The organism is Streptomyces albospinus (assembly GCF_014648695.1).
Classification (GTDB): Bacteria; Actinomycetota; Actinomycetes; order Streptomycetales; family Streptomycetaceae; genus Streptomyces; species Streptomyces albospinus.
Genome location: NZ_BMRP01000009.1, coordinates 58,965 through 113,617, shown reverse-complemented (window position 1 = coordinate 113,617; position 54,653 = coordinate 58,965). Strand labels below are relative to the sequence as shown.

General features: G+C 66.9%; 63 protein-coding genes and 3 tRNA genes (2 of these 66 cut by a window edge). 53 read left to right on the top strand and 13 right to left on the bottom strand.

Annotation, left to right across the window (positions count from 1 at the left end):
* The 6 genes from IEZ17_RS14985 to IEZ17_RS14960 form a co-directional block, all read right to left on the bottom strand.
* Positions 1–1,450: the 5' portion of a cell division protein FtsK gene (locus IEZ17_RS14985; RefSeq protein ID WP_189300271.1), read on the bottom strand. 725 nt of this gene lie to the left of the window's left edge; 1,450 of the gene's 2,175 nt are visible here — the first part of the coding sequence; it begins with the start codon at positions 1,448–1,450; its stop codon lies beyond the left edge, outside the window.
* Positions 1,451–1,531: 81 nt separating this feature from the next.
* Positions 1,532–1,867, bottom strand: a complete 336-nt coding sequence (locus IEZ17_RS14980; protein WP_189300270.1) for a hypothetical protein — start codon at positions 1,865–1,867, stop codon at positions 1,532–1,534.
* Entirely contained in the window at positions 1,864–2,877 is a 1,014-nt protein-coding gene (locus IEZ17_RS14975; RefSeq protein WP_189300268.1) for a DUF2637 domain-containing protein, read from the bottom strand. Before IEZ17_RS14975 ends, IEZ17_RS14980 begins: the two co-directional genes overlap by 4 nt.
* Entirely contained in the window at positions 2,874–3,518 is a 645-nt protein-coding gene (locus tag IEZ17_RS14970; protein ID WP_189300266.1) for a GGDEF domain-containing protein, read from the bottom strand. Before IEZ17_RS14970 ends, IEZ17_RS14975 begins: the two co-directional genes overlap by 4 nt.
* Complete coding sequence (locus tag IEZ17_RS14965; protein WP_189300265.1) at positions 3,515–3,826, bottom strand: hypothetical protein; 312 nt, start codon at positions 3,824–3,826, stop codon at positions 3,515–3,517. Before IEZ17_RS14965 ends, IEZ17_RS14970 begins: the two co-directional genes overlap by 4 nt.
* The gene (locus IEZ17_RS14960; RefSeq protein ID WP_229852272.1) at positions 3,823–4,137 is read right to left on the bottom strand and encodes a hypothetical protein; all 315 of its coding nucleotides are present in this window, start codon (positions 4,135–4,137) and stop codon (positions 3,823–3,825) included. The genes IEZ17_RS14965 and IEZ17_RS14960 overlap by 4 nt, the downstream gene beginning before the upstream one ends.
* Positions 4,138–4,476: 339 nt before the next feature.
* On the opposite strand from IEZ17_RS14960, the gene IEZ17_RS14955 reads away from it, so the two are divergent.
* Positions 4,477–5,607: a helix-turn-helix domain-containing protein gene (locus IEZ17_RS14955; protein ID WP_189300263.1), complete on the top strand. Its 1,131-nt coding sequence runs from the start codon at positions 4,477–4,479 to the stop codon at positions 5,605–5,607.
* On the opposite strand, the gene IEZ17_RS14950 is transcribed toward IEZ17_RS14955, so the two are convergent.
* The 3 genes from IEZ17_RS14950 to IEZ17_RS14940 form a co-directional block, all read right to left on the bottom strand.
* Positions 5,591–6,379: an NUDIX domain-containing protein gene (locus IEZ17_RS14950; RefSeq protein WP_189300261.1), complete on the bottom strand. Its 789-nt coding sequence runs from the start codon at positions 6,377–6,379 to the stop codon at positions 5,591–5,593. The two genes, IEZ17_RS14955 and IEZ17_RS14950, sit on opposite strands and share 17 nt — an antisense overlap.
* A 128-nt stretch (positions 6,380–6,507) precedes the next feature.
* The gene (locus tag IEZ17_RS14945; protein WP_189300259.1) at positions 6,508–9,114 is read right to left on the bottom strand and encodes an NACHT domain-containing protein; all 2,607 of its coding nucleotides are present in this window, start codon (positions 9,112–9,114) and stop codon (positions 6,508–6,510) included.
* A 1,672-nt stretch (positions 9,115–10,786) separates the two neighbouring features.
* The gene (locus tag IEZ17_RS14940) at positions 10,787–11,416 is read right to left on the bottom strand and encodes a TetR/AcrR family transcriptional regulator (RefSeq protein ID WP_189300257.1); all 630 of its coding nucleotides are present in this window, start codon (positions 11,414–11,416) and stop codon (positions 10,787–10,789) included.
* Between the two features lie 182 nt (positions 11,417–11,598).
* On the opposite strand from IEZ17_RS14940, the gene IEZ17_RS14935 reads away from it, so the two are divergent.
* Complete coding sequence (locus IEZ17_RS14935) at positions 11,599–12,573, top strand: quinone oxidoreductase family protein (RefSeq protein WP_189300255.1); 975 nt, start codon at positions 11,599–11,601, stop codon at positions 12,571–12,573.
* A gap of 52 nt (positions 12,574–12,625) precedes the next feature.
* On the opposite strand, the gene IEZ17_RS14930 is transcribed toward IEZ17_RS14935, so the two are convergent.
* Positions 12,626–13,288, bottom strand: a complete 663-nt coding sequence (locus tag IEZ17_RS14930) for an NAD(P)H-binding protein (RefSeq protein ID WP_189300254.1) — start codon at positions 13,286–13,288, stop codon at positions 12,626–12,628.
* A gap of 89 nt (positions 13,289–13,377) precedes the next feature.
* Positions 13,378–14,652, bottom strand: coding sequence for an amidohydrolase family protein (locus IEZ17_RS14925; protein WP_189300252.1), 1,275 nt, complete (start codon positions 14,650–14,652; stop codon positions 13,378–13,380).
* Positions 14,653–14,833: 181 nt separating this feature from the next.
* Here IEZ17_RS14925 and IEZ17_RS14920 point away from each other — a divergent pair.
* From IEZ17_RS14920 to IEZ17_RS14895, 6 genes are all read left to right on the top strand, one after another.
* Positions 14,834–14,906, top strand: a tRNA-Thr gene (locus tag IEZ17_RS14920).
* Between the two features lie 47 nt (positions 14,907–14,953).
* Positions 14,954–15,026 (top strand) — tRNA-Met (locus IEZ17_RS14915).
* An 89-nt stretch (positions 15,027–15,115) separates the two neighbouring features.
* Positions 15,116–15,280 carry a 50S ribosomal protein L33 gene (gene rpmG, locus IEZ17_RS14910; protein WP_006604855.1) on the top strand — a complete coding sequence of 55 codons (165 nt, stop codon included), beginning with the start codon at positions 15,116–15,118 and terminating at the stop codon, positions 15,278–15,280.
* Between the two features lie 83 nt (positions 15,281–15,363).
* Positions 15,364–15,816 (top strand): MaoC family dehydratase N-terminal domain-containing protein, encoded by a 453-nt coding sequence (locus IEZ17_RS14905; RefSeq protein ID WP_189300250.1) that lies wholly within the window; start codon positions 15,364–15,366, stop codon positions 15,814–15,816.
* Position 15,817: 1 nt separating this feature from the next.
* On the top strand, positions 15,818–16,252 hold the full coding sequence (locus IEZ17_RS14900; protein WP_189300248.1) for a MaoC family dehydratase: 435 nt from the start codon (positions 15,818–15,820) through the stop codon (positions 16,250–16,252).
* Positions 16,253–16,310: 58 nt separating this feature from the next.
* Positions 16,311–17,384, top strand: coding sequence for a UDP-N-acetylmuramate dehydrogenase (locus IEZ17_RS14895; RefSeq protein ID WP_189300246.1), 1,074 nt, complete (start codon positions 16,311–16,313; stop codon positions 17,382–17,384).
* Here IEZ17_RS14895 and IEZ17_RS14890 read toward each other — a convergent pair.
* Positions 17,374–18,453 (bottom strand): adenosine deaminase, encoded by a 1,080-nt coding sequence (locus IEZ17_RS14890; protein ID WP_189300245.1) that lies wholly within the window; start codon positions 18,451–18,453, stop codon positions 17,374–17,376. The genes IEZ17_RS14895 and IEZ17_RS14890 overlap by 11 nt on opposite strands.
* A 125-nt stretch (positions 18,454–18,578) precedes the next feature.
* Complete coding sequence (locus tag IEZ17_RS14885; protein ID WP_189300243.1) at positions 18,579–19,838, bottom strand: pyridoxal phosphate-dependent aminotransferase; 1,260 nt, start codon at positions 19,836–19,838, stop codon at positions 18,579–18,581.
* Between the two features lie 183 nt (positions 19,839–20,021).
* Between IEZ17_RS14885 and IEZ17_RS14880 the strand changes: the two genes are divergently transcribed.
* The 45 genes from IEZ17_RS14880 to IEZ17_RS14660 all read left to right on the top strand — a co-directional run.
* Positions 20,022–20,094, top strand: a tRNA-Trp gene (locus IEZ17_RS14880).
* Between the two features lie 108 nt (positions 20,095–20,202).
* The gene (gene secE, locus IEZ17_RS14875; protein ID WP_159503147.1) at positions 20,203–20,499 is read left to right on the top strand and encodes a preprotein translocase subunit SecE; all 297 of its coding nucleotides are present in this window, start codon (positions 20,203–20,205) and stop codon (positions 20,497–20,499) included.
* 73 nt (positions 20,500–20,572) lie between these two features.
* Positions 20,573–21,439, top strand: a complete 867-nt coding sequence (gene nusG / locus IEZ17_RS14870) for a transcription termination/antitermination protein NusG (protein WP_189300242.1) — start codon at positions 20,573–20,575, stop codon at positions 21,437–21,439.
* Between the two features lie 166 nt (positions 21,440–21,605).
* Complete coding sequence (gene rplK, locus IEZ17_RS14865) at positions 21,606–22,040, top strand: 50S ribosomal protein L11 (RefSeq protein WP_016571043.1); 435 nt, start codon at positions 21,606–21,608, stop codon at positions 22,038–22,040.
* An 82-nt stretch (positions 22,041–22,122) separates the two neighbouring features.
* Positions 22,123–22,839, top strand: coding sequence for a 50S ribosomal protein L1 (rplA, locus tag IEZ17_RS14860; RefSeq protein ID WP_189300240.1), 717 nt, complete (start codon positions 22,123–22,125; stop codon positions 22,837–22,839).
* Between the two features lie 170 nt (positions 22,840–23,009).
* A complete protein-coding gene (locus IEZ17_RS14855) occupies positions 23,010–23,864 on the top strand; it encodes an SCO4651 family lipoprotein (RefSeq protein WP_308427652.1) in 855 nt (284 codons plus the stop codon).
* 296 nt (positions 23,865–24,160) lie between these two features.
* Positions 24,161–24,688 (top strand): 50S ribosomal protein L10, encoded by a 528-nt coding sequence (gene rplJ, locus IEZ17_RS14850; protein ID WP_189300238.1) that lies wholly within the window; start codon positions 24,161–24,163, stop codon positions 24,686–24,688.
* Positions 24,689–24,798: 110 nt separating this feature from the next.
* Positions 24,799–25,182, top strand: coding sequence for a 50S ribosomal protein L7/L12 (rplL, locus tag IEZ17_RS14845; RefSeq protein WP_189300235.1), 384 nt, complete (start codon positions 24,799–24,801; stop codon positions 25,180–25,182).
* Between the two features lie 630 nt (positions 25,183–25,812).
* Entirely contained in the window at positions 25,813–29,295 is a 3,483-nt protein-coding gene (rpoB, locus tag IEZ17_RS14840; protein ID WP_189300234.1) for a DNA-directed RNA polymerase subunit beta, read from the top strand.
* Between the two features lie 99 nt (positions 29,296–29,394).
* Entirely contained in the window at positions 29,395–33,294 is a 3,900-nt protein-coding gene (locus IEZ17_RS14835; protein ID WP_189300233.1) for a DNA-directed RNA polymerase subunit beta', read from the top strand.
* Positions 33,295–33,508: 214 nt separating this feature from the next.
* Positions 33,509–33,991 carry a DUF1707 and DUF4190 domain-containing protein gene (locus IEZ17_RS14830; RefSeq protein WP_189300231.1) on the top strand — a complete coding sequence of 161 codons (483 nt, stop codon included), beginning with the start codon at positions 33,509–33,511 and terminating at the stop codon, positions 33,989–33,991.
* Between the two features lie 346 nt (positions 33,992–34,337).
* Entirely contained in the window at positions 34,338–34,709 is a 372-nt protein-coding gene (rpsL, locus tag IEZ17_RS14825; RefSeq protein WP_003948652.1) for a 30S ribosomal protein S12, read from the top strand.
* Between the two features lie 2 nt (positions 34,710–34,711).
* A complete protein-coding gene (rpsG, locus tag IEZ17_RS14820) occupies positions 34,712–35,182 on the top strand; it encodes a 30S ribosomal protein S7 (RefSeq protein ID WP_004571813.1) in 471 nt (156 codons plus the stop codon).
* A 39-nt stretch (positions 35,183–35,221) separates the two neighbouring features.
* Positions 35,222–37,342, top strand: coding sequence for an elongation factor G (gene fusA / locus IEZ17_RS14815; RefSeq protein WP_189300229.1), 2,121 nt, complete (start codon positions 35,222–35,224; stop codon positions 37,340–37,342).
* Positions 37,343–37,499: 157 nt separating this feature from the next.
* Positions 37,500–38,693, top strand: coding sequence for an elongation factor Tu (gene tuf / locus IEZ17_RS14810; RefSeq protein WP_189300228.1), 1,194 nt, complete (start codon positions 37,500–37,502; stop codon positions 38,691–38,693).
* Between the two features lie 425 nt (positions 38,694–39,118).
* Positions 39,119–39,427, top strand: coding sequence for a 30S ribosomal protein S10 (rpsJ, locus tag IEZ17_RS14805; RefSeq protein ID WP_003948644.1), 309 nt, complete (start codon positions 39,119–39,121; stop codon positions 39,425–39,427).
* 14 nt (positions 39,428–39,441) lie between these two features.
* A complete protein-coding gene (gene rplC, locus IEZ17_RS14800) occupies positions 39,442–40,086 on the top strand; it encodes a 50S ribosomal protein L3 (protein WP_189300226.1) in 645 nt (214 codons plus the stop codon).
* Positions 40,087–40,094: 8 nt separating this feature from the next.
* The gene (gene rplD / locus IEZ17_RS14795) at positions 40,095–40,748 is read left to right on the top strand and encodes a 50S ribosomal protein L4 (RefSeq protein ID WP_189300224.1); all 654 of its coding nucleotides are present in this window, start codon (positions 40,095–40,097) and stop codon (positions 40,746–40,748) included.
* Entirely contained in the window at positions 40,748–41,071 is a 324-nt protein-coding gene (rplW, locus tag IEZ17_RS14790; protein ID WP_100604423.1) for a 50S ribosomal protein L23, read from the top strand. The genes rplD and rplW overlap by 1 nt, the downstream gene beginning before the upstream one ends.
* 39 nt (positions 41,072–41,110) lie before the next feature.
* A complete protein-coding gene (gene rplB / locus IEZ17_RS14785) occupies positions 41,111–41,947 on the top strand; it encodes a 50S ribosomal protein L2 (RefSeq protein WP_030283452.1) in 837 nt (278 codons plus the stop codon).
* A 12-nt stretch (positions 41,948–41,959) separates the two neighbouring features.
* Complete coding sequence (rpsS, locus tag IEZ17_RS14780; protein ID WP_016571057.1) at positions 41,960–42,241, top strand: 30S ribosomal protein S19; 282 nt, start codon at positions 41,960–41,962, stop codon at positions 42,239–42,241.
* A gap of 44 nt (positions 42,242–42,285) precedes the next feature.
* Entirely contained in the window at positions 42,286–42,633 is a 348-nt protein-coding gene (gene rplV / locus IEZ17_RS14775; protein ID WP_009997296.1) for a 50S ribosomal protein L22, read from the top strand.
* The gene (gene rpsC / locus IEZ17_RS14770) at positions 42,633–43,457 is read left to right on the top strand and encodes a 30S ribosomal protein S3 (protein ID WP_189300222.1); all 825 of its coding nucleotides are present in this window, start codon (positions 42,633–42,635) and stop codon (positions 43,455–43,457) included. Before rplV ends, rpsC begins: the two co-directional genes overlap by 1 nt.
* Before the next feature lie 5 nt (positions 43,458–43,462).
* Positions 43,463–43,882 carry a 50S ribosomal protein L16 gene (gene rplP / locus IEZ17_RS14765; RefSeq protein WP_004571829.1) on the top strand — a complete coding sequence of 140 codons (420 nt, stop codon included), beginning with the start codon at positions 43,463–43,465 and terminating at the stop codon, positions 43,880–43,882.
* Entirely contained in the window at positions 43,882–44,106 is a 225-nt protein-coding gene (rpmC, locus tag IEZ17_RS14760; protein ID WP_067349986.1) for a 50S ribosomal protein L29, read from the top strand. The genes rplP and rpmC overlap by 1 nt, the downstream gene beginning before the upstream one ends.
* On the top strand, positions 44,106–44,387 hold the full coding sequence (gene rpsQ / locus IEZ17_RS14755) for a 30S ribosomal protein S17 (RefSeq protein WP_006604882.1): 282 nt from the start codon (positions 44,106–44,108) through the stop codon (positions 44,385–44,387). The genes rpmC and rpsQ overlap by 1 nt, the downstream gene beginning before the upstream one ends.
* Before the next feature lie 170 nt (positions 44,388–44,557).
* Positions 44,558–44,926 (top strand): 50S ribosomal protein L14, encoded by a 369-nt coding sequence (gene rplN, locus IEZ17_RS14750; RefSeq protein WP_003998823.1) that lies wholly within the window; start codon positions 44,558–44,560, stop codon positions 44,924–44,926.
* Positions 44,927–44,929: 3 nt separating this feature from the next.
* Positions 44,930–45,253, top strand: coding sequence for a 50S ribosomal protein L24 (gene rplX / locus IEZ17_RS14745; protein ID WP_189300220.1), 324 nt, complete (start codon positions 44,930–44,932; stop codon positions 45,251–45,253).
* Positions 45,253–45,813 carry a 50S ribosomal protein L5 gene (rplE, locus tag IEZ17_RS14740; protein WP_016571061.1) on the top strand — a complete coding sequence of 187 codons (561 nt, stop codon included), beginning with the start codon at positions 45,253–45,255 and terminating at the stop codon, positions 45,811–45,813. The genes rplX and rplE overlap by 1 nt, the downstream gene beginning before the upstream one ends.
* Positions 45,814–45,818: 5 nt before the next feature.
* Positions 45,819–46,004 carry a type Z 30S ribosomal protein S14 gene (locus tag IEZ17_RS14735; protein ID WP_003956452.1) on the top strand — a complete coding sequence of 62 codons (186 nt, stop codon included), beginning with the start codon at positions 45,819–45,821 and terminating at the stop codon, positions 46,002–46,004.
* A 239-nt stretch (positions 46,005–46,243) separates the two neighbouring features.
* Positions 46,244–46,642 carry a 30S ribosomal protein S8 gene (gene rpsH / locus IEZ17_RS14730; protein WP_189300218.1) on the top strand — a complete coding sequence of 133 codons (399 nt, stop codon included), beginning with the start codon at positions 46,244–46,246 and terminating at the stop codon, positions 46,640–46,642.
* A gap of 21 nt (positions 46,643–46,663) precedes the next feature.
* Positions 46,664–47,203 carry a 50S ribosomal protein L6 gene (rplF, locus tag IEZ17_RS14725; RefSeq protein ID WP_189300216.1) on the top strand — a complete coding sequence of 180 codons (540 nt, stop codon included), beginning with the start codon at positions 46,664–46,666 and terminating at the stop codon, positions 47,201–47,203.
* A gap of 3 nt (positions 47,204–47,206) precedes the next feature.
* Positions 47,207–47,590 (top strand): 50S ribosomal protein L18, encoded by a 384-nt coding sequence (gene rplR, locus IEZ17_RS14720; protein WP_159503186.1) that lies wholly within the window; start codon positions 47,207–47,209, stop codon positions 47,588–47,590.
* 46 nt (positions 47,591–47,636) lie between these two features.
* Positions 47,637–48,239, top strand: a complete 603-nt coding sequence (gene rpsE / locus IEZ17_RS14715) for a 30S ribosomal protein S5 (RefSeq protein ID WP_006604888.1) — start codon at positions 47,637–47,639, stop codon at positions 48,237–48,239.
* On the top strand, positions 48,239–48,421 hold the full coding sequence (gene rpmD, locus IEZ17_RS14710; protein WP_006604889.1) for a 50S ribosomal protein L30: 183 nt from the start codon (positions 48,239–48,241) through the stop codon (positions 48,419–48,421). Before rpsE ends, rpmD begins: the two co-directional genes overlap by 1 nt.
* Position 48,422: 1 nt before the next feature.
* Positions 48,423–48,887 (top strand): 50S ribosomal protein L15, encoded by a 465-nt coding sequence (rplO, locus tag IEZ17_RS14705; RefSeq protein ID WP_189300214.1) that lies wholly within the window; start codon positions 48,423–48,425, stop codon positions 48,885–48,887.
* Between the two features lie 227 nt (positions 48,888–49,114).
* Positions 49,115–50,428, top strand: coding sequence for a preprotein translocase subunit SecY (secY, locus tag IEZ17_RS14700; protein ID WP_189300212.1), 1,314 nt, complete (start codon positions 49,115–49,117; stop codon positions 50,426–50,428).
* Entirely contained in the window at positions 50,428–51,081 is a 654-nt protein-coding gene (locus IEZ17_RS14695; RefSeq protein ID WP_189300210.1) for an adenylate kinase, read from the top strand. The genes secY and IEZ17_RS14695 overlap by 1 nt, the downstream gene beginning before the upstream one ends.
* Before the next feature lie 104 nt (positions 51,082–51,185).
* Positions 51,186–52,022, top strand: coding sequence for a type I methionyl aminopeptidase (gene map / locus IEZ17_RS14690; RefSeq protein WP_189300208.1), 837 nt, complete (start codon positions 51,186–51,188; stop codon positions 52,020–52,022).
* Positions 52,023–52,175: 153 nt separating this feature from the next.
* Positions 52,176–52,397 (top strand): translation initiation factor IF-1, encoded by a 222-nt coding sequence (gene infA, locus IEZ17_RS14685; RefSeq protein ID WP_003956442.1) that lies wholly within the window; start codon positions 52,176–52,178, stop codon positions 52,395–52,397.
* A gap of 60 nt (positions 52,398–52,457) precedes the next feature.
* Entirely contained in the window at positions 52,458–52,571 is a 114-nt protein-coding gene (gene rpmJ / locus IEZ17_RS14680) for a 50S ribosomal protein L36 (protein WP_003956441.1), read from the top strand.
* A gap of 200 nt (positions 52,572–52,771) precedes the next feature.
* On the top strand, positions 52,772–53,152 hold the full coding sequence (gene rpsM / locus IEZ17_RS14675) for a 30S ribosomal protein S13 (protein ID WP_018090888.1): 381 nt from the start codon (positions 52,772–52,774) through the stop codon (positions 53,150–53,152).
* Positions 53,153–53,216: 64 nt separating this feature from the next.
* Entirely contained in the window at positions 53,217–53,621 is a 405-nt protein-coding gene (rpsK, locus tag IEZ17_RS14670) for a 30S ribosomal protein S11 (RefSeq protein ID WP_004571845.1), read from the top strand.
* A 27-nt stretch (positions 53,622–53,648) separates the two neighbouring features.
* Positions 53,649–54,275, top strand: coding sequence for a 30S ribosomal protein S4 (gene rpsD, locus IEZ17_RS14665; RefSeq protein ID WP_043264883.1), 627 nt, complete (start codon positions 53,649–53,651; stop codon positions 54,273–54,275).
* 111 nt (positions 54,276–54,386) lie between these two features.
* Positions 54,387–54,653: the start of a DNA-directed RNA polymerase subunit alpha gene (locus IEZ17_RS14660; protein ID WP_003956430.1), read on the top strand. Its footprint extends 756 nt past the window's final position; only the first 267 of its 1,023 coding nucleotides appear in the window; it begins with the start codon at positions 54,387–54,389; its stop codon lies beyond the right edge, outside the window.

The window sequence follows — 54,653 nt, the reverse complement described above, 5'->3', positions numbered from 1 at the left end:
CGACCACGATGGGGTGCAGGCCAAGCGACTTGTCGTTGGCCAGCTCCGGGGTCACCTTCGACTCCGGGCAGCGCGAGCGCGGCAGGGACTTGATGACCTTTGCCCGCCGGCGCAGTTCCTTGCGCAGCTCCCGCAGGGCTTCGAGGACGTAGAGGACGTCTTCGTCTTCGTCTCCGGCCCGGTAGCGGTGGCAGACCGGCTCCAGGGCGCCGAAATCGCCGGTGCCCTTGAAGTCGAACGCATACAGCTCGGCGCGTGGGTCGAGGGCTGCGATGAGCAGGAACAGCCGCATCAGGAACGTCTTGCCCATGCGCGGGATGGAGCCGACCACGACCGAGGCGAACATGAGCGTGACGGCCACGTCTCGCATGCGCTGGTCGTTGCCGAAGACGACCGGCTTGAACAGGTCCACTTGCCCGGACTTCAGCAGCGGCCAGGCGGGCTTCTTGGTCTCGTTCATGGGCTTGTCGCCCACCCACAGGATCAGGCGCCCTTCGTGCTCCTCGGGGTCGGCGGAGGGCCATACGCAGCCGACCTTGCGTCGCAGTCCGGAGGCGAGCGGCTTGCGGGCCTCCATGATGTCCTCTGGGGTGACGCCCCAGGGAAGGTCCACATCGGCGCGGTATCCGGGGCCGTCCCGGGTGATCTCGGAGGTGAAGCGCAGCCCGTTCATGTCGCCGCCCTTCTTGATGGCGGCCGACAGCTTCGGGTTGCCGATGTTGTCCAGCGCCCGCAGCACGATCGGCCCGGTGAGCTTCTGAAGTTCGGTCTTCAGCACCGCGGGCCCAATGACGGGCCGGTCCTGCGGGGCGCCCCAGAACCCGGCGACCAGCACCGCGGCAGAGGCCAGGACCACGAGCCAGCCGGGGGCCATGACGTACATGGCCAGTGCGAACGCGGCGCCGAAGATGATGGCGGCGGCGGTGACCAGCACCCGCAGCCGCACGCGCCGGTCCCGCTGGCGTGACAGCTTCAGGTACTCGGCTGTGTTCTCGTGCTCGACCTCGTAGGCGCGCAGCGGGGCGGATTCGGCGTCCCACACCCACCGGTTGGTCTCCTTCACCCGGCGGGCAACACCGCGCGGCGCCATCAGCCCGAGCTGCAACGCGTACCAGGGTGTGCGGATGCCGTGGAAGACGGTGGCGTAGAAGGCGTTCGAGGCAGCCCGCTGCACCGTGGAGACGAACCCCGGCTTGGACAGCAGCCAGCTCGGCAGGATCGGCTTGCGCTTGTAGGTGGTGATGCCCGGAGAGGGCAGGTGGGGCGAGTCGACCGGCCGCAGTTTGGGCGCCGCTTCGTCCTCGCCGTCCGGCTCTACCGGCGGGGCGGGAACGGGCGCTTCGGCAGGCTGAGCGGCGGGGGTAGCGGGGCGTTTGGTGAGGATGTCGAAGACCTCGGCGCCAGGGCGTTCGGGCTCTTCGGGCTGGCCAGTGACATGGACATCAGACACGGTGGGTCTGCTCCCTCTGTCGAGTGGGGTGAAAGGGGCCCGGACGGCGCTTTGGACGGCCGACCGTCCGGGCCCTGCCGACTACAGGTCGAACAGGCAGCTCTGATCCGTGGTCGGGGTGTCGGGGGTCTGCTGCTTCGCGAGCCGCTGGGCTACAGCGAGGCAGCCGGGGCACCAGGCCCGCAGCTCCTGGGCGGGGAGCGCCGCGGCCTGGAAGTGGGTGATGGTCGGGTCGGCCGGTGCCGCCATGAGCCGCACGGGGCCGCCGTGTTTGCCGGCGTAGCCGTCGTGCTCGCGCGGGCACCGCCCCTCCGACTGGGCGTGCGGCTGACCGCATGCTCCGGTGCACTGGCAGCGCCACCCGGCCGCCGTCATGACGGAGCGGAAGAGAGCGGCGCCGGAGATCGGGAGCTTCATGCGTAGCCACCCCCGCCCTGCCCCACACCGTCGATCGCTTCGGCGTGCTTGTCGATCTCGCGTTGCAGGGTGCGGCGGACGGTATCCGGATTCGTGTCCGGCCCCAGCAGATCGCGGGTGATGGACACCACCGCGCCCTTGTCGGTGATGCCGCGGCGAACGAGCTGCCGCACCGCCTCGGTCACGGACTCCGGACGACGCCCGGACAACATGTCCGCCCTGGTCAACTCGGTATTCGCCTCGGCTTCCTGGGCGGGGTCCGGGGTTGTCCGGACGCTGTCCGGACGGTCCACGGTGATCTCCGTCGGAGTGCCGTGCAGGGCCAAGGCGACCTGTACGGCATCGACGTGGACGCCGTAGCCGACGAGCAGCGCGGCCAGTTCTGCCGGCGGCAGCATCGGCTGTGATGCGTGGGCGATGCGGATCGCTTCGGCCGCTTCCATCGTCGCGAAGTGCTCGCGCAACTGATCCGTTGCCGTCCGGGGCTTGTCCGGACTCGGCGCCGGGGGCTGTCCGGCATCTTCGATGTGTGCCAGGGCCCGGCGGCGGATGCTGCCGCCCGCGGTGCGCGGGGCCAAGAGCCATGCCCAACCGCCGAACTGCGGTAGCCGGAAGGGCTGTTCACCGTGGCCCCTGCGGGCCTCGGCGCGCGGTCCGGCCCAGGACAGTTCGGAGACTGCCAGCAGGGCCAGGGTCGGCACGGAGAACAGCAGGCAGGCGGGCAAGCCCCCGTCGATGAGCTGGGCGTGGAAGCGGTTGAGGTAGACCGACCCCGCGGCCATGAACAGCGAGGCCAGACGCGCCCCGGCCGCAGAGCGACCGGCCGCGGAGGCTTCGGAGGCCAGGTGCAGGCAGGCGTAGGCGGTGCCGTCGAACACCGCCACCGCGGCCCACCCCACAGGGCCGGGGGCCTGGTAGTGGCGGGCCACGGCGTACAGGGACCAGCCGGTCACACCCAGCGCCGCCAGTGACACGACCGCCAACGCGATACGCCACAGAACGCGGTTCATGCTGCCGCCTCCGATCCACCGGCGGTGCCTCGGCGGCCGGCGCGGCGGCCGTTGGTGGTGGGCAGGGCCGGGGTGGTGTCGGTGGCGATGAACCAGCCGGCGCCGGTCTGCTTGGCCGCGTACATGGCCTCATCGGCACGTCGCATCAGCCGATCCAGCGGCGGGACGGGCCCCTGGCCGACCATGACGGCGCCGATCGACGCCCCGACCGAGACCGACTTGCCCTCGAAGGTGAACGGCTCACACAACCACGCATGCAGGCTTGCCAGTTCGAAAGGCAGGTCATCGGGGTGCTGGATCGGCAGGGCGAGAACGAACTCGTCCCCGCCAAGGCGCGCCGCGCAGTCGTCCATGACGGCCGCGGTCGCAGCCAACACGTGCGCGACGGTGATCAGCGCCGCGTCTCCGGCAGCGTGGCCGTGACGGTCGTTGAGGGCCTTGAAGCTGTCCAGGTCGATGACCAGCACCGCCGTCCCGGCCGCCAGCAGCCGAGGCGCCTGGGCCTCGAAGGGGGCGCGGGTGGGCAGGCCCGTCAGCGGGTCCCGCCGGGCCGCAGCGATCCGACGGCGCCACACGATGCTGTGGACCGCCCAGCCGAGGGCGACGGGCGCGACGGACAGCGCCGCGATCGTGGCGCTCATGCCGCACCCGCTTCCACCGCGGCCACCTCGTAGACGGCGTACACGTGGAACGCCACCCGGTAGACGGTCGCCCGGAACTCCAGCGACGGCCGGTCGCCGATCCGGTCCGCGAAGACCTTCTCGACCGGGACGTTCAGCGCCTCGCGCCAGGCTTCCACCTTGCTGGGGCTGTCGAGCTGGACGTTCAGCTCGTTCGGGACGATCCGGCTGGCGGTGAAGTAGGCGCCGGGAAGGTCCGGGTGGCTGACCGCAATCCCGGCCAGGCACGTGAGCGTTGCCGCCTGCGCGGCCATCGTTCCCGCGCTCACGCCGCCACCTCCCGGCCTACGACACGACCGGTGCCGCGAACGATCCAAAGCGGGGCGACGGCAGTCAGGGCGTCGGCGTAGAGGGCGTCCCACGCGGCGACCTCGTCGCCCGCCTCGCCCTGTTCCTGCAGATCCCGCAGCACCTCGCGAGCCACGTCCAGCCGCGCCGCCTGCTCCTCCGGTGACTCCCCACCGAGGGGGCCGCGGAACAGGTCGTGATCAATGCCGAGCGGGAACTCGTCGAAGCCGAACGCCAGCTCCTCGAACTCGGTGTCACTCGCTATCTCTTGATTGCCGATGTACGTGCGCACAGATGCTCCTGTAATCGGGCGAGCAGGGAGGGCTCCGGCGGCGGGCGACCTTGCTGGGGAGTACCGCCACGCAGAGCGTTCATGCACACCGTGAATCGGAGGCGACTCCGTCATCTGGTGCGCACCAATACGTTGACATCTGGTGCGCACCAGAGTCAAGACTCTTCGTCGATTCGAGCGGCGGTTGCCCGCCTCGGTGCATCTCCAGAAGACCGCTTGAGGTGGGGGTGCCGGTAGTCAACAGGGCTTAACTTCCTTCCTGTTAACCCCTGTTGACCTGCGGCGATGTGAGGCATGCTGGGAAACTCAGCGAGTGGACCTATCGCCGGGCGGTGACCTGTGAACGCAGGACTTCGAAGTGCGCGTACGGCGCGTGGCTGGTCTCAAGAGCGACTGGTTCGCGAGATCGAGCAGTACGCCCGACGGCACGTCACCGACGTCGCGTCGACCGCGAGTCTGCGGGTCTACGTGTCCGAGTGGGAGAACGGCAAGCGCACCATCTCGGACCGCTACGCGGCGATCCTGCGTCAGCTTCTCGGCGTCACGAACGCGGAGTTGAGGGGTGGCCCGCTCGCGGCGGCGCCATCGATGGCCGACGGGTACGACGAGCTGCTGAGTCGGATCGACTCAGCCAGCAGCGTCAGCGAATCCATGGTGAAAGTGTTCAATGACCAGACCGAGCTACTGCGCACCCAGGACCGTCAGTTGGGTGCCTCCGGGCTGATCGACCAGATGACAGGGCATCTCTCCCGTCTTGAGGACGCGCTGAACTTCGCGGTGCTGCCCAGCGCGCGGCGCCCCGTGGCCCTTGCGCTGGCTGGAGCATCAACTCTTGCCGCATGGCAGGCGATTGACTCGGGAGCGGTCGAACGGGCTTGGCGGCACTACGAACTCGCGAAGCGGGCCGCGCACGACGCTGAAGCCCCGATGTACCTTGCTCACGCGATGGGAGAGCAGGCGTACGTGCTGTGCGAGGCTGGCCGGCCGTCGCTCGGCCTCGACCTGGTCCGCGATGCCCAACGCACCCTTGGGCGGGGCGGATCGCCCCGCCTCCGGGCATGGCTGCACGCGGCGGAAGCCGAGTTGTGCGCTCACGCTGGGATGCCGGACGACTGTCGGCGCGCGCTCGATGCAGCCGCGGCGAGCATTCCGCACGGCCCCGAGGACCGGGACCCGGACATGCTGAGCATCTTCCTGAACGGCGCCCACCTGGCTCGGTGGCGCGGCAATGTTCTTGGGTTGCTCGGCGATGACGAAGCGGTGACCAGCCTCTATGGCGCGCTAGGGGTGGTGGATCCGACCTTTGTCCGAGCACAGGCCGGACTCCACACCGACCTTGCGCAAGCGCATCTGGTGCGAGCCGAGTATGACGACGCGAACACCCACTTGAGGCAGGCGCGGCTATTGGCGAGCCGCACCGGTTCGGTGCGGCAGCGCCGTCGCGTCGACCTGCTCAGTGCGCGGCTGTAGCGCCCTGCTTGCCGCGGCTCGCCAGGATGTGGAGCAGGGCAACGAGGGTGCCGGAGCCCATCAGCTCACCGCGCGCCATGAGCCCTGGAATGTCAGCGAGCGGCACCCACTCGATGTGTCCTGCCTCTTCCACGTCCGTCGGCGAACCAACCCTTTCGGCTCCGTGGCTCACGAAGATCTCGTGAGGCGAGTCGACCATGCCGACCATGGGCTGATACGTGACAACGTGCTCCACGGACTTCGGTCGCCAACCCGTCTCTTCCACGACTTCCCGTAGTGCGGTGTCTGCTGGGTTCTCGCCTTCGTCCACGATGCCCCCCGGGAGTTCCCACCCCCATTGCTGTGGGACAAAGCGGTACCGCCACATCATCAGTACGCGGTCCTGGCCGTCCAGAACCGCGGTGACGGCGACGTGGTGCAGCTTCACCACGTGATGCTCGAAGCGCTCCACTCCGGGCGGTTCCACGTCCCAGAGCTGGAGTTTGACCCAACGGTTGTCGTAGAGGTTGCGTTCGCCGTGGATACGCCAAGCTTCGAGCCCCTCCGGAGTCTTCACACTCACAGCGCCCGGTACTCGATAGGCGCTTCGCCCCCGAACCTCCAACGCACCTTCAGCTACGAGGCGGGCGAGGACTTGCCGGAGCGCGGTTCGGCCGATGCCGAGTTCCTCGACCAGCGTGCGTTCCGAGGGGAACTTGGCTCCGGGGGCGTACTCGCCGGCGGCGAGTCGCGCCCGAATTATTTCGTAGACCTTGGCCGTCTTCGGTCCCATCCGCGGAGCACTCTCCGTTCTGCCGTGGTGCGTACCAGCGTAGCGGACAAGCGGGGAACTACATGGACGCTGGGTGACAGGATCCCTCTCTTATTCAGCAGGAGAAGAAAATCTTCTATGGTGACACCTCAGGTGACAGCGTTTATTGCCAGACATATTCGGCACTCTTCTTTGGCCTCTTGAGTGCACGCAGAACAAGGAGGGAGTGTGGGGTCGCTAAAGATAAGCCATGCCAGGAGGCCGCGAGCGCGCACGATTTCCCTAGAATTTTGATTTTCATCATTGGCCAGCATCTGCAGTGCATTTATAGCTACTCGGCGATGGTCGGTGTTTATCAAACGAGTTAGTGTTGTGAATGCATCCAGGGGAGGCAATCCGTAAGAGGAAATAATATGTTTCCAGAGGTGAACGGCGTGGGGTAGCGCCCCTATGGTAGCGAGCGAATCGGCAACTTGGAAGAGACGAAGAGGGGGGACTTGTTCATCGATTAGGGCGGTCACCAGTCTCTCTGCAACAGAAACCCCGCACGCCTTAATCAATGATTCAAGTACAGAAGAAAATTTCCTGTCATCAATGGTGCGATCCTGCAAGATTTCGAGGGCAATATCTGGAACGCTTTCACTGTTCCCCAGGAGTGCGAGCACCTCAATACTGCGCACTCTTTTTTGCTCTTCATCGAGAATTGATTCGGAGATCGAACGGATAGCTTCATTTTGCACAGACTCTGGTGCTTGGCGAATTACTGCAGCGGCCCTATCAAGATCAAACCCGTCAGTCATTGGGTCTGTTATCACTGGTCGCGCAATGGCTACGGCTTCCTCTAGGTGTCCGCCCTCCGCCAACGCTGCCGAAGCATTCGCACGCGCCCAAGCGTTCATGTAGGGGCGCGCAGCCAAAATGTCCATGAGTTCCTGGACATCGCCAGAACTATGGCCGGCAATCCATATATTGATAGCCTGTTCAATGTCGAACGGCTGTGAGCTGGGGTCACGAAGAATTTGAACGGCGTCCTCTACCGGTGGCGCGATTGCGCCGCTTTCCATTAGTACGGTAAGGATGCCGGAGCGTTCTGAATCCCATGACGGTCGCCGCTTGAGGGTCGATAAAAGGATCTCTATCTGTCCAGGATTTGATTCCTTGGAGCGAAGCTCGACAGCAATGCTCAGCGCAGGGCTCGAGCTCTCAGCGTCCGCTATAACGGCGTCTGCTAGTTCATGGGCGTATTCAATGTACCCTGCATTGAACAGTTCCCTTGTGACTTCTGCCTGGTGTGTCGAAGTCATGCGAGGGAATAGATCTCGGATTGACTCTTTTGGGTTCTGGTCTCGATCTCTCAGGTCCGAGACTATGATCTTTGCGGCAATCCGGAACTCGGAGAGGTGTGCTCCGTCATCGCTCGCCACTATGCGCGCTACGGCGACGGCCTCCTCTTTGTTTCCACTCTCCATGTAGAGATCTGCTATCGCCGCCCGTGTTTCCGAATCGCAACGAGGATCCGCCAACGCGCCATCGATAAGTGAGCGCTCATATTCGCCAATCGGGCCATTTCTCATCTCGATCAAGCCAGCTGCGGCTATGGCTTGCATCATGGGCTGGTCCGCATGGAAGGACAAGGAGTGAAGAAGCTGGGCAGCTTCATCGACTGTGGCGACTGCACTGAGTGCACCCACCGCCCCAAGGCGAATAATAAACGGGATGTCATTACCCGCGATTAGTTCTCGCAGCCGCAAAGAGGCATACTGATTTCCGATCAGTAGGCTTACTATCGAAAATACACGGTCAACGCGAGACATTGTGCCCGCTATGCGAATAGGCCCTCTGTACGCACTGTCGAATGAACTGAAGGTGTAAACGTGCGCCCCGTCCAGAGCGCTACCAAATGCCAGGTCGACCAGTCTATCGACCACTAGACGGCTCGCTCCTACGCCAGCGGTTTCGCTCTCGGCCAGAAGGCTTCCCGCCAGTAGTGCCTCTTCCCTACCGCCTTCTAGCAGCCCTCGTAGAACAAGCTCTATTTCGTTGCCTGCTACGCGACCCCACAATGCTAGGGTCATTAGTACAAAATTTCGCTCCGAAGGCTTCAGTCCACGCTCAAACCACTCCTTCATCTTGGGGAAGTCGGAAGGGATGGTCGACGCGTGCGCTCGGGCCGCAAGGAACTCGGCGAGAGTGTGATGGAGAAACCTTAACCCCGAACTCTCGTAGACGAACATTCCCGTATCAATGAGCAGGCGATCTAAGACTTCTTCCCATCCAGGTGGCAGATTTATATCAGTAGGCCTATTTTTCTGCACCCAGGCGTATGCTGCGTCGGTGATCTGAGTATCGGCCCCTAGGCGCTCAATAGCCATGGCGTCGATAATCTCAATCCGATGGTCATGCACCCACTGAGCAAGTTTGTAGCGGGCTGGCTGGCCGTGCTCTAGGCGTCTGAGCTCCACTGGCGTTGCCCGGCCACTAGCCTCCTCGTCAGTGACAAGATAGTCGTAGAACCGTTGATAGAGGTCCACTCTGTTAGTCGGCAGCGGAAGGTCCGGTTCTCGCGTGCTTGCGACCGCGGCAATGGAGGCCAGTAGCGGATTACGTACCAGGTCTTTAAGCCTGCTATCAGAGACTTGTTGCAGGAATTCTGCTGACCGCTGCTCGGCCGTGATTGGGTCCTGGCTTAGGAACCAACGTTTAGCGAAGAGCTTGAGCTCTTCTGGTTCGAAAGGCTCAATGTGGCAGACGCCCACCTGTGTGCCTCGGAGAGGCGCCAACTCCTCGTCAGGTAGCGGGCGGCTTGTAATTACAAGCCGATAGGCGCTTCCCGCCCGGGTGTGCTGACTTAGTGCGCGGATGATAGAAGTGCGCGTAGGACGGTCCAGAATCTCATCAAGGCCATCAACTACGACCAACCAGCGGGCACCGTGAGTTCGACCTGTAAATAGTTGCTGACTAGGCTCTGTTACCAAGTACGGGCCTAATGCTCGCCGTGTCGCCTCGGCGAGCACAGTGCTCCATGGCCCCTCCGAAACCAACGATCGTGCAGAGACACGCAAGGGCACAACTGGTTCGTCTAGTGGTGGATTCGTGGCACTTTGCTGTCGAAGCCATATCTGGGCCAGGTTTGAAACCAAGTGATACCCGAGTGTGGACTTTCCTGCCCCAGGGTCACCGGTGATCAGTAGATGTTCGCTGCGATTCAAAGCGTCGTTAACGGTGACTGGGCCTTCTAGGCTCAATTGCTCGACATCACCGGTGCCCGAAGAGCGATCGCGCTCCTTGGAACTGTCTGCTCCCCCCGGGGGGGTTCTTTCACGCAGGCGTTGCCGTACGTACACAGTCGCCAAGGGTGGTGGCGCGATACCGAGCAGGCGGTATGGCAGCTGCTCAGTCGCATTGGTGAGAGCATCAAGTACATTTCGCAGAGCTAGTTCAGGGCGGGGTATCTCTGCCCAAGAGGTGACTTGAGGCGAGGATTCGCTACCTTCAGCCATGAGTCTACGATCCATCGCCTCACGTGCCCTGAGCCAAATTGGCTCAACCTCCCCTGGGCTGCGATTGAGGAGTCTTGCTAGACCCTTCGTTGAGTCGAGGGACAGCAGCGTATTGCCGCGAACGACTTCGTACACCTTGTTCTTGTCCAAGGTGTGTCTTTGGACGAAGGCGTTAACACTCGGGTATCCGGCAGCCGTGATTGTTTGCTTGAACCACGCTGCCAACTCGGACAGCTCAGGGTAGGCGTCGCGGTGGTTCCCTGGCGGGCGTCCTCCTGGCACGAGCCCTCCCCCTGCCGGTTTCTGCGAGTTTCCTAAGCGTAGTGGGAAACTCGCCGGACGCGCGACGCTTCTCGCAACACGGACTCCACTCAGGAGGCCGGTGGCAGGGAGGTGATGAACATGGGATCAGGCTTGGTAGGGGCACTCGTCGATGGGGGTGTGCAGCTCCCTCTAGGGGTAATGGCTGTAGGGGCGCTCCGGGTGTGGTTTCAGTACCGCAAGGCTGTAGTCATCGAGTGTGGGCGGACCGCGCGCCTGAGGTATGCGCTTCACACAGTGCAGCCCGAACTGCGCGCTGATGTCATCGCAGCGTTCGCCTCGGCTGAGGCGGCAAGCGATGAAGCGCGGATCACGGGGGATCGTACCGAGTGACAGTCGGCGAGACGCATGGCCAGTCACGGCCGCCGTTTCATGGCCGATACGTGGACGAGATCCGTCTACCCCTCCCAGCTGGCATACAAAGTCCCAGGTCAGGTGGGGCGCTACTGTGTGATCTTGGGTGGACTGTAAATCTGCCGGCTTCGCCTTCCCAGGTTCGAATCCTGGCGCCGCCACAGGTATGAAGGGGCCCTGAATCGTAGGAATACGGTTCAGGGCCCCTTTCGTGTGTCCTGAAGCGGCGCGCCCCCGTGTCACCCGCGTCGCGTCACGCCCCCGCGCCGGCTTCCGGGTCCGCGGCCGGTGGGGCGTCGAGTGCGGCGGTCACCAGGGTGCGCAGCGAGGCCGCCAGGCGGGCGCTCTCGCCCCGCTCCAGCAGGCGCAGCACGGCGTCGCTCTGGAGGCCGCCGAGGAGGAGGTGCGCGAGCAGCTCGGCGTCCAGGTCGGGGCGCTGTGCGGCGATCAGCGTGCTGATGTGGGCGTGCCAGAAGGCGTGGACGGGGTGCGTGCCGGGCCGTTCGTCCGGGGGCTGCTGGGAGGTCGTCACGGCATGGCCCAGGGCGGCCAGCAGGCCCTTGTTGCGGGCGATGACGTCGACGGCGGCGTCCAGGAAGGCCAGCAGCCGCTCGCGCGGGCAGGCGTCCGGGCCCAGTGGCGGCGGGCCGTCGGTGACCGCCTCGCGCAGCGCGTAGGCCCGCTCCTCCATCAGGGCCCGCATCAGCCCCATGCGGTTGCCGAAGCGGTGGAACACCGTCCCCTTGCCGACCCCGGCCGCCGCCGCGACCTGCTCCATCGAGATCTTCTCGGGCCGGTGGTGCGCCAGCAGCTCCTCGGTTGCCAGCAGGATGGCGCGCCGGTTGCGTACCGCGTCGGCGCGTTCGCGACGGCCTTCTGTCATCGGGTCCTCACTCGCTCCGCGCCGCCGCGGGCGGCGCCACTCCACGGCTCCCATCATTTCGCAGAAATAACTGGACCGACGGTCAGGTAAGGGTTAGGTTCGGACGGCAACCTGACCGGCAGTCCACTTAGCGTTCCGGTCATGGCCCCGCTGTGCCCCAGTGACCCCTGAGGAGACCCGGTATGCGACGCGTCCGCTATTACGAGTACGGCGACCCCGACGTCCTGACGGTCGAGGAGGCCGACATCCCCGCCCCGGGCCCCGGAGAGGTGCTCATCAGGACCGAGGCGATCGGGGCCAACTACGTGGACACCCAGATGCGGCGCGGCCCGGCCGCCGCGTCGATCTTCCGGCGCCCGCTGCCCGGCAAGGTCACCGGCGATGTGGTCGGCACCGTCGAAGCCGTCGGCCCCGGAGGCGATGCGGGGCAGGTCGGGCAGCGGGTCGCGGCGCTGACCGAGGACGCGTTCGCCGACTACGCCGTCGCCGACGCGCAGTGGCTCGCCCCCGTGCCCGACGGGCTCGACCCCGGTATGGCCAGCATGCTGCCCATGGGTGCCCCGGTCGCCCTGCGGGCGCTGCGCACCGGCCGCCTCGCCAAGGGGGAGACCGTCCTGATCCACTCCGCCGCGGGCGGTATCGGCCACCTCGCGATCCAGCTCGCCAAACTCCTCGGCGCCGGCACCGTCATCGCCACCGTCGGCTCACCGGCCAAGGCCGACTTCGTCCGCTCCCTCGGCGCCGACATCGCCGTCGACTACTCGGCGGCCGACTGGCCCGACCGGGTCCGCGCCGCCGCGCCGCAGGGCGTCGACGTGGTCCTGGACTCCGTCGGCGGCGAGGTCCTGCGGCAGAGCCTGGACGTCCTGGCGCCGTTCGGCCGGGCCGTCGTCTACGGGGTCGCCGCGGGCGAGCTGCTCGACGTCCCCGTGACCGGGCTGTTCGCCCTGAAGACGGTGGCCGGGTTCTCCCTGCTCGCCTGGCGTGCGGCGGCCCCCGAAAAGGCCCGCGAGGAGATGGCCGAGCTGGCCGGCTATGCATCCGCCGGACAGCTGCGCACCGCCGTGCACGCCCGCTTCCCGCTCACCGAGGCGCCCGCCGTGCACCGGCTCTTCGAGGCGCGGACCCACCTCGGCCGGATCCTCGTCCTCCCGTAGGACGACCCCGGTGCGCGACGTCAACGCACCGGGGCCCAGGGGGAGTTCGCGCTCAGTGCGCCGCCACGTTCCGCACCGCCTCCACCGCCGGCACATCCCCGCCGATCAGCTCCAGCGTCCGCCCGATCGTGCCGGGTTCGTCCAGCAGCGCCAGCAGCACGGCCGCCACATCGTCCCGGGACACCGCCCCGCGCCCGGTCGCGTCGGCCAGCGTGACCTGGCCCGTACCGGGGTCGTCGATGAGGCGGCCGGGCCGCAGGACCGTCCAGTCCAGCCCGGCGCGGGCCCGTACGTCCGCGTCCGCGGCGCCCTTCGCCCGCAGGTACGCCGCGAAGACCGGGTCGGTGCCCTCCGGGGGCTCCCGGTCGGCGCCCATCGACGAGACGACCAGGAAGCGCCGTACGCCGGCCGCCTCGGCCGCGTCCGCGAAGAGCGCCGCGGCGCCCCGGTCCACGCTGTCCTTGCGCTCGGCGCCGCTGCCCGGCCCGGCGCCCGCCGCGAAGACCGCCGCGTCCGCTCCCTCCAGATGCCGGGCGACATCGCCCACCGACGCCGACTCCAGGTCGCAGACGACCGGTTCGGCACCCGCGGCCAGCAAGTCGCCGGCCTGTTCCGGCCGCCGGACGATCCCGGCGACCTCGTCCCCGCGCGCATGCAGCAACCGCTCCAGCCGCAGCGCGATCTGACCATGTCCACCTGCGATGACAATGCGCATGAAGCCGACCGTACGCCGAACCGCCCCGTCCCACCGTCGGACCGGCCGGTGCGGCGCCGAGCCCGTCCGGCCGCCGCCCCGCCCGGCTCTCAGCGCTGCGACTGCCGCGGCAGCTCCAGCGCCACGTCCGCCGCCGAGTCGCAGTACTCGCGCACCGCGCTGGTCCGCGCCACCACCCGCCCCCGGTGCACCACGATCCGGCTGTACGCCAGCGAGAGCACCCCGGCGATCCGCTCCCCGCGCACCGCCAGCAGCTCCGCCGGAAAGCCCGCCTCCACCCGCACCTCCGGCAGCCCCAGCGTCGCCCGCGCCGCCGCGCTCACCGTCTCGTACGCGGCCTCCGGCGTGGCCTCCCCGAGGGACGCCAGCAGATACGCGGCCTCCAACGGGTCCCCGCGCCCGACCGGGTTCGCCACGTCCCGCAGCGCCCCGCTGCCCGCCGCCACCCGCACGCCGGCCGCCCGCAGCAGCCGTACGGGAGCCGGCCGGGACACCCGCGAGCCGTACCGCTCCAGGCCCGTGCAGTCGCCCTGCGGCAGGCACACCACGGCGACGTCCGCAGCCGCCAGCTGCTCCGCGACCCGGGCTGCCACACTGCGCGGCATCCGTGCCATCCCGGCGCACGGCCCGATGGCCACGCCCGGCCGCAGTCCGCCGGACATCGCCGCGAAGCGCGCCAGCCGCGCCGGATCGTCCCCGTCGGTGTGCAGGTCCACGGGGCAGCCGTGCTCGCCGGCCACCTCCAGGACCGTCTCGACGTACCCGGCCGGATCGGGGTCGAGGTCCGGGCAGCCCCCGATGACGGTCGCGCCCATCTTGACGGCGTCGTGCAGCATCGCCAGCCCGTCCGCACCGGCCACCCCGGTCAGCACCCGCGGCACCGCCACCGCCGCCAGGTCCGCCAGCCCGCGCAGCGATCTGCGGGCCTGGAGCACCGCCTCCAGCGACCGCAGCCCCTGGACGTCGCCGATCCTCACGTGGCTCCGGGAGGCGGTGGCCCCGTGCCCCAGCTGGAGCAGCGCCGCTTCGGTCGTCCGGCGCTGGACGTCCTCGGCGGAGTCGGAGGCGGGGCCGTCGGAGTCGGCCGTCAGGGCGGTGTCGCAGTGCGCGTGCGGTTCGGCGGGGGCCGGGAGCAGCAGATAGCCGGCGAGGTCCACCCGGGCGCCCTGCGGGGCGAGGCTGCCGGCCGTGCCCACCGCCTCGATCCGTCCGCCGCCCAGCCGTACGTCCACCGTGCGGCCGTCGGCGAGCCGGGCCCCGCACAGCACCAGTACGCCGGATTCCGACCTGGCGTACCGGCCGGCACCGCCGCGCTTTCCCGGCTGCGGTTGGGGCTGGGGCTGCGGTGAACTGCTGTCGGACATCGCGCTCCTCGAAGGCACGGCGTGCAAGATCACGCAGCGTTCTCCCGAGCCTAGGCGCCCGTCCGGAGAGCTTCGCGCAGGCGCGAAATAGTCGTACCGGTGTGGTGCGCGGGGCCGTTGGGGTGCGACCCGGATACGGATTTCACGTTTGGCGGCGGGCCGTGTAATGTCTTCATCGCTCGCCCCAATAGCTCAGTCGGCAGAGCGTCTCCATGGTAAGGAGAAGGTCTACGGTTCGATTCCGTATTGGGGCTCTGATGTGTGGGGGACCTCGTCCTCGGACGAGGGACTCTCGCATCACAGCGGTGTAGCTCAGTCGGTAGAGCAAGCGGCTCATAATCGCTGTGTCACCGGTTCAAGTCCGGTCACCGCTACTGACAGTAGCCGATTGTGGGGTCGGTCCTCCGATCGGCTACTCTTTTATGCGTTCAATCCGACCATCCGTCCGTCAAGGAGCACTCACGTGGCTGCCACCGACGTCCGCCCGAAGATCACGCTGGCCTGCGTGGAGTGCAAGGAGCGGAACTACATCACCAAGAAGAACCGGCGTAACGACCCGGACCGTCTTGAGATGAAGAAGCACTGCCCTCGTTGCAACTCGCACACCGCGCACCGCGAGACGCGATAACACAGGCTCGTCCGTGAGGCCGTCCCCGATCTGGGGGCGGCCTCACGGCGTTATCACCATCAGTACAGGGAGGTTGCGAGCCCATGGCGCTCGACCAGTCTTTTGTCGGACGCACGTACCCGCCCACCGACCCGTACGAGGTCGGCCGGGAAAAGATCCGCGAATTCGCCGAGGCGATCGGTGACGCCAACCCCGCTTACACCGACACCGAAGCGGCCAAGGCGCTCGGCCACCCCGATGTGATCGCGCCGCCGACTTTTGTGTTCGCCATCACGTTCAAGGCCGCGGGGCTGGTCGTCGAGGACCCGCAACTGGGCCTGGATTACAGCCGGGTGGTGCACGGCGACCAGAAGTTCGCCTACAACCGGCCGGTGCGCGCCGGGGACCGGCTGACCGTCACCTCCACCATCGAGGCGGTCAAGACCATGGCCGGGAACGAGATCGTCGACATCCGCGGCGAAGTGCACGACGAGGCGGGCGAGCACGTCGTGACCGCATTCACCAAGCTCGTCGCCCGGCGCGCTGAGGAGGCGTGAGATGACCGCGAAGATTGCCTACGACGACGTCGAGGTCGGCACCGAACTCCCGGCGCAGTCCTTCCCCGTGAGCCGCGCCACGCTCGTCCAGTACGCCGGCGCCTCCGGTGACTTCAACCCCATCCACTGGAACGAGAGGTTCGCGAAGGAGGTCGGCCTCCCGGACGTCATCGCCCACGGCATGTTCACCATGGCCTCGGCGATCCGGGTGGTCACGGACTGGGCCGGCGACCCCGGCGCGGTCGTCGAGTACGGCGTGCGCTTCACCAAGCCCGTGGTCGTCCCCGACGACGAGAACGGCGCGCTGATCGAGGTCAGCGCCAAGGTCGCCGCCAAGCTGGACGACGACGCCCGCACGGTCCGCGTCGACCTCACCGCGACGAGCGCGGGCCAGAAGGTGCTGGGCATGTCCCGCGCCGTGGTCCGCCTCGCCTGAGGCAGCCGCGAGGGGCGGCCGGCCGGTCCCGCCGGACCGCCCCCGTACCCTTGGGCGCGTGCAGGAACGATATGTGGCAACCGTAGAAGACAACGCCCCCCTCGCCCCGCTGACCACCTTCCGGCTCGGCGGCCCGGCGACCCGCCTCGTCACGGCCACCACGGACGAGGAGGTCATCGCCGCCGTCCGCGCGTCCGACGACACCGGCACCCCGCTGCTGGTCATCGGCGGTGGCAGCAACCTCGTCATCGGCGACAAGGGCTTCGACGGCACCGCCCTGCACATCGCCACCCGCGGCTTCCGGCTCGACGGCACGGCCCTGGAGCTCGCCGCGGGTGAGAACTGGTCCGACGCCGTCGCGCGCACGGTCGAGGCCGGGCTCGCGGGCGTCGAGTGCCTGGCCGGCATCCCCGGCTCGGCCGGCGCCACCCCGATCCAGAACGTCGGCGCGTACGGCCAGGACGTCTCCGCCACCGTCACCGAGGTCGTCGCCTACGACCGCCGCGCCGGCGAGACGGTCACGCTCACCAACGAGGAGTGCGCCTTCTCGTACCGCCACAGCCGCTTCAAGCAGCACCCCGACCGGTTCGTCGTCCTGCGGGTGCGCTTCGCCCTGGAGGACGCGGGCGGCCTCTCCGCGCCCCTGAAGTACGCCGAGACGGCCCGCGCGCTCGGCGTCGAGCCCGGGGACCGGGTCCCGGCCGCCGCCGCCCGTGAGACCGTCCTGGCGCTCCGCGCCGGCAAGGGCATGGTGCTGGACCCCGTGGATCACGACACCTGGTCGGCCGGCTCCTTCTTCACCAACCCGATCCTCACCGAAGCCGAGCACGCCGCCTTCCTCCGTCGCGTCCAGGACCGCCTCGGCCCGGACGCCGCGCCGCCCGCCTTCCCCGACGGCGACGGCCGGGTGAAGACCTCCGCGGCCTGGCTCATCGACCGGGCCGGCTTCACCAAGGGCTACGGCAGCGGCCCGGCCCGGATCTCCACCAAGCACACCCTCGCGCTCACCAACCGCGGTGCGGCCACCACCGAGGACCTGCTCGCCCTGGCCCGCGAGGTCCGCGACGGCGTCCGGGCCGCCTTCGGCATCACCCTCGTCAACGAACCGGTGACGGTCGGCGTCAGCCTGTAGGGCGCCCGAGGCGGGACGGTGCGGACAGGCCGTGGGGCTCCTGCGACGGCGGGGCGGCCAGCCAGGCGTCGATGTCCGCCAGGAGCCGCTGCCGGGTCTCCTCGGGGGCCCGGGAGGCGCGTACGGACTGCCGGGCCAGCTCGGCCAGCTCGGCGTCCGTGAAGGCGTGCGCGCTGCGGGCGATCTCGTACTGGGCGGCCAGCCGCGCGCCGAACAGCAGCGGATCGTCCGCGCCCAGCGCCATCGGCACCCCCGCCTCGTAAAAGGTCCGCAGCGGCACGTCCTCCGGCTTCTCGTAGACGCCCAGCGCCACGTTCGACGCCGGGCACACCTCGCAGGTCACCCCGCGCGCGGCCAGCCGGCGCAGCAGCACGGGATCCTCCGCGGCCCGTACGCCGTGCCCGACCCGTCCGGCGTGCAGATCGTCCAGGCAGTCCCGTACGCTCGCCGGCCCGGACAGCTCGCCGCCGTGCGGGGCCGCCAGCAGACCGCCGTCCCGGGCGATGGCGAAGGCCCGGTCGAAGTCCCGGGCGAGGCCCCGGCGTTCGTCGTTGGACAGCCCGAAGCCGACCACGCCGCGGTCGGCGTAGCGCACCGCGAGCCGGGCCAGCGTGCGGGCGTCCAGGGGGTGCTTCATACGGTTCGCGGCGACCAGTACCCGGATGCCCAGCCCGGTGTCGCGGGAGGCGCGCCGCACGGCGTCCAGGATGATCTCCAGCGCCGGGATCAGCCCGCCCAGCCGCGGCGCGTACGAGGTCGGATCGACCTGGATCTCCAGCCAGCGCGACCCGTCCCGGACGTCCTCCTCGGCGGCCTCGCGCACCAGACGCTGGATGTCCTCGGGGGAGCGCAGGCACGAGCGCGCGATGTCGTAGAGCCGCTGGAAGCGGAACCAGCCGCGCTCGTCCGTGGCCCTCAGCCGGGGCGGCTCACCGCCCCTGAGCGCGTCGGGCAGATGGACGCCGTACTTGTCGGCCAGCTCCAGCAGGGTCGCCGGCCGCATCGAGCCGGTGAAGTGCAGGTGCAGGTGGGCCTTCGGCAATTGACGCAGATCACGAACACGCTCCATCTGGAGATACTGCCGCACCCGCGCGCCGCAGGCATAGGCCCCGCCGCGAACGAAGGCACCACCGGAAAAGCGTGCGGGGCCGGAACGCGCTCCGGCCCCGCATCACCCGCGCCCGGGTGCCGGCGCTACTTCGCCTCCGCCAGCAGCTTCTGGAGCCGGGAGACGCCCTCGACCAGGTCCTCGTCGCCCAGGGCGTACGAAAGCCGCAGGTAGCCGGGGGTGCCGAAGGCCTCGCCCGGGACGACGGCGACCTCCGCCTCTTCCAGGATCAGCTCGGCCAGCTCGACGCTGGACTGCGGGCGCTTGCCGCGGATCTCCTTGCCCAGCAGCTCCTTCACCGACGGGTACGCGTAGAACGCGCCCTCCGGCTCCGGGCACAGCACACCGTCGATCTCGTTGAGCATCCGCACGATCGTCCTGCGGCGCCGGTCGAAGGCCACCTTCATCTCCTCGACGGCCGTGAGGTCGCCGGTGACGGCCGCGATGGCCGCCGCCTGCGCCACGTTGGAGACGTTGGAGGTGGCGTGCGACTGGAGGTTCGTGGCGGCCTTGATGACGTCCTTCGGGCCGATCGCCCAGCCCACCCGCCAGCCGGTCATCGCGTACGTCTTCGCGACACCGTTGACGATGATGCACTTGTCGCGCAGCTCCGGCACGACCACCGGCAGCGACGAGCTGAGTCCTTCAGCGCCGGCGCGCGCGGCCGCGTCGCCGTAGACCAGGTGCTCGTAGATCTCGTCGGTCAGCACCCACAGGCCGTGCTCGGCGGCCCAGCGGCCGACCGCCTCGACCTGCTCGCGGGGGTAGACCGCGCCGGTCGGGTTCGACGGCGATACGAACAGCAGGACCTTGGTGCGCTCCGTACGGGCGGCCTCCAGCTGCTCGACCGTCACGCGGTAGCCGGTGGTCTCGTCGGCGACCACGTCGACCGGCACACCGCCCGCGAGCCGGATCGACTCCGGGTAGGTGGTCCAGTACGGCGCCGGCACGATGACCTCGTCGCCCGGGTCCAGGATGGCGGCGAACGCCTCGTAGATGGCCTGCTTGCCACCGTTCGTCACCAGGACGTTCGCGGCCTCGATCTCGTAGCCGGAGTCGCGCAGCGTCTTCGCCACGATCGCGGACTTCAGCTCGGGGAGGCCGCCGGCCGGGGTGTAGCGGTGGTACTTCGGGGTGCGGCATGCCTCGACGGCGGCCTCGACGATGTAGCCGGGCGTGGGGAAGTCGGGCTCACCGGCGCCGAAGCCGATCACCGGGCGCCCGGCGGCCTTGAGGGCCTTGGCCTTGGCGTCGACGGCGAGGGTGGCGGACTCGGAGATCGAACCGATGCGGGCGGAGACCCGGCGGTCGGCGGGGGACGGTGCGGAAGGAGTGGCAGCGCTCATACAGGCATCGTCGCAGACCGCTCTCCGGCCCGGAACGTGGGTTTGCGGGCGCCACCCGGGACGTTTCTGTTCGACGCCCGGCTCTGAACCACGTACACTCGCTGACCGTTGGCTCCCAACGGGCCGCCGCGGTGCACGAACTTAGTGCAGTCGGCCGCATGCGGTAGGTTGGGGGAACCACAAAGGGTCGTAGCTCAATTGGTAGAGCACTGGTCTCCAAAACCAGCGGTTGGGGGTTCAAGTCCCTCCGGCCCTGCTACACGCACTTCGTCACCAAAGTGCGTGCACGCGTACGTATGAAATGCACCGCCGTGCGGCTCAACCGGGCGCGGCACGGCCACGACCCGGATTCAGGTGAGGACGAGTGACGGACGCCCTGGGCTCCATCGACATGCCTGAGCGTGGTCGTTCCGAGGACGACGCCACGGAATCCCAGAAGAAGCCCCGCCGCGGAGGCAAGCGCGGCAAGAAGGGTCCCTTCGCGCGGCTTGCGCTCTTTTACCGCCAGGTCATTGCGGAACTCCGTAAGGTCGTCTGGCCCACGCGCAGCCAGCTGTCGACGTACACCAGTGTGGTGATCGTCTTCGTTGTCATCATCATCGGTCTCGTAACCGTGATTGACTTGGGAATCAACCGAGTCGTCGGGTACGTCTTCGGCTGATCCCGCGGAGGGGCGCCTGCGCGGGCGCCATTTCGCATGTTCAACCCCTTGAAGCCAGGAAGAAGCAGCCACCGTGTCTGACCCGAACCTGAACGACGCCGCCGAATCCGCCGAGACGGCAGCGGCCGACGTTGACGCGGCTGCCTCGGCCGAGGTCGAGGGCGACGACACCGAGCGCGAGATCGTCGAGGCCGCTGACGCCATCGACGAGTTCGACGCCGAGGAAGCCGCAGCCGGCGAGCCCGCCGAGGAAGCCGCGGTGCACGTCGAGGACGAGGACGAGGCCCTCGCTGAGGACGAGTCCGCCGAGGAGCAGGAGCCGGTCGACCCGGTGGCCGCCCTCCGCGACGAACTGCGTGGCCTCCCCGGCGAGTGGTACGTCATCCACACCTACGCGGGCTACGAGAACCGCGTGAAGACCAACCTCGAACAGCGCGCCGTCTCGCTGAACGTCGAGGACTACATCTTCCAGGCCGAGGTGCCGCAGGAAGAGGTCGTCCAGATCAAGAACGGTGACCGCCGTACGGTCCGCCAGAACAAGCTCCCGGGCTATGTGCTGGTGCGCATGGACCTGACGAACGAGTCCTGGGGCGTGGTCCGCAACACCCCGGGCGTCACCGGCTTCGTCGGCAACGCCTACGACCCGTACCCGCTGACCCTGGACGAGATCGTCAAGATGCTCGCCCCGGAGGCCGAGGAGAAGGCCGCCAAGGAGGCCGCCGCGGCCGAGGGCAAGCCGGCGCCGTCCCGCAAGGTCGAGGTCCAGGTCCTGGACTTCGAGGTGGGCGACTCGGTCACCGTCACCGACGGCCCGTTCGCCACGCTTCAGGCGACGATCAACGAGATCAACGCCGACTCGAAGAAGGTCAAGGGCCTGGTCGAGATCTTCGGCCGCGAGACCCCGGTCGAGCTCAGCTTCGACCAGATCCAGAAGAACTAGGTTCTTCCGGAGCATCAGCCACCGACCAGGTCAGACGGGCACACTGCCGGTCTGACCTGCTCGGTTTTTGGCCGCGCGACCATACCCGTTATCGTTGTGCGGTATGCCTCCATCCGGATGACCGGATTGCGGGGCGAACCACCTCTCACTAGGACCCGGAGAGAGCATGCCTCCCAAGAAGAAGAAGGTCACGGGGCTTATCAAGCTCCAGATCCAGGCCGGTGCCGCGAACCCGGCTCCGCCGGTCGGCCCCGCGCTGGGTCAGCACGGCGTCAACATCATGGAGTTCTGCAAGGCCTACAACGCCGCGACCGAGTCGCAGCGTGGCATGGTCGTGCCGGTGGAGATCACGGTCTACGAAGACCGTTCCTTCACCTTCGTCACCAAGACCCCGCCGGCCGCGAAGCTCATCCTGAAGGCTGCGGGCGTGGAGAAGGGCTCCGGCGAGCCGCACAAGACCAAGGTCGCCAAGATCACCGAGGCGCAGGTCCGCGAGATCGCCACCACCAAGATGCCCGACCTGAACGCCAACGACCTGGACGCCGCGTCGAAGATCATCGCCGGCACCGCCCGTTCCATGGGCATCACGGTCGAGGGCTGAACCTCCGCCCCTCAAGGCACCCATGTGGCAGGACCAGGCGCTGGTCCGCACCACGACTCCACCCACTGCATCAGGAGCAGAAGTGAAGCGCAGCAAGACTCTTCGCAACGCGGACGCGAAGATCGACCGGGAGCGTCTGTACGCCCCGCTCGAGGCCGTCCGTCTCGCCAAGGACACCACGTCCGCCAAGTTCGACGCGACCGTCGAGGTTGCCATGCGTCTGGGCGTCGACCCGCGCAAGGCCGACCAGATGGTCCGTGGCACCGTGAACCTCCCGCACGGCACCGGTAAGACCGCCCGGGTCCTGGTCTTCGCGACCGGTGACCGTGCTGCGGCAGCGGAAGCCGCCGGCGCCGACATCGTCGGCTCGGACGAACTGATCGACGAGGTCTCCAAGGGCCGCCTGGACTTCGACGCCGTCGTCGCCACCCCGGACCTCATGGGCAAGGTCGGCCGCCTCGGCCGCGTGCTCGGTCCCCGTGGTCTGATGCCGAACCCGAAGACCGGCACCGTCACCCCGGATGTCGCCAAGGCTGTCACCGACATCAAGGGCGGCAAGATCGAGTTCCGCGTGGACAAGCACGCGAACCTCCACTTCATCATCGGCAAGGTCTCCTTCGACGAGACCAAGCTGGTGGAGAACTACGCCGCCGCGCTTGAGGAGATCACCCGTCTCAAGCCGTCCGCCGCCAAGGGCCGTTACATCAAGAAGACGACCATCGCCACCACGATGGGCCCCGGCGTCCCGGTCGACCCCAACCGCACCCGCAACCTCCTCGTCGAGGACGAGGCCGTCTGATCTCTCTGATCGACGCGCCTCATCGCGTGTGATTCACACCGTCAGGCCCCGCTCTCCGTACGGAGAGCGGGGCCTGACGCGTTCATAACAGCACCTGCCGGAAGCCCAGTTGGTGGCCTGCACTACAGTCCCCTGCGAGGTCCATAAAGGAATCAAAGGGGGAGCCTCAAGTGCGCAGCACGCGTATAGCCGCCGCCGTGGCGGCGGGAGTTGTCATGCTGGCCGGTCTGACCGCCTGTAACAAGGGCGGCACCAACAACGGCACCGGCGGTGGCAGCAGCAGCGGCGGTGGGGGCAGTGACGCAGCAGGGGCGAAGTCTCCGCTGGAGGCCGCGCTGGCCTCGCTGAAGACGGCCTCGCAGCAGACGAGCGACAAGAAGTCCGCGAAGATCGACGGCACGCAGAAGGTGGGGCCGTCCTCGCGCACCATGAAGGGCGCGATGGACTGGTCGAACGGCATCAACATGACCGTCGACATCACCACGACCGGCGGCCCCATGGCCGGCAAGCCCATGAAGGCGGTCTACACGCCGCAGTCGATGTACATGAACATGGGCATGCCCATGGGCGGCAAGAACTGGATCAAGTACGACTACGACGCCCTGGCCAAGAAGAGCCCGCTCGGCTCCGTGCTCAAGGACGCGATGCAGAACAACGACCCGGTCAAGTCGGTGAACCTGCTCATCGCCTCCGGCAAGGTCCAGCAGGCCGGCAAGGAGGACGTCCGCGGCGTGCAGGCGACCCACTACACCGGCACGGTCGACGTGGCCGAGATGGTCAAGATGCAGTCCAAGAGCCTCAGCGAGTCCGACCTGAAGGCGCTGGAGGCGCAGCTCCAGCAGGCCGGTGCGACGAAGGAGACCATCGACCTGTGGATCGGCCCGGACAACCTGCTCGTGAAGAAGCGTGAGCAGATGGACGGCAAGAACGCGTCGGACTCGACGGTCTTCTACTCGGACTACGGCACCAAGGTCTCGGTGACCCCGCCGCCGGCGAGCGACACCATGACGCCGCCCGGCGCCTGACGAGCGAGCGTGCGGTGGGGCGTCCGCGACGTCCCACCGCAGCCGATTTGCCTGAGCGCAGGCCGCTCCCGTACGGTGTCCCGGAAGCCAAAGACCGCTGGTTGTCTCTGCGCGTCCGGTATCGGGCGTGTGGTGGCCGAAGGATCCGCTAGCTGCGGACGGCCTGCGCAGGTGAATGAGGAAGATCTCCCGGGTGTGAGCCTGGTCGAGTATCGCCCCGTGCGCCTGCGCCGGGGCGTTTGTTTTGCCCAGCCCCTTCTGCGCGGTCCTCATCACCCGGAAGGAGGCCGAGGCTCATGGCGACGTCTGACAAGAACGCAGCAGTTGCGGAGATCACGGAGAAGCTCCGCGACTCCAACGCAGCTGTTGTGACTTCGTACACCGGACTGACTGTGGCGCAGCTCAAGGAGCTCCGCCGTTCTCTCGGCGAGAACGCTCAGTACCGTGTGGTGAAGAACACGCTGACCAAGATCGCGGCCAAGGAGGCCGGGATCGAGCTGGACGAGCACCTCAAGGGCTCGACCGCTGTTGCCTTCGTGACCGGTGACCCGGTCACGGCGGCGAAGGGTCTTCGTGACTTCGCCAAGGAGAACCCCGCTCTCGTCATCAAGGGCGGTGTCCTTGACGGCAAGGCGCTGTCCGCCGACGAGATCAAGAAGCTTGCGGACCTCGAGTCCCGCGAGGTTCTGCTCGCCAAGCTGGCGGGCGCCATGAAGGGCAAGCAGTCCCAGGCTGCCGCGCTCTTCCAGGCGCTTCCCTCGAAGTTCGTCCGCACCGCGGAGGCGCTTCGTGCCAAGAAGGCCGAGCAGGGCGGTGCCGAGTAATTCGGCTCGCACATTGACCGCCGCCTGAGGCGACGGTCGAAGCGGGCCCAACGTACGCCCGCCGACATGTACATCCGGCACCAGCCGATTTAGTGGAAGGATCGCCCATCATGGCGAAGCTCAGCCAGGAAGACCTGCTCGCGCAGTTCGAGGAGATGACCCTCATCGAGCTCTCCGAGTTCGTGAAGGCGTTCGAGGAGAAGTTCGACGTCACCGCTGCCGCCCCGGCCGCCGTTGCCGTTGCCGGCCCGGGTGCCCCGGCCGCCGCCGAGGCCGAGGAGCAGGACGAGTTCGACGTCATCCTGACCGGCGCCGGCGACAAGAAGATCCAGGTCATCAAGGTCGTGCGTGAGCTGACCTCCCTGGGTCTGAAGGAGGCCAAGGACCTCGTCGACGGCACCCCGAAGCCCGTCCTGGAGAAGGTCGCCAAGGAGGCCGCGGAGAAGGCTGCCGAGTCCCTCAAGGCCGCCGGCGCCTCCGTCGAGGTCAAGTGACCCCAGTGAGTCGCTGAGACTCACGTCCTGAGCGCCTGAGGGCGTACACGGACACAGCGAAGGGCGATCACCCATGCGGGTGGTCGCCCTTCGTCGTGCAAGCCACGGCTGCATTGCCTCGCGCCGGAGTGCGAGTATGGTGATCTTCGTTGCCCGGACGCGCCTCCATGTGACGATCTCCCTGAGGTGGGGGGCCTTGACGAACCGGACGCGGCGCGCAATTCTCGGGACGCGACGCAGAAGCGATCCAGGGTTCGAGGCATGGATCGCCGACGAAGAGGGAAGCATCGGTGTGCGCCACTGGCGCAGGGCTTTCGGCAGGCGCAGGGCATTGGGCGTGGAGAAGAACAACGAGGGGCTCCTCCGGATCGGGGGGCACGACCTCCCGGAGGGAGAAGATCGGTATCACGGTGCTGTACCGGTCTCCGGAAACTCGCTCTGGACATCAGTGTGCCAAGTGGCTACACTGACCCTTTGCGCTGCCTGTTAGCTGCTCCCTGCCCGTCACCAGGGGCATACCCGAGCCCGAGCAAAGCTGAATGAACCGCCCTGACCTGGGCTTTCCCTCAGTCTGCTCGATTCGGGACCGGTACGCGCGTAGTGAGTCCGAGCCCTCGGAAGGACCCCCTCTTGGCCGCCTCGCGCAACGCCTCGACTGCCAATACGAACAACGGCGACAGCACCGCCCCGCTGCGCATCTCTTTTGCGAAGATCAAGGAGCCCCTCGGGGTTCCGAACCTCCTTGCGCTGCAGACCGAAAGCTTCGACTGGCTGCTCGGCAATGCCGCATGGAAGGGTCGCGTCGAGGCTGCGCTGGAGAGTGGGCAGGAAGTTCCCACCAAGTCCGGTCTCGAAGAGATCTTTGAAGAGATCTCCCCGATCGAAGACTTCTCCGGGTCGATGTCGCTGACGTTCCGCGACCACCGCTTCGAGCCCCCGAAGAACTCCATCGACGAGTGCAAGGAGCGCGACTTCACGTACGCGGCTCCGCTGTTCGTCACCGCGGAGTTCACCAACAACGAGACCGGCGAGATCAAGTCCCAGACGGTCTTCATGGGCGACTTCCCGCTCATGACCCCCAAGGGCACCTTCTGCATCAACGGCACCGAGCGTGTCGTCGTCTCGCAGCTGGTCCGCTCGCCGGGCGTCTACTTCGACAGCTCGATCGACAAGACGTCCGACAAGGACATCTTCTCCGCCAAGATCATCCCGTCCCGGGGTGCCTGGCTGGAGATGGAGATCGACAAGCGCGACATGGTCGGCGTGCGTATCGACCGCAAGCGCAAGCAGTCCGTGACCGTCCTGCTCAAGGCGCTCGGTTGGACGACCGAGCAGATCCTCGAGGAGTTCGGCGAGTACGAGTCGATGCGCGCCACCCTGGAGAAGGACCACACCCAGGGCCAGGACGACGCGCTGCTCGACATCTACCGCAAGCTGCGCCCGGGCGAGCCGCCGACCCGCGAGGCCGCGCAGACGCTGCTGGAGAACCTCTACTTCAACCCCAAGCGCTACGACCTCGCGAAGGTCGGCCGCTACAAGGTCAACAAGAAGCTCGGCGGCGACGAGCCGCTGGACGCCGGTGTGCTGACCACCGATGACGTCATCGCCACGATCAAGTACCTGGTCAAGCTGCACGCCGGCGAGACCGAGACGATCGGCGAGAACGGCAACAGCATCGTTGTCGAGACCGACGACATCGACCACTTCGGCAACCGCCGTCTGCGCAACGTCGGCGAGCTGATCCAGAACCAGGTCCGTACGGGTCTCGCCCGTATGGAGCGCGTCGTGCGCGAGCGCATGACCACCCAGGACGTCGAGGCGATCACGCCGCAGACCCTGATCAACATCCGGCCGGTCGTCGCCTCCATCAAGGAGTTCTTCGGCACCAGCCAGCTGTCCCAGTTCATGGACCAGACCAACCCGCTGTCGGGTCTGACCCACAAGCGCCGTCTGTCGGCGCTGGGCCCGGGTGGTCTCTCCCGTGAGCGGGCCGGTCTGGACGTCCGTGACGTGCACCCCTCGCACTACGGCCGCATGTGCCCGATCGAGACCCCCGAAGGCCCGAACATCGGTCTGATCGGTTCGCTCGCGTCGTACGGCCGGGTCAACGTCTTCGGCTTCATCGAGACGCCGTACCGCAAGGTCGTCGACGGCCAGGTCACGGAGGAGGTGGACTACCTCACCGCTGATGAGGAGGACCGCTTCCTGATCGCCCAGGCGAACGCGAAGCTCACCGAGGACATGCGCTTCGCCGAGCAGCGTGTGCTGGTCCGCCGCCGTGGCGGCGAGGTCGACCTCGTCCCCGCCGACGAGGTGGACTTCATGGACGTCTCGCCGCGCCAGATGGTGTCGGCCGCGACCGCCATGATCCCGTTCCTGGAGCACGACGACGCCAACCGCGCGCTCATGGGATCGAACATGATGCGCCAGGCCGTTCCGCTGATCAAGGCGGAGTCGCCGCTGGTCGGCACCGGCATGGAGTACCGCTGCGCGGTCGACGCCGGCGACGTCATCAAGGCCGAGAAGGACGGTGTGGTCCAGGAGGTCTCCGCGGACTACATCACCGTCGCCAACGACGACGGCACGTACACCACGTACCGCGTCGCCAAGTTCACCCGCTCCAACCAGGGCACCTCCTTCAACCAGAAGGTCGTCGTGGACGAGGGTGCGCGGGTCGTCGAGGGCCAGGTCCTCGCCGACGGTCCGTCCACCGAAGAGGGCGAGATGGCCCTCGGCAAGAACCTGCTCGTCGCGTTCATGCCGTGGGAGGGCCACAACTACGAGGACGCGATCATCCTGTCGCAGCGCCTCGTGCAGGACGACGTCCTCTCCTCGATCCACATCGAGGAGCACGAGGTCGACGCCCGTGACACCAAGCTGGGCCCCGAGGAGATCACCCGGGACATCCCGAACGTCTCCGAGGAGGTCCTCTCCGACCTCGACGAGCGCGGCATCATCCGGATCGGTGCCGAGGTCGTCGCCGGCGACATCCTCGTCGGCAAGGTCACGCCCAAGGGTGAGACCGAGCTGACCCCCGAGGAGCGCCTGCTCCGCGCGATCTTCGGTGAGAAGGCGCGCGAGGTGCGCGACACCTCGCTGAAGGTGCCGCACGGTGAGATCGGCAAGGTCATCGGCGTCCGCGTCTTCGACCGTGAAGAGGGCGACGAGCTGCCCCCGGGCGTGAACCAGCTGGTCCGCGTCTACGTCGCACAGAAGCGCAAGATCACCGACGGTGACAAGCTCGCCGGCCGCCACGGCAACAAGGGCGTCATCTCGAAGATCCTGCCGGTCGAGGACATGCCGTTCCTGGAGGACGGCACCCCGGTCGACATCATCCTCAACCCGCTGGGTGTCCCGTCCCGAATGAACCCGGGACAGGTCCTGGAGATCCACCTCGGCTGGCTCGCCAGCCAGGGCTGGAAGGTCGAGGGCTCCGAGGAGTGGCAGCAGCGGCTCCAGGCGATCGGCGCCGACGACGTCGCACCGCGCACCAACGTCGCGACCCCGGTCTTCGACGGTGCGCGCGAGGACGAGCTCGCGGGTCTCTTCGACTCGACGCTCCCCAACCGCGACGGCGAGCGGATGGTCAAGAGCTCCGGCAAGGCCCAGCTGTTCGACGGCCGCTCCGGCGAGCCGTTCCCGGACCCGATCTCGGTCGGGTACATGTACATCCTCAAGCTGCACCACCTGGTCGACGACAAGCTGCACGCCCGCTCGACCGGTCCGTACTCGATGATCACCCAGCAGCCGCTGGGTGGTAAGGCCCAGTTCGGTGGCCAGCGGTTCGGTGAGATGGAGGTGTGGGCGCTGGAGGCTTACGGCGCCGCGTACGCCCTCCAGGAGCTGCTGACGATCAAGTCCGACGACGTGACCGGCCGCGTGAAGGTCTACGAGGCCATCGTCAAGGGCGAGAACATCCCCGAGCCCGGCATCCCCGAGTCCTTCAAGGTGCTTATCAAGGAGATGCAGTCCCTGTGCCTCAACGTGGAGGTGCTGTCCTCGGACGGCATGTCCATCGAGATGCGCGACACCGACGAGGACGTCTTCCGCGCTGCGGAGGAGCTCGGCATCGACCTGTCCCGGCGCGAGCCGAGCAGCGTCGAAGAGGTCTGACGGGTCTGGTCGGGACCGCCTCGTGCAGAGGAGGTCCCGGCCCCGCCCCGGACCCCGTACAGACCATAGAGACACGACCCTGAGAGGGATTGACGCATAGTGCTCGACGTCAACTTCTTCGACGAGCTGCGGATCGGCCTTGCCACCGCTGACGACATCCGTCAGTGGTCCCACGGTGAGGTCAAGAAGCCGGAGACCATCAACTACCGCACCCTCAAGCCCGAAAAGGACGGACTCTTCTGCGAGAAGATCTTCGGTCCGACCCGGGACTGGGAGTGCTACTGCGGTAAGTACAAGCGCGTCCGCTTCAAGGGCATCATCTGCGAGCGCTGCGGCGTCGAGGTCACTCGCGCCAAGGTGCGCCGTGAGCGGATGGGCCACATCGAGCTGGCCGCTCCCGTTACCCACATCTGGTACTTCAAGGGTGTGCCGAGCCGGCTGGGCTACCTGCTGGACCTCGCCCCCAAGGACCTCGAAAAGGTCATCTACTTCGCCGCCTACATGATCACGTGGGTGGACGAGGAGCGCCGTACGCGCGACCTGCCCTCGCTGGAGGCCCACGTCTCCGTCGAGCGCCAGCAGATCGAGCAGCGCCGCGACTCCGACCTTGAGGCCCGCGCCAAGAAGCTCGAGACCGACCTGGCCGAGCTGGAGGCCGAGGGCGCCAAGGCGGACGTGCGCCGCAAGGTGCGCGAGGGCGCCGAGCGCGAGATGAAGCAGCTGCGCGACCGTGCGCAGCGCGAGATCGACCGCCTCGACGAGGTCTGGAACCGCTTCAAGAACCTGAAGGTCCAGGACCTGGAGGGCGACGAGCTCCTCTACCGCGAGCTGCGTGACCGCTTCGGCACGTACTTCGACGGCTCCATGGGCGCCGCTGCGCTTCAGAAGCGCCTGGAGACCTTCGACCTGGAGGAGGAGGCCGAGCGCCTCCGCGAGATCATCCGGACCGGCAAGGGCCAGAAGAAGACCCGTGCGCTCAAGCGCCTCAAGGTCGTCTCCGCCTTCCTCCAGACCCGCAACAGCCCCAAGGGCATGGTGCTGGACTGCATCCCGGTGATCCCGCCGGACCTGCGTCCGATGGTGCAGCTGGACGGTGGCCGCTTCGCGACCTCCGACCTGAACGACCTGTACCGCCGTGTGATCAACCGCAACAACCGCCTGAAGCGGCTTCTCGACCTCGGCGCGCCCGAGATCATCGTGAACAACGAGAAGCGCATGCTCCAGGAGGCCGTGGACGCGCTCTTCGACAACGGCCGTCGTGGTCGCCCGGTGACGGGCCCCGGCAACCGTCCGCTGAAGTCGCTGTCCGACATGCTCAAGGGCAAGCAGGGCCGCTTCCGTCAGAACCTGCTCGGCAAGCGCGTCGACTACTCGGCCCGTTCCGTCATCGTCGTCGGCCCGCAGCTCAAGCTGCACCAGTGCGGTCTGCCCAAGGCCATGGCGCTGGAGCTCTTCAAGCCGTTCGTGATGAAGCGCCTGGTGGACCTGAACCACGCGCAGAACATCAAGAGCGCGAAGCGCATGGTCGAGCGTGGCCGCACCGTCGTGTACGACGTCCTCGAAGAGGTCATCGCCGAGCACCCGGTGCTGCTGAACCGTGCGCCGACCCTGCACCGCCTCGGTATCCAGGCGTTCGAGCCGCAGCTGGTCGAGGGCAAGGCCATCCAGATCCACCCGCTCGTCTGCACCGCGTTCAACGCGGACTTCGACGGTGACCAGATGGCCGTGCACCTGCCGCTGTCCGCGGAGGCGCAGGCCGAGGCCCGCATCCTGATGCTGTCCTCGAACAACATCCTCAAGCCGGCCGACGGCCGTCCGGTCACCATGCCGACCCAGGACATGGTGCTCGGCCTCTTCTTCCTCACCACGGACGAGGAGGAGCGCGAGGTCAAGGGCGAGGGCCGGGCCTTCGGCTCGGTCGCCGAGGCGATCATGGCCTTCGACGCCCGCGAGCTCTCGCTCCAGGCCAAGGTCGACATCCGCTTCCCGATCGGTACGGTTCCGCCCCGCGGCTGGACCCCGCCGGTCGCGGAGGAGGGCGAGCCCGAGTGGCAGCAGGGTGACAGCTTCCGGCTGCGCACCACCCTGGGCCGCGCGCTCTTCAACGAGCTGCTGCCCGAGGACTACCCGTTCGTCGACTACTCGGTGGGCAAGAAGCAGCTCTCCGCGATCGTCAACGACCTGGCGGAGCGCTACCCGAAGGTCATCGTGGCGGCGACGCTCGACAACCTGAAGGCGGCCGGCTTCCACTGGGCCACCCGTTCCGGCGTCACCGTCGCCGTCTCCGACATCGTCGTGCCGGAGGCCAAGAAGGGGATCGTCGCGGGCTACGAGGCCCAGGACGAGAAGGTCCAGAAGCAGTACGAGCGCGGTCTGATCACCAAGGACGAGCGCACGCAGGAGCTCATCAACATCTGGACCAAGGCGACCAACGAGGTTGCCGAGGCGATGAATGAGAACTTCCCGAAGACCAACCCCATCTTCATGATGGTGGACTCCGGTGCTCGCGGAAACATGATGCAGATGCGTCAGATCGCGGGTATGCGTGGTCTGGTGTCCAACGCCAAGAACGAGACCATCCCGCGGCCCATCAAGGCGTCGTTCCGTGAGGGTCTCTCCGTGCTGGAGTACTTCATCTCCACGCACGGTGCCCGTAAGGGTCTGGCGGACACCGCCCTCCGTACCGCCGACTCGGGTTACCTGACCCGTCGTCTGGTCGACGTCTCCCAGGACGTCATCATCCGCGAGGAGGACTGCGGCACCGAGCGCGGTCTCAAGCTGCGGATCGCCTCGAAGGACGCCGCCGGTGTCCTGCGCAAGGCGGACGACGTCGAGTCCAGCGTCTACGCCCGCATGCTGGCCGAGGATGTCGTCGTCGACGGCAAGGTCGTCGCCCCGGCGAACGTCGACCTCGGTGACGTGCTCATCGACGCGCTGGTCAACGCGGGTGTCGAGGAGGTCAAGACCCGCTCGGTCCTGACCTGTGAGTCCGCGGTCGGCACCTGCGCCTTCTGCTACGGCCGTTCGCTGGCCACCGGCAAGCTGGTCGACATCGGTGAGGCGGTCGGCATCATCGCCGCCCAGTCCATCGGTGAGCCCGGCACCCAGCTGACGATGCGTACCTTCCACACCGGTGGTGTGGCCGGTGACGACATCACCCTGGGTCTGCCGCGTGTCGTCGAGCTCTTCGAGGCCCGTACGCCCAAGGGTGTCGCCCCGATCTCGGAGGCGGCCGGCCGCGTCCGGATCGAGGAGACCGAGAAGACCAAGAAGGTCATCGTCACGCCGGACGACGGCAGCGACGAGACGTCGTACGGCGTCTCCAAGCGCGCCCGGATGCTGGTGGGCGAGGGCGACCACGTCCAGGTCGGCCAGCCGCTGACCGTCGGCGCGATCAACCCGCACGACGTGCTGCGGATCCTCGGCCAGCGCGCCGTCCAGGTCCACCTGGTCGGCGAGGTCCAGAAGGTCTACAACAGCCAGGGCGTGGCGATCCACGACAAGCACATCGAGATCATCATCCGGCAGATGCTGCGCCGCGTGACGATCATCGAGTCCGGCGACGCGGAGCTGCTGCCGGGCGAGCTCGTGGAGCGCACGAAGTTCGAGGGCGAGAACCGTCGCGTCGTGGCGGAAGGCGGCCACCCGGCCTCCGGCCGTCCGCAGCTGATGGGTATCACCAAGGCTTCGCTGGCCACCGAGTCCTGGCTGTCGGCGGCGTCCTTCCAGGAGACGACCAGGGTCCTGACGGACGCGGCGATCAACGCCAAGTCCGACTCCCTGATCGGCCTCAAGGAGAACGTCATCATCGGTAAGCTCATCCCGGCCGGTACGGGCCTGTCCCGCTACCGCAACATCCGGGTCGAGCCCACCGAGGAGGCCAAGGCCGCGATGTACTCGGCCGTCGGTTACGACGACATCGACTACTCGCCCTTCGGCACCGGCTCCGGCCAGGCGGTCCCGCTGGAGGACTACGACTACGGTCCGTACAACCAGTAATCCCGCACCGCGGAACAGCAACAGGGCGGCCACCCTTCGGGGTGGCCGCCCTGCGGCGTTCGGCCGCCCGTGTGGCCGAGGGAACTTGTCCTCCCATTGCTGCGTCTGTGATGAGAAGATGGGGAGAACTGTCGAGCGGGGGGAGGTTCGCGACATGGCATTCCAGCCGTGGCAGGGTGGGCAGCCTGCTCAGAATCCGTACCAGGTGCCGGCCATGCGTGCCTCGCACGCCGATCGCGAGCGGGCGGTCGATGTCCTGAAGGCGGGCTTCGCGGAGGGCCGGCTCGGGCAGCCGGAGTACGAGCAGCGGATCGCGCGGGCGTATCAGGCGCAGACCCACGCCGAGTTGCAGATGCTGGTCGCGGATCTGCCCCAAGGGCCGGTGCCGCAGGCGCAGTTCGCACCGCGGCCGATGCCGGTGCCGACGACGTTCCTGCCGATGCAGATGCCGATGGTGCAGCCCACCAACGGCTCCGCGACGGGCTCGCTGGTGTGCGGGCTGCTGGCGCCGGTGACCTGGGGAGTGACCTCGATTCCGGCGGTGATCCTGGGGCACAAGGCGCGGGCCGAGATCCGGCGGACCGGTGAGCGGGGAGACGGCCAGGCGGTCGCGGGGCTGGTGCTGGGCTGGCTCGGGATCGGGGCCTGGGCCCTGTTCATCCTGGTGATGGTGCTGGTCACGGCGGTGCGGCCGTGAGGGCCGTGCGCCTTCTTCCGTAGCGCAGTGGATCGCACTACGGTGGCCGCAGCGCCGGGCGAGTCCGGCGTGTCCTTCGCGTGTGCATTTGTTTTGACCGCAGCCAATGCGGTAGGTACGCTCTGACCTTGTGCCTGGGGTGTCCCTGGGCTGCCGTGCGCGCCTTCTCCCGCCACTTCCGGCCGGAGAGTGCCAACAGTGCGGAAGCCGGGTTTTGACACCGCAATCTGCCGCCGCCCTCGTTCCAGCGAGGCAGGTCTGCAGTATTCGACACACCCGACCGCGTGGGTCGGGGAATGTTCCAGGTTAGCTTTACCGAGACTGGCACACAGAAACCGGAGAAACGGTGCCTACGATCCAGCAGCTGGTCCGCAAGGGCCGGCAGGACAAGGTCGAGAAGAACAAGACGCCCGCGCTTGAGGGTTCGCCCCAGCGCCGTGGCGTCTGCACGCGTGTGTTCACGACCACCCCGAAGAAGCCGAACTCGGCCCTGCGTAAGGTCGCGCGTGTGCGTCTGACCAGCGGGATCGAGGTCACCGCTTACATTCCGGGTGAGGGCCACAACCTCCAGGAGCACTCGATCGTGCTCGTGCGTGGCGGCCGTGTGAAGGACCTGCCGGGTGTTCGGTACAAGATCATCCGCGGCTCCCTCGACACGCAGGGCGTCAAGAACCGCAAGCAGGCTCGCAGCCGCTACGGCGCCAAGAAGGAGAAGTAAGAATGCCTCGTAAGGGCCCCGCCCCGAAGCGCCCGGTCATCATCGACCCGGTCTACGGCTCTCCTCTGGTGACCTCCCTCATCAACAAGGTTCTGCTGAACGGCAAGCGCTCCACCGCTGAGCGCATCGTTTACGGCGCCATGGAGGGTCTGCGCGAGAAGACCGGCAACGACCCGGTCATCACGCTGAAGCGCGCGCTGGAGAACATCAAGCCGACCCTTGAGGTCAAGTCCCGCCGTGTCGGTGGCGCGACCTACCAGGTCCCGGTCGAGGTCAAGCCCGGCCGCGCCGCCACCCTCTCGCTCCGCTGGCTCGTGGGCTACTCCCGCGCCCGCCGCGAGAAGACCATGACCGAGCGCCTCATGAACGAACTGCTCGACGCCTCCAACGGCCTCGGCGCTTCGGTCAAGAAGCGTGAGGACACGCACAAGATGGCCGAGTCCAACAAGGCCTTCGCGCACTACCGCTGGTAGTCGCAACCCACATCGAGACCGAGAGAAGATTGAGCCACTATGGCTACCACTTCGCTTGACCTGGCCAAGGTCCGCAACATCGGGATCATGGCCCACATCGACGCGGGCAAGACGACCACCACCGAGCGGATCCTGTTCTACACCGGTGTCTCGTACAAGATCGGTGAGGTCCACGACGGCGCTGCCACGATGGACTGGATGGAGCAGGAGCAGGAGCGCGGCATCACGATCACGTCTGCCGCGACGACCTGCCACTGGCCGCTGGAGAACGTCGACAACACCATCAACATCATCGACACCCCGGGCCACGTCGACTTCACGGTCGAGGTGGAGCGCTCGCTGCGCGTCCTGGACGGCGCGGTGACGGTGTTCGACGGCGTTGCCGGTGTCGAGCCGCAGTCGGAGACCGTCTGGCGTCAGGCGGACCGCTACGGCGTGCCGCGCATCTGCTTCGTCAACAAGCTCGACCGCACCGGTGCCGAGTTCCACCGCTGCGTCGACATGATCTCGGACCGCCTGGGCGCGGTGCCGATCGTCATGCAGCTGCCGATCGGCACCGAGGCGGACTTCAAGGGCGTCGTCGACCTCGTGAAGATGAAGGCCCTGGTCTGGTCGGCCGAGGCCGCCAAGGGCGAGATGTACGACACCGTCGACATCCCGGCCACCCACGCCGAGGCCGCCGACGAGTGGCGCGGCAAGCTGCTCGAGGTCGTCGCCGAGAACGACGAAGAGGTCATGGAGCTGTACCTGGAGGGCCAGGAGCCCACCGAGGAGCAGCTGTACGCGGCGATCCGCCGTATCACGATCGCTTCCGGCAAGGCCGACGTCACCACCGTCACCCCGGTGTTCTGCGGTACCGCGTTCAAGAACAAGGGCGTCCAGCCCCTGCTCGACGCGGTCGTGCGCTACCTCCCCTCCCCGTTGGACGTCGAGGCCATCGAGGGCCACGCGGTCAACAACCCGGAGGAGGTCGTCAAGCGCAAGCCGTCCGAGGACGAGCCGCTGTCCGCCCTGGCGTTCAAGATCGCGAGCGACCCCCACCTGGGCAAGCTCACCTTCATCCGGGTGTACTCGGGCCGCCTTGAGGCCGGCACGCAGGTGCAGAACTCGGTGAAGGGCAAGAAGGAGCGCATCGGCAAGATCTACCGGATGCACGCGAACAAGCGTGAGGAGATCGAGTCGGTGGGTGCCGGCGACATCGTCGCCGTCATGGGTCTGAAGCAGACCACCACCGGTGAGACCCTCTGCGACGCGAGCGCTCCGGTGATCCTTGAGTCGATGGAGTTCCCGGCCCCGGTCATCCAGGTCGCCATCGAGCCCAAGTCCAAGGGCGACCAGGAGAAGCTGGGTGTCGCCATCCAGCGCCTCGCCGAAGAGGACCCCTCGTTCCAGGTGCACACCGACGAGGAGACCGGCCAGACCATCATCGCGGGTATGGGCGAGCTGCACCTCGACGTGCTGGTCGACCGTATGAAGCGTGAGTTCCGGGTCGAGGCCAACGTCGGCAAGCCGCAGGTCGCGTACCGCGAGACGCTGCGCAAGGCGGTCGAGCGCCTGGACTACACGCACAAGAAGCAGACCGGTGGTTCCGGTCAGTTCGCGAAGGTCCAGATCGCCCTCGAGCCGCTCGAAGGCGATGGCTACGAGTTCGAGAACAAGGTCACCGGTGGCCGCATCCCGCGGGAGTACATCCCGTCCGTGGACGCCGGCTGCCAGGAGGCCATGGAGTTCGGTGTCCTCGCGGGCTACCCGCTCACGGGCGTCAAGGTCACCCTTCTCGACGGTGCCTTCCACGAGGTCGACTCGTCGGAAATGGCCTTCAAGATCGCCGGTTCGATGGCCTTCAAGGAGGCCGCCCGCAAGGCCAGCCCGGCCCTGCTGGAGCCGATGATGAAGGTCGAGGTCACCACGCCCGAGGACTACATGGGCGATGTGATCGGCGACATCAACTCCCGCCGTGGGCAGATCCAGTCCATGGAGGACCGCGCCGGCGCCAAGCTCGTCACGGGCCTGGTTCCGCTCTCGGAGATGTTCGGCTACGTCGGAGACCTCCGCAGCAAGACGTCGGGTCGCGCAAGCTACTCGATGCAGTTCGACTCCTACGCCGAGGTTCCGCGGAACGTCGCCGAGGAGATCATCGCGAAGGCCAAGGGCGAGTAGCTCCGTCTCCCGAGAGTCGGAACACGCTTTAGGCTTGACACCGTCTGCCGGGGCATTCCCCGCGATCCGTGAGGATGCCCCGGCAGCCGGCACCCCAGCAAAGATCACCTGGCGCCGATGAGTAAGGCGTACAGAACCACTCCACAGGAGGACCCCAGTGGCGAAGGCGAAGTTCGAGCGGACTAAGCCGCACGTCAACATCGGCACCATCGGTCACATTGACCACGGTAAGACGACCCTCACGGCCGCCATTACCAAGGTGCTGCACGACGCGTACCCGGACCTGAACGAGGCCTCGGCCTTCGACCAGATCGACAAGGCTCCTGAGGAGCGCCAGCGCGGTATCACCATCTCCATCGCGCACGTCGAGTACCAGACCGAGTCGCGTCACTACGCCCACGTCGACTGCCCCGGTCACGCGGACTACATCAAGAACATGATCACGGGTGCGGCGCAGATGGACGGCGCCATCCTCGTGGTCGCCGCGACCGACGGCCCGATGCCGCAGACCAAGGAGCACGTGCTCCTGGCCCGCCAGGTCGGCGTTCCCTACATCGTTGTCGCCCTGAACAAGGCCGACATGGTGGACGACGAGGAGATCCTGGAGCTCGTCGAGCTCGAGGTCCGTGAGCTCCTCTCCGAGTACGAGTTCCCGGGCGACGACGTTCCGGTCGTCAAGGTCTCCGCTCTGAAGGCCCTTGAGGGCGACAAGGAGTGGGGCAACACCGTCCTCGAGCTGATGAAGGCCGTCGACGAGTCGATCCCGCAGCCCGAGCGTGACGTCGACAAGCCGTTCCTGATGCCGATCGAGGACGTCTTCACGATCACCGGTCGTGGCACCGTCGTCACCGGTCGTATCGAGCGCGGTGTCCTCAAGGTCAACGAGACCGTGGACATCATCGGCATCAAGACCGAGAAGACCACCACCACGGTCACCGGCATCGAGATGTTCCGCAAGCTGCTCGACGAGGGCCAGGCCGGTGAGAACGTCGGTCTGCTGCTCCGCGGCATCAAGCGCGAGGACGTCGAGCGCGGCCAGGTCATCATCAAGCCGGGCTCGGTCACCCCGCACACGGAGTTCGAGGCGCAGGCGTACATCCTGTCGAAGGACGAGGGTGGCCGCCACACCCCGTTCTTCAACAACTACCGCCCGCAGTTCTACTTCCGTACCACGGACGTGACCGGCGTCGTGACCCTCCCCGAGGGCACCGAGATGGTCATGCCGGGCGACAACACCGAGATGTCGGTCCAGCTGATCCAGCCGGTCGCCATGGAGGAGGGCCTGAAGTTCGCCATCCGTGAGGGTGGCCGGACCGTCGGCGCCGGCCAGGTCACCAAGATCAACAAGTAATTGCTGATCCGGTCGACCCGGTAGCTCCCCGGAGCATCCGAGAAGCCCCGCTCACCATCAGGTGGGCGGGGCTTCTTGACAGTTGGGCCTCGATTGGCCTTACGCATCCCGGGTATGGCACACTGTCCAGGTTGCTCGGTTGAGTGCCGATGCTGCGCGCCTCCCGCCGGGAGGACTGGAAGCGAGTCCCAGGTATTCGTCGTCCCTTCTGAGGGGCGGAAGTACGGGAATCTTCCGGGAAGCGTCAGCGGGGTGCCTCGGCCAGGCGCCCGGTGGGTGTTCTTCCCCCACTTTCTCCTTCTCGAAGGATCTCCCCTGCGGAGATTTACGAGAAGGGGCGCGACACGCCCGACCGCGTGGGTCGGAGAGGAACGCGAACCTACCGGGTCCCAGAGCGTTACGAGAGACAGGACTACGAAGTAGCCATGGCGGGACAGAAGATCCGCATCCGGCTCAAGGCCTACGACCACGAGGTCATCGACTCCTCGGCGAAGAAGATCGTCGAGACGGTGACCCGTACTGGTGCGTCGGTCGCGGGCCCGGTGCCGCTGCCCACTGAGAAGAACGTGTACTGCGTCATCAAGTCGCCGCACAAGTACAAGGACTCGCGCGAGCACTTCGAGATGCGCACGCACAAGCGCCTGATCGACATCCTCGACCCGACGCCCAAGACCGTTGACTCGCTGATGCGCCTGGACCTTCCGGCCGGCGTTGACATCGAGATCAAGCTCTGAGAGGCGCGGAAGAGATGGCTAAGCAGATCAAGGGCATCCTGGGCGAGAAGCTCGGCATGACCCAGGTCTGGGACGAGAACAACCGTGTCGTCCCGGTGACCGTGGTGAAGGCCGGCCCCTGCGTCGTTACCCAGGTGCGCACCAATGACCAGGACGGCTACGACTCCGTCCAGATCGCCTTCGGCGAGATCGACCCGCGCAAGGTGAACAAGCCCCTCAAGGGCCACTTCGCGAAGGCCGACGTCACCCCCCGTCGTCACCTCGTCGAGGTCCGTACCCCGGATGCGTCCGAGTACACCCTCGGCCAGGAGCTGACCGCCGAGACCTTCGAGTCCGGCGTCAAGGTGGACGTGACCGGCAAGAGCAAGGGCAAGGGCACGGCCGGTGTCATGAAGCGTCACGGCTTCGGCGGCGGCAAGGCGTCCCACGGTGCCCACCGCGTGCACCGCAAGCCTGGTTCCATCGGTGGCTGCGCCACCCCGGGCCGCGTGTTCAAGGGCATGCGGATGGCCGGCCGTATGGGCAATGAGCGGGTCACCACCCAGAACCTGACCGTCCACGCCGTTGACGCGGAGAAGGGCCTGCTGCTCATCAAGGGCGCAGTTCCTGGTCCGAACGGCGGCCTCGTCCTGGTCCGTACCGCGGCCAAGGGGGCCTGAGGTAACCGATGAGCACCATTGACATCCTTTCGCCGGCGGGCGACAAGGCCGGGACCGTCGATCTCCCCGCGGAGATCTTCGACGCCAAGGTCAGCATTCCGCTGATCCACCAGGTCGTTGTCGCGCAGCTGGCCGCGGCCCGTCAGGGCACGCACAAGACCAAGACCCGCGGCGAGGTCCGCGGCGGTGGCAAGAAGCCGTACCGCCAGAAGGGCACCGGCCGCGCGCGCCAGGGTTCGACCCGTGCGCCGCAGTTCGCCGGCGGTGGCGTCGTCCACGGCCCCGTGCCGCGTGACTACAGCCAGCGGACCCCGAAGAAGATGAAGGCCGCCGCGCTGCGCGGTGCCCTCACCGACCGGGCCCGCCACAGCCGCATCCACGTCGTGTCCGGCGTGGTCGAGGGCGCGGTTTCCACCAAGGCCGCCAAGTCCCTGCTGGGCAAGGTCAGCGAGCGCAAGAACGTGCTGCTGATCGCCGAGCGCAGCGACGAGGCCGCGTGGCTGTCCGCCCGCAACCTGCCCCAGGTCCACATCCTGGAGCCGGGCCAGCTGAACACGTACGACGTGCTCGTCTCCGACGACGTGGTCTTCACCAAGGCCGCCTTCGAGTCCTTCGTGTCCGGCCCCAAGGCCAACGCTGAGACCGAAGGGAGCGACGCCTGATGACTGAGGCCGTCGTCACCAGCAAGACCTTCACGGACCCGCGCGACGTTCTCGTCAAGCCGGTGGTTTCCGAGAAGAGCTACGCGCTGCTGGACGAGAACAAGTACACGTTCATCGTCGCGCCCGGCGCGAACAAGACCCAGATCAAGCAGGCCGTCGAGGCGGTCTTCTCGGTCAAGGTCACCGGGGTCAACACGATCAACCGGCAGGGTAAGCGCAAGCGCACCAAGACCGGTTTCGGCAAGCGCGCCAACACCAAGCGCGCCATCGTGACCCTCGCCGAGGGCGACCGTATCGACATCTTCGGCGGCCCGGTCTCCTAACGGAGTCCGAGTCGTCCGGAATCGGACGAGGACTGAGAAATGGGTATCCGCAAGTACAAGCCGACGACCCCGGGCCGTCGTGGCTCCAGCGTCGCCGACTTTGTCGAGATCACGCGGTCCACGCCGGAGAAGTCGCTGGTCCGCCCGCTGCACAGCAAGGGCGGCCGTAACAACGCCGGTCGTGTGACCGTTCGCCACCAGGGCGGTGGCCACAAGCGCGCCTACCGCGTGATCGACTTCCGTCGTCACGACAAGGACGGCGTGCCGGCCAAGGTCGCGCACATCGAGTACGACCCGAACCGCACCGCGCGCATCGCGCTGCTGCACTACGCAGACGGCGAGAAGCGCTACATCATCGCGCCCCGTGGCCTGTCGCAGGGTGACCGGATTGAGAACGGCCCTGGCGCCGACATCAAGCCGGGCAACAACCTGCCGCTGCGCCACATCCCCGTGGGTACGACGATCCACGCGATCGAGCTGCGTCCGGGCGGCGGTGCGAAGTTCGCCCGCTCGGCCGGCGCCTCCGTGCAGCTGCTGGCGCGGGAGGGCTCCATGGCCCACCTGCGTATGCCGTCCGGTGAGATCCGCCTGGTCGACGTGCGCTGCCGCGCCACCGTCGGCGAGGTCGGCAACGCCGAGCAGTCGAACATCAACTGGGGCAAGGCCGGCCGTATGCGCTGGAAGGGCGTCCGCCCGACCGTGCGTGGTGTCGTGATGAACCCGGTCGACCACCCGCACGGTGGTGGTGAGGGCAAGACCTCCGGTGGTCGCCACCCGGTCTCGCCCTGGGGCCAGAAGGAGGGTCGTACTCGCTCGCCGAAGAAGGCCAGCAACAAGTACATCGTCCGCCGCCGCAAGACGAACAAGAAGCGCTAGGAGCGGGTTTAGATGCCGCGCAGTCTCAAGAAGGGGCCCTTCGTCGACGACCACCTCGCCAAGAAGGTGGACGTACAGAACGATGCAGGCACCAAGAACGTCATCAAGACCTGGTCCCGCCGCTCCATGATCGTCCCGGCCATGCTCGGCCACACGATCGCGGTGCACGACGGCCGCAAGCACGTCCCGGTGTTCGTCACCGAGTCGATGGTCGGCCACAAGCTCGGCGAGTTTGCGCCGACCCGCACCTTCCGCGGCCACGAGAAGGACGACCGCAAGTCGCGTCGTCGCTGATCGACCGGAGTGCGAAGACTATGACTGACACCGAAGGGACAACCATGGAAGCCAGGGCCCAGGCGCGGTACATCCGCGTCACGCCCATGAAGGCCCGCCGCGTGGTGGACCTTATCCGTGGCATGGATGCCACGGAGGCTCAGGCGGTCCTGCGTTTCGCCCCGCAGGCCGCGAGCGTGCCCGTGGGCAAGGTGCTGGACAGCGCCATTGCCAACGCCGCGCACAACTACGACCACACGGACGCCTCCACGCTCGTCATCAGCGAGGCGTACGTCGACGAGGGCCCGACCCTGAAGCGGTTCCGTCCGCGTGCCCAGGGCCGTGCCTACCGGATCCGCAAGCGGACCAGCCACATCACCGTGGTCGTCAGCAGCAAGGAAGGAACCCGGTAATGGGCCAGAAGGTAAACCCGCACGGGTTCCGGCTCGGCATCACCACCGACTTCAAGTCGCGTTGGTACGCCGACAAGCTGTACAAGGACTACGTCAAGGAAGACGTCGCCATTCGTCGCATGATGACGAAGGGCATGGAGCGCGCCGGTATCTCCAAGGTGGAGATCGAGCGCACCCGTGAGCGCGTCCGCGTTGACATCCACACCGCTCGTCCGGGCATCGTCATCGGCCGCCGCGGCGCCGAGGCCGACCGCATCCGCGGCGAGCTGGAGAAGCTGACCGGCAAGCAGGTCCAGCTGAACATCCTCGAGGTCAAGAACCCCGAGACCGATGCTCAGCTCGTGGCCCAGGCCGTCGCCGAGCAGCTGTCGTCCCGCGTCTCCTTCCGTCGCGCCATGCGCAAGAGCATGCAGTCGACGATGAAGGCCGGCGCCAAGGGCATCAAGATCCAGTGCGGTGGCCGTCTCGGCGGCGCCGAGATGTCCCGCTCGGAGTTCTACCGCGAGGGCCGTGTGCCCCTGCACACCCTCCGTGCGAACGTCGACTACGGCTTCTTCGAGGCCAAGACCACCTTCGGCCGTATCGGCGTGAAGGTCTGGATCTACAAGGGCGACGTCAAGAACATCGCCGAGGTGCGCGCCGAGAACGCCGCCGCCCGTGCGGGCAACCGCCCGGCTCGCGGTGGTGGCAACGAGCGCCCGCGTCGCGGTGGCGAGCGTGGCGGTCGTGGCCGCAAGCCGCAGCAGCAGAGCGCCGCTGCCGAGGCCCCCAAGGCCGAGGCCGCTGCCGCTGCTCCGGCGGAGAACCCTGGAACGGAGGGCTGACCGACATGCTGATCCCTCGCAGGGTCAAGCACCGCAAGCAGCACCACCCGAAGCGGAACGGTATGGCCAAGGGCGGTACCGAGCTGGCCTTCGGTGAGTACGGCATTCAGGCCGTGACCCCGGCCTACGTGACGAACCGGCAGATCGAGTCCGCTCGTATCGCCATGACCCGTCACATCAAGCGTGGCGGCAAGGTGTGGATCAACATCTACCCGGACCGTCCGCTGACGAAGAAGCCGGCCGAGACCCGCATGGGTTCCGGTAAGGGTTCTCCGGAGTGGTGGGTCGCGAACGTCAAGCCCGGTCGGGTGATGTTCGAGCTGTCCTTCCCGAACGAGAAGGTTGCTAAGGAGGCGCTGACCCGCGCCGCCCACAAGCTTCCGATGAAGTGCCGCATCGTTCGGCGCGAGGCAGGTGAATCGTGATGTCGGCCGTTACCAAGGCGTCCGAGCTGCGCGAGCTGAACAACGAGGACCTCGTTGGCAAGCTCCGTGAGGCCAAGGAAGAGCTGTTCAACCTCCGCTTCCAGGCGGCGACCGGACAGCTCGAGAACCACGGCCGGCTGAAGGCCGTCCGCAAGGACATCGCCCGGATCTACACCCTGATGCGGGAGCGCGAGCTCGGCATCGAGACGGTGGAGAGCGCCTGATGAGCGAGAAGAATGTGACTGAGACGAACGAGCGCGGTTTCCGCAAGACCCGTGAGGGTCTGGTCGTCAGCGACAAGATGGACAAGACCGTCGTCGTCGCCGTCGAGGACCGCGTCAAGCACGCGCTGTACGGCAAGGTCATCCGCCGTACCAACAAGCTCAAGGCGCACGACGAGCAGAACGCTGCCGGTGTCGGCGACCGCGTCCTCCTGATGGAGACCCGGCCGCTGTCCGCCACCAAGCGCTGGCGCATCGTCGAGATCCTCGAGAAGGCCAAGTAATTCCCGTCGGGGAATTCCTCGCAAGGGGGATTCCCGTACGGGGATTTCGACAGGCAAGCAATCCCTCCTAGGGGGACCCCCTAGGAACAGTTCCGCCAGGCTCGGCAGGGGCTGACGTCCCGTAAGGGGCGGGCCCCTGCCGGGAACCGGCAGACATTCAGGAGATAGACGTGATCCAGCAGGAGTCGCGACTGCGTGTCGCCGACAACACTGGTGCGAAGGAGATCCTTTGCATCCGTGTTCTCGGTGGTTCCGGTCGCCGCTACGCGGGCATCGGTGACGTCATCGTCGCCACCGTCAAGGACGCGATCCCCGGTGGCAACGTGAAGAAGGGTGACGTCGTCAAGGCCGTCATCGTTCGCACCGTCAAGGAGCGCCGCCGTCCGGACGGCTCGTACATCCGCTTCGACGAGAACGCGGCCGTCATCCTCAAGAACGATGGCGACCCCCGCGGCACCCGTATCTTCGGCCCCGTGGGCCGTGAGCTGCGCGAGAAGAAGTTCATGAAGATCATCTCGCTCGCGCCGGAGGTGCTGTAACCGATGAAGATCAAGAAGGGCGACCTGGTCCAGGTCATCACCGGTAAGGACAAGGGCAAGCAGGGCAAGGTCATCGCGGCCTACCCCCGCGAGGACCGTGTCCTGGTCGAGGGTGTCAACCGGGTCAAGAAGCACACCAAGGCCGGACAGACCGCTCGTGGTTCGCAGACCGGCGGCATCGTGACGACCGAGGCCCCGGTCCACGTCAGCAACGTTCAGCTGGTCGTGGAGAAGGACGGCAAGAAGGTCGTCACCCGCGTCGGGTACCGCTTCGACGACGAGGGCAACAAGATCCGCGTTGCCAAGCGGACCGGTGAGGACATCTGATGACTGCCACCACCAACGCGCCGCGTCTGAAGACGCGCTACCGCGAAGAGATCGCCGGGAAGCTGAAGGACGAGTTCTCCTACGAGAACGTCATGCAGATCCCCGGTCTGACCAAGATCGTGGTCAACATGGGTGTGGGCGACGCCGCCCGCGACTCCAAGCTGATCGAGGGCGCCATCCGCGACCTCACCACGATCACCGGCCAGAAGCCGGCCGTCACCAAGGCCCGTAAGTCCATCGCGCAGTTCAAGCTGCGTGAGGGCCAGCCGATCGGTGCCCACGTCACCCTCCGCGGTGACCGCATGTGGGAGTTCCTGGACCGCCTGCTGTCGCTCGCGCTGCCGCGTATCCGCGACTTCCGTGGTCTGTCCCCGAAGCAGTTCGACGGTCGGGGCAACTACACCTTCGGTCTCACGGAGCAGGTCATGTTCCACGAGATCGACCAGGACAAGATCGACCGCACCCGGGGTATGGACATCACCGTGGTCACCACGGCGACCAACGACGACGAGGGCCGCGCCCTTCTTCGTCACCTCGGCTTCCCGTTCAAGGAGGCGTGAGCGAGATGGCGAAGAAGGCTCTGATTGCCAAGGCTGCTCGCAAGCCGAAGTTCGGTGTGCGCGCGTACACCCGCTGCCAGCGCTGCGGCCGTCCGCACTCCGTCTACCGCAAGTTCGGCCTGTGCCGCGTGTGCCTTCGTGAGATGGCTCACCGTGGCGAGCTGCCGGGCGTGACCAAGAGCTCCTGGTAATCCCCTAGTTGGGAATTACCGGAAGCTCTCGGTAAGCATTCGGTCGGCGGGCGTCCCAGACCTCTTCCCGTACGCTGGAAGGGTTTGGGCGCCCCGCCGCCCGAGACCGACCGCGGGCCCAGCCCGCATAACGTCGCTTACTACGCCGTAGGTCCCCGTGCCGCACCCGTCCCGACCGAGATCGGGGAGAGGGATGGCGCATATAGGAAACCCCGGCGAGAGAGGCCGAAGGCCAATTCATGACCATGACTGATCCCATCGCAGACATGCTGACCCGTCTGCGGAACGCGAACTCGGCTTACCACGACTCCGTCGTGATGCCGCACAGCAAGATCAAGTCGCACATCGCGGAGATCCTCCAGCAGGAGGGTTACATCACCGGCTGGAAGACCGAGGACGCCGAGGTCGGCAAGAACCTCGTCCTCGAGCTGAAGTTCGGCCCGAACCGCGAGCGCTCGATCGCCGGCATCAAGCGGATCTCGAAGCCGGGTCTGCGGGTCTACGCCAAGTCCACCAACCTGCCGAAGGTCCTCGGCGGCCTGGGCGTGGCCATCATCTCCACGTCCCACGGTCTCCTGACCGGCCAGCAGGCGCAGAAGAAGGGCGTGGGTGGGGAAGTCCTCGCCTACGTCTGGTAACAGGGAACGGAGGAAAAGCTAATGTCGCGTATTGGCAAGCTGCCCATCCAGGTTCCCGCTGGTGTGGACGTCACCATCGAGGGCCGCACGGTTTCGGTGAAGGGTCCCAAGGGCTCCCTTTCGCACACCGTCGCGGCGCCCATCGAGGTCGCCAAGGGTGAGGACGGCGTCATCTCCGTCACCCGCCCGAACGACGAGCGGCAGAACAAGGCCCTGCACGGCCTGTCCCGCACGCTGGTGGCGAACATGATCACCGGCGTGACCCAGGGCTACAGCAAGGCGCTTGAGATCAGCGGTGTCGGCTACCGCGTCCAGGCGAAGGGCTCCAACCTGGAGTTCGCGCTGGGCTACAGCCACCCCATCGTCGTCGAGGCGCCCGAGGGCATCTCCTTCAAGGTCGAGTCCCCGACCAAGCTCAGCGTCGAGGGCATCGACAAGCAGAAGGTCGGCGAGGTGGCGGCGAACATCCGCAAGCTGCGCAAGCCTGACCCGTACAAGGCCAAGGGCGTCAAGTACGCCGGCGAGGTCATCCGCCGCAAGGTCGGAAAGGCTGGTAAGTAAGCCATGGCATACGGTGTGAAGATCGCTAAGGGCAACGCCTACAAGCGCGCTGCCGCCAAGCGTCGCCACATCCGCATCCGCAAGCGGATTTCGGGTACCCCGGAGCGTCCGCGTCTGGTCGTGACGCGGTCCAACCGCGGCATCTTCGCCCAGGTCATCGACGACATCGCGGGCCACACGCTGGCCTCCGCGTCGACCCTGGACGCGTCGATCCGTGGTGGCGAGGGCGACAAGAGCGCCCAGGCCCAGAAGGTTGGCGCCCTGGTCGCCGAGCGTGCCAAGGCCGCCGGTGTCGAGGCCGTCGTGTTCGACCGTGGTGGCAAGCAGTACGCCGGGCGGATTGCCGCTCTGGCCGACGCCGCCCGCGAAGCCGGGCTGAAGTTCTAAGCCCCGGTTCCGGAGCTAGCGGACGCAATAGAGAGAGGTAAATCCAATGGCTGGACCCCAGCGCCGCGGAAGCGGTGCCGGTGGCGGCGAGCGGCGGGACCGGAAGGGTCGCGACGGTGGCGCTGCCGCCGAGAAGACCGCGTACGTTGAGCGCGTTGTCGCGATCAACCGCGTCGCCAAGGTTGTCAAGGGTGGTCGTCGCTTCAGCTTCACCGCGCTGGTCGTGGTGGGCGACGGTGACGGCACCGTAGGTGTCGGTTACGGCAAGGCCAAGGAAGTTCCGGCTGCCATCGCCAAGGGCGTGGAAGAGGCCAAGAAGAACTTCTTCAAGGTCCCCCGTATCCAGGGCACCATCCCGCACCCGATCCAGGGCGAGAAGGCTGCGGGCGTCGTCCTGCTCAAGCCGGCTTCCCCCGGTACCGGTGTGATCGCCGGTGGTCCCGTGCGCGCCGTCCTGGAGTGCGCGGGCATCCACGACGTGCTGAGCAAGTCGCTCGGTTCGTCGAACCCGATCAACATCGTGCACGCCACGGTGACCGCGCTTCAGGGCCTTCAGCGCCCCGAGGAGATCGCGGCCCGTCGTGGCCTGCCGCTGGAGGACGTTGCTCCCGCCGCTCTGCTGCGGGCGCGTGCAGGGGTGACCGCGTAATGGCGCACCTCAAGATCACGCAGACGAAGTCCTACATCGGCAGCAAGCAGAACCACCGCGACACCCTCCGTTCGCTGGGCCTCAAGCGGCTCAACGACGTGGTTGTCAAGGAGGACCGCCCCGAGTTCCGCGGCATGGTGCACACCGTCCGCCACCTCGTGACGGTTGAGGAGGTCGACTGACATGGCTGATTCCTCGGCGAACAACCCGCTGAAGGTCCACAACCTCCGTCCTGCCCCGGGCGCCAAGACCGCCAAGACCCGTGTCGGTCGTGGTGAGGCGTCCAAGGGTAAGACCGCAGGTCGTGGTACCAAGGGCACCAAGGCCCGTTACCAGGTTCCGGAGCGCTTCGAGGGTGGGCAGATGCCCCTCCACATGCGCCTCCCGAAGCTGAAGGGCTTCAAGAACCCCGCCCACAAGCAGTTCCAGGTCGTGAACCTGGACAAGCTGGCCGCGCTCTACCCGCAGGGTGGCGAGGTCACGGTGGCCGACCTGGTCGCCAAGGGCGCGGTGCGCAAGAACGAGCTCGTCAAGGTGCTCGGCACCGGCGAGATCTCCGTGGCAGTGCAGGTGACGGTCGACGCCGTCTCCGGCTCCGCCAAGGAGAAGATCGCCGCCGCCGGCGGCACCGTCACCGAACTCCTCTGAGTTCGTTGGTTCAACTGGCCGGGGATGCCCATCTATTGGGGCATCCCCGGTTGGTCGTTCCACGGGGGTAGGGTCGCCGGTAAGGTGGCCTGCACTGTTGTTTTGTCCGGGGTCCGTCCCCGGAACCCGCCGCGCGGACGCTGTCCGTGCGGCACAGCCGCTTACGTATCCGTCGATCCTCAAGACCGTCACCTCTCGCCCACGAAGCGGGAGGCGCAGGAGGCACCGTGCTCACCGCGTTCGCCCGAGCGTTCAAGACGCCCGACCTGCGCAAGAAGCTGCTGTTCACATTGGGCATCGTCGTGCTCTACCGGATCGGAGCGCACATCCCCGTCCCCGGGGTGAACTACGCGAACGTCGCGACCTGCATGAAGCAGGCCGGCGCCAACAGCGGGTTGTTCGGCCTGGTGAACATGTTCAGCGGTGGAGCGCTGCTGCAGATCACGATCTTCGCGCTGGGGATCATGCCGTACATCACGGCGAGCATCATCCTCCAGCTGCTGACCGTGGTGATCCCGCGGCTGGAGGCCCTCAAGAAGGAGGGCCAGTCCGGGCAGGGGAAGATCACCCAGTACACCCGCTATCTGACCGTGGCGCTGGCCGTGCTCCAGGGCACCGGCCTGGTGGCCACCGCCCGCAGCGGCGCGCTCTTCCAGAGCTGCCCGGTGGCGAGCCAGATCGTGCCCAACGACTCGATCTTCACCACCATCACCATGGTGATCACGATGACCGCCGGCACCTGCCTGATCATGTGGCTCGGTGAGTTGGTCACCGACCGCGGTATCGGCAACGGCATGTCGATCCTGATGTTCATCTCGATCGCCGCCGGCTTCCCGAGCGCGCTGTGGCAGATCAAGCTCACGGGCAAGCTGGCCGACGGCTGGATCGAGTTCTTCGCGGTGATCGCGGTGGGCCTGGCGATGGTCGCCCTGGTGGTCTTCGTCGAGCAGGCGCAGCGGCGGATTCCGGTGCAGTACGCGAAGCGGATGATCGGGCGCCGGTCCTATGGCGGTACGTCCACTTACATCCCGCTCAAGGTGAACCAGGCAGGTGTGATTCCCGTCATCTTCGCGTCGTCGCTGCTCTACATCCCGGCGCTCGTCGCACAGTTCAGCGGGTCGAAGGCGGCATGGGCGACCTGGATCGCCACCAACTTCACCAAGGGAAATCACCCGGTTTACATCGCTGCGTACTTCTTGCTCATCGTGTTCTTCGCCTTCTTCTACGTGGCCATCAGCTTCAACCCCGAAGAAGTTGCCGACAACATGAAGAAGTATGGTGGCTTCATCCCGGGTATCCGGGCTGGTCGCCCGACGGCCGAGTACCTCAGCTACGTGCTCAACCGGATCACGTGGCCGGGCTCGCTGTATCTGGGGCTGATCGCGCTCGTACCAACAGTGGCGTTGGTGCTGTTCAACGCGAACCAGAACTTCCCGTTCGGCGGGACGAGCATCCTCATCATCGTGGGTGTGGGCCTGGAGACCGTGAAGCAGATCGAGAGCCAGCTTCAGCAGCGCAACTACGAAGGGTTCCTCCGCTGATGCGAATCGTCCTCGTCGGACCCCCGGGGGCCGGCAAGGGTACGCAGGCCGCGTACCTTGCCAAGAACCTCGCGATCCCGCACATCTCCACGGGGGACCTGTTCCGCGCCAACATCAGCCAGGGCACGCCCCTGGGTGTCGAGGCGAAGTCCTACATGGACGCCGGCAATCTCGTGCCCGACTCGGTCACCATCGGGATGGCCGAGGACCGTATGGAACAGCCCGACGCGGCCGACGGTTTCCTGCTCGACGGCTTTCCGCGCAACCTCGGCCAGGCCGAGGCGCTGGACGTGTACCTCAAGGGCAGGAACCTCAAGCTGGACGCGGTCCTGGACCTCGAAGTCCCCGAGGACGAGGTCGTGAAGCGGATCGCCGGTCGGCGGATCTGCCGCAAGGACAGCAGCCACGTCTTCCACGCCGAGTACAACAAGCCGAAGGCCGAGGGCGTCTGCGACGTCTGCGGCGGCGAGCTGTACCAGCGTGACGACGACCGCGAGGAGACCGTCCGCAAGCGGCTGGAGGTCTACCACACGGAGACCGAGCCGATCATCGACTACTACAAGGCCCAGGACCTGGTCGTCACGATCCCGGCCCTCGGGAAGGTCGCCGAGGTGACCCAGCGGGCGATGAGCGCCCTGGAGAACGGCGAGTAGCAGGCAGCTCCGTACGGCCGCGGTGTCCACCATGGGCACCGCGGCCGTACTGTTGGTCCAACGAGAATCACGCACGGACGAGAGTGAAGGCGGAAGGCACCGGCATGCTGGAGATCAAGAACCCCGCGCAGATCGCCAAGATGCGCGAGGCGGGGCTGGTGGTCGCCGCCATCCACGCGGCGACCCGCGAGGTCGCGGTGCCGGGCGCCACGACCAAGGACCTGGACGACGCGGCCCGCAAGGTGCTCGCGGAGCACGGGGCGAAGTCGAACTTCCTCGGGTACGGCGGATTCCCGGCGACCATCTGCACCTCGGTGAACGACGTCGTGGTGCACGGCATCCCGGACACCGACACGGTGTTGCAGAGCGGCGACGTCATCTCCATCGACTGCGGCGCGATCATCGACGGCTGGCACGGCGACGCCGCGTACACGGCCTTCGTCGGCTCCGGTCACTCCGCGGAGCTGATCGAGCTCAGCCGGGTCACCGAGCAGTCGATGTGGGCGGGGATCGCCGCGGTCGCCAAGGGCAACCGGCTGGTGGACATCTCCAAGGCGATCGAGGGCTACATCCGGCGCCAGCCGCGTCCGTCGAGCGGCAAGTACGGCATCGTCGAGGACTACGGCGGCCACGGCATCGGATCGCAGATGCACATGGATCCGCATCTGCTGAACTACGTCGACCGCAAGCGGGGCCGCGGCCCGAAGCTGGTGCCCGGCTTCTGCATCGCGATCGAGCCGATGGTCAACCTCGGCACCGCCAGGACGCATGTGCTCGACGACGACTGGACGGTCAAGTCGGACGACGGCAGCTGGTCCTCGCACTGGGAGCACTCGGTCGCGCTGACCGAGGACGGCCCGCTGGTGCTGACCGCGCCGGACGGCGGGAAGGCCAAGCTGGCGGAGCTGGGGATCACCGCGGCGCCGGACCCGCTGGCGTAACGATCTTCGCTGGTGGGCAATAGCCCTGGATTCGTCTTTTCTTAGGCACTGACGTAGACTGACGCGTCGGCTCTCGTGCATCCGTGTGCCCGCACGTTTGTGGACACTGTTTGCAAGTGAGTCGATCAAGGTAGCCGATTCGAAAGGCGAAGCGTGGCCAAGAAGCAAGGTGCCATCGAGATCGAGGGCACCGTGATCGAGTCTCTGCCGAACGCCATGTTCAAGGTGGAGCTCCAGAACGGTCACAAGGTCCTCGCGCACATCAGCGGCAAGATGCGGATGCACTACATCCGTATCCTCCCGGATGACCGGGTCGTGGTGGAGCTCTCTCCGTACGACCTCACGCGTGGCCGGATCGTCTACCGCTACAAGTAGATCTTGTCGAAGCCCCGCTCCCGTGGGGCGACGGCACTGACCCGGAGAACCTCACATCCCATGAAGGTCAAGCCGAGCGTCAAGAAGATCTGCGACAAGTGCAAGGTGATCCGCCGCCACGGCCGGGTCATGGTCATCTGCGACAACCTGCGCCACAAGCAGCGCCAGGGCTGACGCACGCCGACCAACCTGCATTTCGCAGTTTTCGCGCGACGCAAGCACGACACGTACATACGCAGTCACCCGACCCCCGCATCTGTCGCGTGGGGACGACACCCCCGGCTCGGAGGCCGGGGACCCGGCTCGTAATTCTGAAGAGTCTTACGGGAACGGTGCTGTGGAAGACCTCCGAATAGCCATCAGGAGCCACATCAATGGCACGCCTCGCAGGCGTTGATCTCCCGCGCGAAAAGCGTGTGGAGGTCGCCCTCACCTACGTCTTCGGTATCGGGCGGACGCTCTCGCAGCAGACCCTCGCCGCCACCGGCGTGAACCCGAACACCCGGGTCCGCGACCTTGCCGAGGAAGACCTCGTCAAGATCCGCGAGTACGTCGACAACAACCTCAAGACCGAGGGTGACCTCCGTCGTGAGATCCAGGCCGACATCCGCCGCAAGGTCGAGATCGGCTGCTACCAGGGTCTGCGTCACCGCCGCGGTCTGCCGGTGCACGGCCAGCGCACCAGCACGAACGCCCGTACCCGCAAGGGTCCGCGTCGCGCGATCGCCGGCAAGAAGAAGCCGGGCAAGAAGTAGTCCTCAGCAGGACGCTCACCAGCGGTCTTCGCTGTAGGACCGACCACCTCCACGGGAGAATTTCATGCCTCCGAAGGGCCGTACGGCCGGCGCCAAGAAGGTGCGCCGCAAGGAGAAGAAGAACGTCGCCCACGGGCACGCTCACATCAAGAGCACGTTCAACAACACGATCGTCTCGATCACCGACCCGACCGGGAACGTGATCTCTTGGGCCTCTGCCGGCCACGTCGGCTTCAAGGGCTCGCGCAAGTCCACCCCCTTCGCCGCGCAGATGGCCGCCGAGTCGGCCGCCCGCCGCGCGCAGGAGCACGGCATGCGCAAGGTCGACGTCTTCGTGAAGGGCCCGGGTTCGGGCCGCGAGACGGCCATCCGTTCGCTTCAGGCGACCGGTCTTGAGGTCGGCTCGATCCAGGACGTCACCCCCACCCCGCACAACGGATGCCGCCCGCCCAAGCGTCGCCGCGTCTGACCCACTGAAGTAGGAGACAACTAGACAATGGCGCGTTACACCGGGGCCGACTGCAAGCGTTGCCGTCGGGAGAAGCAGAAGCTCTTCCTCAAGGGGAGCAAGTGCGAGAGCGCGAAGTGCCCGATCGAGATCCGTCCTTACCCCCCGGGTGAGCACGGTCGCGGGCGCACCAAGGACAGCGAGTACCTGCTCCAGCTTCGTGAGAAGCAGAAGTGCAGCCGCATCTACGGTGTCCTTGAGAAGCAGTTCGTGAACTACTACAAGGAAGCGAACCAGAAGACCGGCAAGACCGGTGAGAACCTTCTGCGCATCCTTGAGACCCGCCTCGACAACGTGGTCTACCGGGCCGGCTTCGCCAAGTCCCGCGACCACGCCCGTCAGCTGGTGCGTCACGGACACATCCAGGTCAACGGCCGCAAGACCGACATCCCGTCGGCCCGCGTCGCCGTGAACGACATCATCGAGGTCCGCACGGGCTCCAAGACCCTGACCCCCTTCGAGGTGGCCAAGGCGGAGGCCGGCGAGAAGACCGTCCCGGCGTGGCTGGAGGCGATCCCCTCGCAGCTGCGGATCCTCGTGCACAGCCTGCCCGAGCGCCAGGTGATCGACACCCAGGTGCAGGAGCAGCTGATCGTTGAGCTCTACTCCAAGTAAGGGCTGAGCGCGGTAGGGGCGGTACGGAGCCATCGGCGCCGTACCGCCCGTACCCTTTGAAGTACAGCGGGCGTCAAATAGCGGGCGTCCACGACTGAAGGAACGAACACCATGCTGATTGCTCAGCGTCCCTCGTTGACCGAAGAGGTCGTCGACGAGTACCGCTCCCGGTTCGTGATCGAGCCGCTGGAGCCGGGCTTCGGCTACACCCTCGGCAACTCCCTCCGCCGGACTCTTCTCTCCTCGATCCCGGGTGCGGCGGTCACGTCCATCCGCATCGACGGTGTCCTGCACGAGTTCACCACCGTGCCGGGCGTCAAGGAAGACGTCACCGACCTGATCCTCAACATCAAGCAGCTGGTCGTCTCCTCGGAGCAC

Bases quoted from the DNA above. Each gene is read 5' to 3' on its own strand.
- IEZ17_RS14980 (WP_189300270.1), bottom strand. From the start codon at position 1,867: ATGAAGCTCCCGATCTCCGGCGCCGCTCTCTTCCGCTCCGTCATGACG.
- IEZ17_RS14975 (WP_189300268.1), bottom strand. From the start codon at position 2,877: ATGAACCGCGTTCTGTGGCGTATCGCGTTGGCGGTCGTGTCACTGGCG.
- IEZ17_RS14970 (WP_189300266.1), bottom strand. From the start codon at position 3,518: ATGAGCGCCACGATCGCGGCGCTGTCCGTCGCGCCCGTCGCCCTCGGC.
- IEZ17_RS14950 (WP_189300261.1), bottom strand. From the start codon at position 6,379: ATGGGACCGAAGACGGCCAAGGTCTACGAAATAATTCGGGCGCGACTC.
- IEZ17_RS14940 (WP_189300257.1), bottom strand. From the start codon at position 11,416: ATGACAGAAGGCCGTCGCGAACGCGCCGACGCGGTACGCAACCGGCGC.
- IEZ17_RS14935 (WP_189300255.1), top strand. From the start codon at position 11,599: ATGCGACGCGTCCGCTATTACGAGTACGGCGACCCCGACGTCCTGACG.
- IEZ17_RS14930 (WP_189300254.1), bottom strand. From the start codon at position 13,288: ATGCGCATTGTCATCGCAGGTGGACATGGTCAGATCGCGCTGCGGCTG.
- IEZ17_RS14925 (WP_189300252.1), bottom strand. From the start codon at position 14,652: ATGTCCGACAGCAGTTCACCGCAGCCCCAGCCCCAACCGCAGCCGGGA.
- IEZ17_RS14905 (WP_189300250.1), top strand. From the start codon at position 15,364: ATGGCGCTCGACCAGTCTTTTGTCGGACGCACGTACCCGCCCACCGAC.
- IEZ17_RS14900 (WP_189300248.1), top strand. From the start codon at position 15,818: ATGACCGCGAAGATTGCCTACGACGACGTCGAGGTCGGCACCGAACTC.
- IEZ17_RS14890 (WP_189300245.1), bottom strand. From the start codon at position 18,453: ATGGAGCGTGTTCGTGATCTGCGTCAATTGCCGAAGGCCCACCTGCAC.
- IEZ17_RS14885 (WP_189300243.1), bottom strand. From the start codon at position 19,838: ATGAGCGCTGCCACTCCTTCCGCACCGTCCCCCGCCGACCGCCGGGTC.
- rplK (WP_016571043.1), top strand. From the start codon at position 21,606: ATGCCTCCCAAGAAGAAGAAGGTCACGGGGCTTATCAAGCTCCAGATC.
- rplJ (WP_189300238.1), top strand. From the start codon at position 24,161: ATGGCGACGTCTGACAAGAACGCAGCAGTTGCGGAGATCACGGAGAAG.
- rplL (WP_189300235.1), top strand. From the start codon at position 24,799: ATGGCGAAGCTCAGCCAGGAAGACCTGCTCGCGCAGTTCGAGGAGATG.
- IEZ17_RS14830 (WP_189300231.1), top strand. From the start codon at position 33,509: ATGCGTGCCTCGCACGCCGATCGCGAGCGGGCGGTCGATGTCCTGAAG.
- rpsG (WP_004571813.1), top strand. From the start codon at position 34,712: ATGCCTCGTAAGGGCCCCGCCCCGAAGCGCCCGGTCATCATCGACCCG.
- fusA (WP_189300229.1), top strand. From the start codon at position 35,222: ATGGCTACCACTTCGCTTGACCTGGCCAAGGTCCGCAACATCGGGATC.
- rpsJ (WP_003948644.1), top strand. From the start codon at position 39,119: ATGGCGGGACAGAAGATCCGCATCCGGCTCAAGGCCTACGACCACGAG.
- rplC (WP_189300226.1), top strand. From the start codon at position 39,442: ATGGCTAAGCAGATCAAGGGCATCCTGGGCGAGAAGCTCGGCATGACC.
- rplD (WP_189300224.1), top strand. From the start codon at position 40,095: ATGAGCACCATTGACATCCTTTCGCCGGCGGGCGACAAGGCCGGGACC.
- rplW (WP_100604423.1), top strand. From the start codon at position 40,748: ATGACTGAGGCCGTCGTCACCAGCAAGACCTTCACGGACCCGCGCGAC.
- rplB (WP_030283452.1), top strand. From the start codon at position 41,111: ATGGGTATCCGCAAGTACAAGCCGACGACCCCGGGCCGTCGTGGCTCC.
- rpsS (WP_016571057.1), top strand. From the start codon at position 41,960: ATGCCGCGCAGTCTCAAGAAGGGGCCCTTCGTCGACGACCACCTCGCC.
- rplV (WP_009997296.1), top strand. From the start codon at position 42,286: ATGGAAGCCAGGGCCCAGGCGCGGTACATCCGCGTCACGCCCATGAAG.
- rpsC (WP_189300222.1), top strand. From the start codon at position 42,633: ATGGGCCAGAAGGTAAACCCGCACGGGTTCCGGCTCGGCATCACCACC.
- rplP (WP_004571829.1), top strand. From the start codon at position 43,463: ATGCTGATCCCTCGCAGGGTCAAGCACCGCAAGCAGCACCACCCGAAG.
- rpmC (WP_067349986.1), top strand. From the start codon at position 43,882: ATGTCGGCCGTTACCAAGGCGTCCGAGCTGCGCGAGCTGAACAACGAG.
- rpsQ (WP_006604882.1), top strand. From the start codon at position 44,106: ATGAGCGAGAAGAATGTGACTGAGACGAACGAGCGCGGTTTCCGCAAG.
- rplX (WP_189300220.1), top strand. From the start codon at position 44,930: ATGAAGATCAAGAAGGGCGACCTGGTCCAGGTCATCACCGGTAAGGAC.
- rplE (WP_016571061.1), top strand. From the start codon at position 45,253: ATGACTGCCACCACCAACGCGCCGCGTCTGAAGACGCGCTACCGCGAA.
- IEZ17_RS14735 (WP_003956452.1), top strand. From the start codon at position 45,819: ATGGCGAAGAAGGCTCTGATTGCCAAGGCTGCTCGCAAGCCGAAGTTC.
- rpsH (WP_189300218.1), top strand. From the start codon at position 46,244: ATGACCATGACTGATCCCATCGCAGACATGCTGACCCGTCTGCGGAAC.
- rplF (WP_189300216.1), top strand. From the start codon at position 46,664: ATGTCGCGTATTGGCAAGCTGCCCATCCAGGTTCCCGCTGGTGTGGAC.
- rplR (WP_159503186.1), top strand. From the start codon at position 47,207: ATGGCATACGGTGTGAAGATCGCTAAGGGCAACGCCTACAAGCGCGCT.
- rpsE (WP_006604888.1), top strand. From the start codon at position 47,637: ATGGCTGGACCCCAGCGCCGCGGAAGCGGTGCCGGTGGCGGCGAGCGG.
- rpmD (WP_006604889.1), top strand. From the start codon at position 48,239: ATGGCGCACCTCAAGATCACGCAGACGAAGTCCTACATCGGCAGCAAG.
- rplO (WP_189300214.1), top strand. From the start codon at position 48,423: ATGGCTGATTCCTCGGCGAACAACCCGCTGAAGGTCCACAACCTCCGT.
- IEZ17_RS14695 (WP_189300210.1), top strand. From the start codon at position 50,428: ATGCGAATCGTCCTCGTCGGACCCCCGGGGGCCGGCAAGGGTACGCAG.
- map (WP_189300208.1), top strand. From the start codon at position 51,186: ATGCTGGAGATCAAGAACCCCGCGCAGATCGCCAAGATGCGCGAGGCG.
- rpmJ (WP_003956441.1), top strand. From the start codon at position 52,458: ATGAAGGTCAAGCCGAGCGTCAAGAAGATCTGCGACAAGTGCAAGGTG.
- rpsM (WP_018090888.1), top strand. From the start codon at position 52,772: ATGGCACGCCTCGCAGGCGTTGATCTCCCGCGCGAAAAGCGTGTGGAG.
- rpsK (WP_004571845.1), top strand. From the start codon at position 53,217: ATGCCTCCGAAGGGCCGTACGGCCGGCGCCAAGAAGGTGCGCCGCAAG.
- rpsD (WP_043264883.1), top strand. From the start codon at position 53,649: ATGGCGCGTTACACCGGGGCCGACTGCAAGCGTTGCCGTCGGGAGAAG.